Annotated in this window: 48 protein-coding genes and 2 tRNA genes (1 of these 50 running past the window's edge); 27 read left to right on the top strand and 23 right to left on the bottom strand. The window is 36.9% G+C overall.

The annotated features are described in order from the left end of the window. Positions 1 to 1,334, bottom strand: the 5' portion of a protein-coding gene (locus tag IWC72_RS00250; RefSeq protein WP_194528451.1) for a tetratricopeptide repeat protein. The gene continues 727 nt to the left of window position 1, outside the view; only the first 1,334 of its 2,061 coding nucleotides appear in the window; it begins with the start codon at positions 1,332 to 1,334; its stop codon lies beyond the left edge, outside the window. 210 nt (positions 1,335 to 1,544) lie between these two features. Between IWC72_RS00250 and IWC72_RS00245 the strand changes: the two genes are divergently transcribed. Next, entirely contained in the window at positions 1,545 to 1,847 is a 303-nt protein-coding gene (locus tag IWC72_RS00245) for an STAS domain-containing protein (protein WP_194528450.1), read from the top strand. 55 nt (positions 1,848 to 1,902) lie between these two features. Here IWC72_RS00245 and IWC72_RS00240 read toward each other — a convergent pair whose 3' ends face one another. The 3 genes from IWC72_RS00240 to IWC72_RS00230 are packed head-to-tail and all read right to left on the bottom strand — an operon-like array spanning position 1,903 to position 7,741. Beyond that, entirely contained in the window at positions 1,903 to 3,432 is a 1,530-nt protein-coding gene (locus tag IWC72_RS00240) for a cellulase family glycosylhydrolase (RefSeq protein ID WP_194528449.1), read from the bottom strand. Then, positions 3,429 to 4,658, bottom strand: coding sequence for a hypothetical protein (locus IWC72_RS00235; RefSeq protein WP_194528448.1), 1,230 nt, complete (start codon positions 4,656 to 4,658; stop codon positions 3,429 to 3,431). The genes IWC72_RS00240 and IWC72_RS00235 overlap by 4 nt, the downstream gene beginning before the upstream one ends. Then, positions 4,655 to 7,741 (bottom strand): hypothetical protein, encoded by a 3,087-nt coding sequence (locus IWC72_RS00230; protein WP_194528447.1) that lies wholly within the window; start codon positions 7,739 to 7,741, stop codon positions 4,655 to 4,657. Before IWC72_RS00230 ends, IWC72_RS00235 begins: the two co-directional genes overlap by 4 nt. Positions 7,742 to 8,256: 515 nt before the next feature. Between IWC72_RS00230 and IWC72_RS00225 the strand changes: the two genes are divergently transcribed. The 8 genes from IWC72_RS00225 to IWC72_RS00190 all read left to right on the top strand — a co-directional run bounded on the left by IWC72_RS00225 (position 8,257) and on the right by IWC72_RS00190 (position 15,689). Beyond that, positions 8,257 to 9,501, top strand: coding sequence for an oligosaccharide flippase family protein (locus IWC72_RS00225; protein WP_194528446.1), 1,245 nt, complete (start codon positions 8,257 to 8,259; stop codon positions 9,499 to 9,501). A gap of 56 nt (positions 9,502 to 9,557) precedes the next feature. Then, positions 9,558 to 10,796: a glycosyltransferase gene (locus IWC72_RS00220; protein WP_194528445.1), complete on the top strand. Its 1,239-nt coding sequence runs from the start codon at positions 9,558 to 9,560 to the stop codon at positions 10,794 to 10,796. Positions 10,797 to 10,835: 39 nt separating this feature from the next. Further along, positions 10,836 to 11,975, top strand: coding sequence for a response regulator (locus IWC72_RS00215; protein WP_194528444.1), 1,140 nt, complete (start codon positions 10,836 to 10,838; stop codon positions 11,973 to 11,975). Positions 11,976 to 12,133: 158 nt separating this feature from the next. Next, positions 12,134 to 12,697 (top strand): TetR/AcrR family transcriptional regulator, encoded by a 564-nt coding sequence (locus IWC72_RS00210; protein WP_194528443.1) that lies wholly within the window; start codon positions 12,134 to 12,136, stop codon positions 12,695 to 12,697. 79 nt (positions 12,698 to 12,776) lie between these two features. After that, the gene (locus IWC72_RS00205) at positions 12,777 to 13,340 is read left to right on the top strand and encodes a carboxymuconolactone decarboxylase family protein (protein ID WP_194528442.1); all 564 of its coding nucleotides are present in this window, start codon (positions 12,777 to 12,779) and stop codon (positions 13,338 to 13,340) included. A 453-nt stretch (positions 13,341 to 13,793) separates the two neighbouring features. Next, positions 13,794 to 14,102: an EthD family reductase gene (locus tag IWC72_RS00200; protein WP_194528441.1), complete on the top strand. Its 309-nt coding sequence runs from the start codon at positions 13,794 to 13,796 to the stop codon at positions 14,100 to 14,102. A 62-nt stretch (positions 14,103 to 14,164) separates the two neighbouring features. Continuing rightward, positions 14,165 to 14,812, top strand: coding sequence for a DsbA family oxidoreductase (locus IWC72_RS00195; protein WP_194528440.1), 648 nt, complete (start codon positions 14,165 to 14,167; stop codon positions 14,810 to 14,812). Positions 14,813 to 14,927: 115 nt separating this feature from the next. Then, positions 14,928 to 15,689 carry an aspartate/glutamate racemase family protein gene (locus tag IWC72_RS00190; protein WP_226979453.1) on the top strand — a complete coding sequence of 254 codons (762 nt, stop codon included), beginning with the start codon at positions 14,928 to 14,930 and terminating at the stop codon, positions 15,687 to 15,689. A gap of 42 nt (positions 15,690 to 15,731) precedes the next feature. On the opposite strand, the gene IWC72_RS00185 is transcribed toward IWC72_RS00190, so the two are convergent. Together IWC72_RS00185 and IWC72_RS00180 are read right to left on the bottom strand one after the other, a co-directional pair. Continuing rightward, the gene (locus tag IWC72_RS00185) at positions 15,732 to 16,985 is read right to left on the bottom strand and encodes a mechanosensitive ion channel family protein (protein ID WP_194524256.1); all 1,254 of its coding nucleotides are present in this window, start codon (positions 16,983 to 16,985) and stop codon (positions 15,732 to 15,734) included. A gap of 123 nt (positions 16,986 to 17,108) precedes the next feature. Then, the gene (locus IWC72_RS00180) at positions 17,109 to 18,056 is read right to left on the bottom strand and encodes a universal stress protein (RefSeq protein WP_194528439.1); all 948 of its coding nucleotides are present in this window, start codon (positions 18,054 to 18,056) and stop codon (positions 17,109 to 17,111) included. A gap of 955 nt (positions 18,057 to 19,011) precedes the next feature. On the opposite strand from IWC72_RS00180, the gene IWC72_RS00175 reads away from it, so the two are divergent. The 7 genes from IWC72_RS00175 to IWC72_RS00145 all read left to right on the top strand — a co-directional run bounded on the left by IWC72_RS00175 (position 19,012) and on the right by IWC72_RS00145 (position 29,538). Continuing rightward, a complete protein-coding gene (locus tag IWC72_RS00175; protein ID WP_194524254.1) occupies positions 19,012 to 20,286 on the top strand; it encodes a ribonucleotide-diphosphate reductase subunit beta in 1,275 nt (424 codons plus the stop codon). Further along, a complete protein-coding gene (locus IWC72_RS00170; RefSeq protein WP_194528438.1) occupies positions 20,287 to 22,074 on the top strand; it encodes a ribonucleoside-diphosphate reductase subunit alpha in 1,788 nt (595 codons plus the stop codon). Positions 22,075 to 22,541: 467 nt separating this feature from the next. Further along, complete coding sequence (locus tag IWC72_RS00165; RefSeq protein ID WP_194528437.1) at positions 22,542 to 23,063, top strand: hypothetical protein; 522 nt, start codon at positions 22,542 to 22,544, stop codon at positions 23,061 to 23,063. 240 nt (positions 23,064 to 23,303) lie between these two features. Continuing rightward, positions 23,304 to 26,225 carry an ATP-binding protein gene (locus IWC72_RS00160; RefSeq protein ID WP_194528436.1) on the top strand — a complete coding sequence of 974 codons (2,922 nt, stop codon included), beginning with the start codon at positions 23,304 to 23,306 and terminating at the stop codon, positions 26,223 to 26,225. 164 nt (positions 26,226 to 26,389) lie between these two features. Beyond that, positions 26,390 to 27,028, top strand: a complete 639-nt coding sequence (locus IWC72_RS00155) for a collagen-like protein (protein ID WP_194528435.1) — start codon at positions 26,390 to 26,392, stop codon at positions 27,026 to 27,028. 187 nt (positions 27,029 to 27,215) lie between these two features. Then, complete coding sequence (locus IWC72_RS00150; protein ID WP_194528434.1) at positions 27,216 to 28,895, top strand: tetratricopeptide repeat protein; 1,680 nt, start codon at positions 27,216 to 27,218, stop codon at positions 28,893 to 28,895. A 10-nt stretch (positions 28,896 to 28,905) separates the two neighbouring features. Then, entirely contained in the window at positions 28,906 to 29,538 is a 633-nt protein-coding gene (locus IWC72_RS00145) for an SCO family protein (protein ID WP_194528433.1), read from the top strand. A 115-nt stretch (positions 29,539 to 29,653) separates the two neighbouring features. Here IWC72_RS00145 and IWC72_RS00140 read toward each other — a convergent pair. Both IWC72_RS00140 and IWC72_RS00135 read right to left on the bottom strand, forming a co-directional pair. Further along, positions 29,654 to 29,726, bottom strand: a tRNA-Lys gene (locus tag IWC72_RS00140). Positions 29,727 to 29,824: 98 nt separating this feature from the next. Next, a tRNA-Lys gene (locus tag IWC72_RS00135) sits at positions 29,825 to 29,900 on the bottom strand. 138 nt (positions 29,901 to 30,038) lie between these two features. Here IWC72_RS00135 and IWC72_RS00130 point away from each other — a divergent pair. Further along, the gene (locus tag IWC72_RS00130) at positions 30,039 to 30,554 is read left to right on the top strand and encodes a shikimate kinase (protein ID WP_194528432.1); all 516 of its coding nucleotides are present in this window, start codon (positions 30,039 to 30,041) and stop codon (positions 30,552 to 30,554) included. On the opposite strand, the gene IWC72_RS00125 is transcribed toward IWC72_RS00130, so the two are convergent. After that, positions 30,546 to 31,043: a phosphoribosyltransferase family protein gene (locus IWC72_RS00125; protein ID WP_194524251.1), complete on the bottom strand. Its 498-nt coding sequence runs from the start codon at positions 31,041 to 31,043 to the stop codon at positions 30,546 to 30,548. The two genes, IWC72_RS00130 and IWC72_RS00125, sit on opposite strands and share 9 nt — an antisense overlap. A gap of 53 nt (positions 31,044 to 31,096) precedes the next feature. Then, positions 31,097 to 31,498: an RNA-binding S4 domain-containing protein gene (locus tag IWC72_RS00120; protein WP_194524250.1), complete on the bottom strand. Its 402-nt coding sequence runs from the start codon at positions 31,496 to 31,498 to the stop codon at positions 31,097 to 31,099. Between the two features lie 77 nt (positions 31,499 to 31,575). Between IWC72_RS00120 and IWC72_RS00115 the strand changes: the two genes are divergently transcribed. Then, positions 31,576 to 32,427: an FKBP-type peptidyl-prolyl cis-trans isomerase gene (locus IWC72_RS00115; protein ID WP_194524249.1), complete on the top strand. Its 852-nt coding sequence runs from the start codon at positions 31,576 to 31,578 to the stop codon at positions 32,425 to 32,427. Positions 32,428 to 32,502: 75 nt separating this feature from the next. Here IWC72_RS00115 and IWC72_RS00110 read toward each other — a convergent pair whose 3' ends face one another. From IWC72_RS00110 to IWC72_RS00100, 3 genes are all read right to left on the bottom strand, one after another. Next, a complete protein-coding gene (locus IWC72_RS00110; RefSeq protein WP_194528431.1) occupies positions 32,503 to 33,096 on the bottom strand; it encodes a porin family protein in 594 nt (197 codons plus the stop codon). Positions 33,097 to 33,145: 49 nt separating this feature from the next. Continuing rightward, positions 33,146 to 34,099, bottom strand: a complete 954-nt coding sequence (locus tag IWC72_RS00105) for a transketolase family protein (protein ID WP_194524247.1) — start codon at positions 34,097 to 34,099, stop codon at positions 33,146 to 33,148. A 62-nt stretch (positions 34,100 to 34,161) separates the two neighbouring features. Beyond that, a complete protein-coding gene (locus tag IWC72_RS00100; protein WP_226979451.1) occupies positions 34,162 to 35,037 on the bottom strand; it encodes a transketolase in 876 nt (291 codons plus the stop codon). A gap of 259 nt (positions 35,038 to 35,296) precedes the next feature. Here IWC72_RS00100 and tgt point away from each other — a divergent pair, with 259 nt between their 5' ends. From tgt to IWC72_RS00070, 6 genes are all read left to right on the top strand, one after another. After that, a complete protein-coding gene (tgt, locus tag IWC72_RS00095) occupies positions 35,297 to 36,427 on the top strand; it encodes a tRNA guanosine(34) transglycosylase Tgt (protein WP_194528429.1) in 1,131 nt (376 codons plus the stop codon). Then, positions 36,427 to 37,509 (top strand): LptF/LptG family permease, encoded by a 1,083-nt coding sequence (locus IWC72_RS00090; protein ID WP_194524244.1) that lies wholly within the window; start codon positions 36,427 to 36,429, stop codon positions 37,507 to 37,509. Before tgt ends, IWC72_RS00090 begins: the two co-directional genes overlap by 1 nt. Before the next feature lie 25 nt (positions 37,510 to 37,534). Then, positions 37,535 to 38,428: a DMT family transporter gene (locus tag IWC72_RS00085; protein WP_194528428.1), complete on the top strand. Its 894-nt coding sequence runs from the start codon at positions 37,535 to 37,537 to the stop codon at positions 38,426 to 38,428. A 45-nt stretch (positions 38,429 to 38,473) separates the two neighbouring features. After that, positions 38,474 to 39,427: an acetyl-CoA carboxylase carboxyltransferase subunit alpha gene (locus tag IWC72_RS00080; protein WP_194524242.1), complete on the top strand. Its 954-nt coding sequence runs from the start codon at positions 38,474 to 38,476 to the stop codon at positions 39,425 to 39,427. A 155-nt stretch (positions 39,428 to 39,582) separates the two neighbouring features. After that, complete coding sequence (dnaB, locus tag IWC72_RS00075; RefSeq protein ID WP_194528427.1) at positions 39,583 to 41,130, top strand: replicative DNA helicase; 1,548 nt, start codon at positions 39,583 to 39,585, stop codon at positions 41,128 to 41,130. A gap of 109 nt (positions 41,131 to 41,239) precedes the next feature. Beyond that, positions 41,240 to 42,505, top strand: a complete 1,266-nt coding sequence (locus IWC72_RS00070) for an asparagine synthetase B (protein ID WP_194528426.1) — start codon at positions 41,240 to 41,242, stop codon at positions 42,503 to 42,505. An 18-nt stretch (positions 42,506 to 42,523) separates the two neighbouring features. On the opposite strand, the gene IWC72_RS00065 is transcribed toward IWC72_RS00070, so the two are convergent. The 5 genes from IWC72_RS00065 to IWC72_RS00045 all read right to left on the bottom strand — a co-directional run bounded on the left by IWC72_RS00065 (position 42,524) and on the right by IWC72_RS00045 (position 50,664). Further along, complete coding sequence (locus tag IWC72_RS00065) at positions 42,524 to 44,719, bottom strand: PepSY domain-containing protein (RefSeq protein WP_194528425.1); 2,196 nt, start codon at positions 44,717 to 44,719, stop codon at positions 42,524 to 42,526. A 5-nt stretch (positions 44,720 to 44,724) separates the two neighbouring features. Continuing rightward, positions 44,725 to 45,222, bottom strand: coding sequence for a DUF2271 domain-containing protein (locus IWC72_RS00060; protein WP_194524237.1), 498 nt, complete (start codon positions 45,220 to 45,222; stop codon positions 44,725 to 44,727). A gap of 6 nt (positions 45,223 to 45,228) precedes the next feature. Further along, positions 45,229 to 46,740 (bottom strand): ankyrin repeat domain-containing protein, encoded by a 1,512-nt coding sequence (locus tag IWC72_RS00055; RefSeq protein WP_194524236.1) that lies wholly within the window; start codon positions 46,738 to 46,740, stop codon positions 45,229 to 45,231. Between the two features lie 88 nt (positions 46,741 to 46,828). Then, positions 46,829 to 48,229 carry a hypothetical protein gene (locus tag IWC72_RS00050; protein ID WP_194524235.1) on the bottom strand — a complete coding sequence of 467 codons (1,401 nt, stop codon included), beginning with the start codon at positions 48,227 to 48,229 and terminating at the stop codon, positions 46,829 to 46,831. 20 nt (positions 48,230 to 48,249) lie between these two features. Beyond that, the gene (locus tag IWC72_RS00045; protein ID WP_194528424.1) at positions 48,250 to 50,664 is read right to left on the bottom strand and encodes a TonB-dependent receptor; all 2,415 of its coding nucleotides are present in this window, start codon (positions 50,662 to 50,664) and stop codon (positions 48,250 to 48,252) included. A gap of 126 nt (positions 50,665 to 50,790) precedes the next feature. Here IWC72_RS00045 and IWC72_RS00040 point away from each other — a divergent pair, with 126 nt between their 5' ends. Both IWC72_RS00040 and IWC72_RS00035 read left to right on the top strand, forming a co-directional pair. After that, on the top strand, positions 50,791 to 51,780 hold the full coding sequence (locus tag IWC72_RS00040; RefSeq protein WP_194528423.1) for a helix-turn-helix domain-containing protein: 990 nt from the start codon (positions 50,791 to 50,793) through the stop codon (positions 51,778 to 51,780). Positions 51,781 to 52,062: 282 nt separating this feature from the next. Then, on the top strand, positions 52,063 to 52,503 hold the full coding sequence (locus IWC72_RS00035; protein ID WP_194528422.1) for a hypothetical protein: 441 nt from the start codon (positions 52,063 to 52,065) through the stop codon (positions 52,501 to 52,503). A 58-nt stretch (positions 52,504 to 52,561) separates the two neighbouring features. Here IWC72_RS00035 and IWC72_RS00030 read toward each other — a convergent pair whose 3' ends face one another. Further along, on the bottom strand, positions 52,562 to 53,365 hold the full coding sequence (locus IWC72_RS00030; RefSeq protein ID WP_194528421.1) for an HAD family hydrolase: 804 nt from the start codon (positions 53,363 to 53,365) through the stop codon (positions 52,562 to 52,564). Positions 53,366 to 53,457: 92 nt separating this feature from the next. On the opposite strand from IWC72_RS00030, the gene IWC72_RS00025 reads away from it, so the two are divergent. Next, positions 53,458 to 53,880: a secondary thiamine-phosphate synthase enzyme YjbQ gene (locus IWC72_RS00025; protein WP_194528420.1), complete on the top strand. Its 423-nt coding sequence runs from the start codon at positions 53,458 to 53,460 to the stop codon at positions 53,878 to 53,880. 53 nt (positions 53,881 to 53,933) lie between these two features. Here IWC72_RS00025 and rplT read toward each other — a convergent pair whose 3' ends face one another. The 4 genes from rplT to thrS all read right to left on the bottom strand — a co-directional run bounded on the left by rplT (position 53,934) and on the right by thrS (position 57,196). Next, positions 53,934 to 54,278 carry a 50S ribosomal protein L20 gene (gene rplT / locus IWC72_RS00020; protein ID WP_194524229.1) on the bottom strand — a complete coding sequence of 115 codons (345 nt, stop codon included), beginning with the start codon at positions 54,276 to 54,278 and terminating at the stop codon, positions 53,934 to 53,936. An 89-nt stretch (positions 54,279 to 54,367) separates the two neighbouring features. Continuing rightward, positions 54,368 to 54,565 (bottom strand): 50S ribosomal protein L35, encoded by a 198-nt coding sequence (gene rpmI, locus IWC72_RS00015; protein WP_027064530.1) that lies wholly within the window; start codon positions 54,563 to 54,565, stop codon positions 54,368 to 54,370. A gap of 104 nt (positions 54,566 to 54,669) precedes the next feature. Then, positions 54,670 to 55,218, bottom strand: coding sequence for a translation initiation factor IF-3 (infC, locus tag IWC72_RS00010; protein WP_317171424.1), 549 nt, complete (start codon positions 55,216 to 55,218; stop codon positions 54,670 to 54,672). Positions 55,219 to 55,255: 37 nt separating this feature from the next. Then, on the bottom strand, positions 55,256 to 57,196 hold the full coding sequence (gene thrS / locus IWC72_RS00005) for a threonine--tRNA ligase (RefSeq protein ID WP_194528419.1): 1,941 nt from the start codon (positions 57,194 to 57,196) through the stop codon (positions 55,256 to 55,258). Positions 57,197 to 57,671: the final 475 nt, after the last annotated feature.

The following is a 57,671-nucleotide window of genomic DNA, read 5'->3' as shown; positions in this document are numbered from 1 at the left end:
GAAAGTATATGAGAGCTTGCTTTGTTGTTTGTAATGGTGTTTTCTGTAGTTCTGAAATTATATGAAAGATTTGTACTTAGTTTTGTTGAAAGGGGTACAGTAGCTGTTGTATTGGTAGAAAAAGCAACGTTCTTACCATTGTCAAAAGTGTAAGCTAGGTGCTCTTCTAAAATTGGCGTAAATGATACATTCAATTTATTAATAAAACCAAGAGCATCTTTCTGGTCTTTAAATACTTTAAGCGTTCCAAAAGCAGCGTTGTAAGCAGGTATGATTCGGTCTGCGGCGTAAAGGGCATTGGCCTTACCTAAGTTACCATCAAAAGAGGCACTGTCATTCTTTAAAATTGCATCATAATTGGCAACACTCTTTTTTGGAGAACCAGTATAAAGACCGTGCATTGCTTTTAGGGCGTAAATCCAATTACGATTTTCATATGTAGTTTCGAGTACTGCTATTTCACTTTTGGCTTGGTTGTATTTTCTATTCCAAATTAAAGCCTGTATGTAACGGTCGTAAGTTTGCTCCTTTAAAGTTACGTCCTCTACAGATTTTGCTTTTTCTTTTGCTTTTGTAGCGACAACTAAAGCTTGTTTATCGTTCTCACCGATATGTTCTGCAAGGGCTATACCGTTAAGAGCAGTAATTGAATCTTTAGGTGAAGTCGCTAGACGACGGTATGTTGCTTTTGCTTTCTCCGTATTTTTTGTAATCAAATAGAGATTGGCAAGGTTTAGTAAAGCATCTTTATCTTCAGGAAAATCTGTAAATATCTCTTTTAACAGTGCTTCCCCTTTTTTGTAATTCTGAGCGTTTACATAGGCATTTGCATAGCCCAATCGCATATATTTTTTTGAAGTCAGGGCACCAATATTACCCGGGTCAATTTGCAACGCCTTTTCAACCCACTCTAAAGCCTTTTTATAATTTTTTAGGTTACTAAGGGTATTGGCATAACCTAAAACGGCGCCAAAATTTTCAGGATAGTTAGCTACTAAATCGGCATATAAGGGCTCAGCTTGTTCATATTTTTTGTCCCAAAGGAAAGATTCGTTGTAATTGATTTGAACTTCAAAATCACCAGGGTATTCTTTTAAAAGGTCTGAGAATATCCCTGTTGCTTTTCTGGGCTCACCGCTTAAACCTACAGCACGGCCATAACAGAGTAGGGCTGTTTTATTATTTGGATCATCAACAAGATAACCCTCAAAAAAGGTCTCCGCTTGTTCAAAATCACCATTCTCCAACAAGGTAAAACCAGGTTGTAGTGGACTTTGCGCCATTCCTATAAATGTAAAGAATAGCACGATGCAGAGTGTATTTAGTTTTAACATTAAAGTAAGTTTTTTACCACAAATGTATAACGACTATAAAACTTTTTTATTGGTAATTATTTTATAAAAGTTTTGCTCCATTTTTATCTAATGAACAATAAAACTTGCTCACATACAGTTATTTAAAGTCCAGTTACAGAGCTCTTCTCATTTTTAAAGGTTTGAATAGAACTTTACAACTGTAAAAATTAACCTACAGAACTTTACATTATGGCTTTACAGATTACGGAATCATGTGGTATATTTTGCGTTCACGGAACCTTGAATTTAAATAATGCAACCATTTTAAGAAGACATATAAGCAGATACTTGGGGTCGGATAGGCGTATTGTTATTAATTTAGAACGTATATCAAAAATTGATGCCAACGGCGCATTAGCCTTACAACAGTTATATGATTTTGCATTAAAGCGTAATCGTACGTTGACTATATTAGGTAGTACCAACGAGCAGGTTTTCTCAGCCTTGAATAAAGCAAATGCTATGTATATTCTTGGCGCTCATCACGCTTAATATTCTGCATTAGTGCTTTACAAAGACGCAACCCTTTTTTATAAAGACAGGAGGTTTATTTTTTTTCGGAATTTGTAAATACTTTGTAAATTGGTTTTTTGTCTCCTTTAAAATCCAGAAGTCCAAAATGGCGTTGTCTTACTTTTCTCCATGGCAGGCGCCCAACTACAGAGGTAGGGATATTTTTAAAATCGTAGAGCGTCCATATCATATGAGATAACCCTTCTTTTTCCACAACTTTCTGAATAGTCTCTACATATTCTTTTTGTTTTTTGTCCGAACCGGTGTAGGCATTCCAAATACCATCGTATGAAGAGTATCCGTACTCTTGTAAAATTAAAGGCTTGTCTGTAACATCTTCTTTAAGTTTAGCAAGAACATTTTGAAACTTAGAAGCTTCTCTGTAATAATGAAAGGAGACCAAATCTAATTCATCCTTTAAGTTAACTGCAGCTTCTGGGCTTGACCAACCAATGGTAATAGCATGTTTTTGGTCTATTTTTCGAATACGCTCTACGGTTTGCTCTAACCAAGAAAGCACCAATTCCTTTCCACGCGATTCAAAATCAAGGTCAGGTTCATTCTTTACATCCCAAGCAATAATAGCGTTGTGGTCTTTTAAAGCTTCTACTACCTGTTCAATATGTCTATTGGTCATCGTCCAATCACTAACGCTATAATTTCCATAAAAATCAAAAAGTGTAGGCATGATTGCCAGTCCGTTTTTTTCGGCAATATCTAATGTCAATTTTACTCTTTGTATTTTTTCAAAGTCCACATGTTCTTTTCCAAAAGACTCATAGGGAATAAAAATACGCAAGCTGTTGACGCCCATTTTCGCCATGAGTTTAAAATCCAGCTCAATTATTGAATCGTTGAATTTTTTTCCGAACATATCCCAAGGGGTGTCCTGTGGATAATAATTAATGCCTTTAAAATGGTAGTTGTCAAGATTTTGAACTTGCGATGGTATTTTTGGGGTTTCTTTCGGTAATTTGGTTTCAACCAACTGGCGTATTCTCCAAAATCCATCTTCCAACAATAACATTACTTTATAATCGGATGTAAATCTTCGCTTTGTGATTAAAGTTTCATTTTGATATACCTCTTCGTAAGCCGCTACACTTTTATCGGTCAAAACAACTAATTTTCCATCGGTACTATAAAATTCTAATTTTGGATAATGCTCTAGCGTGGTGGTCTGCAGGGTAACTTTATTTTTAAGGTTGAGGTCGGTAACCTTAAAAAGTTCCGTGCGCATACTATCTGTATAATAATCAGCTATGCCATAGGGTACATTATTAGCATAAGCGGCATTACGTACTTGCCAGGCGCTCATATAATCGCGTTCAATTTCACCCAAAGTTTGTTCTTCCATGGGTCTGCCTTCGTTCTGGGCAATTTCCCATTCTACTTTAGGCAAGTAGCTAGCAGAAATTTCTTCGTGTAAATGAAGCATAGAAGTACGGTCCGCACCAGTATTCAAATACGTCAATGCACTGCTGATTCCGAATAATATCAGGCCATTAAGAGCCAGAAATGATAGCAGCAGGAAAATACGATATAGTGTTTTGTTCATTTTCATTTTAGTGCTACTGATTTTGTTTTGGTTATGCCTGCAGTCTTAATTTGTAACTCATAGGTATCGTTCGGAAAGAAATCTGCCGAGAGTTTAAATTGCCCTTCACCTTGCATTGAAGAGGTTCTTAGTATATCTAAAACTTTGCCTGTGGTATCGCTAACGGTCAATGCCATAGGCATACCATCAGGTACAAGTTGGTCCATAAAACTCTTAAGTGGACCTACGGATATTGTTCTATAATTTTCTGAAAAATGTATATCATAATCGGTTACCGATGCCTTAAATGCCACTTTAATAGGTGCACTTCTAGCTGCACCGGTGACAAATGCCTCTACGGACCAGCTTGCTTTTTGCTCGGGGTGCAAAAGTCGTGCTGCGGCTTTACCATTTAGTGTAGTACCCTGTGCTTTGAGTCTTGCGCCTTTATCATCGGTAATGATAAAACCTACCAAGGTGCCGTCTCCCACAATATTACCATAAGTATCTCTTAAAATGCTGGTCCTAAAGGTAATTACCTGGTTGCCATCTGCATATTCGTGATTTCTTTCGTAGGATATGGTGAAATCCACAGGATTGGCAGGGTAGACAATTGTGGTAAATTCTTTTGAATCTGTTTCATTACAAGCGGAGGAAATTAACATACGGCCAGATTTTTTGGGAGACCGAACTAGTGACCACGCCATTAGATTCTTAGTACGTAATTCTTTTTCTGATTGGCTATCTTGAAATTGGACTTTACTGTAAATTGATGTGCTATCGTTTAAAGGATTGTCATAGAAATCAGTGGCAAGCATAACGAACATAGCATAATCAATAGGTCCTGCCGTTAGACTTCTAGGTCCTAAGTACGATTCTAGAAAAGTTCCATTTTTATTGTTTACAAGGATGTTGAATGTACCCGTCATTTTTTCTTCGGAATCGGAATTCAAAGACCAATAGCATATGCCCGATTTTTCGTAAAAGTTCTTTGGAATAGCAAATTGCAAAGTATCATCAACAACGGAAGGCTTAAGAACCGTGGTGCCCACCGCATTTCTAAAAATAAGATTAGGACTGGCTTCTCCTGAGGCTTTGAAGTGGAGAGCGAATGCTTCCCCGGCGGTAAAGTTCTCTTCTGTTGTGAGCAGTTCAAAGGTAGCGCTTGAAACTTCCTTTTTCTCTGGTTCTTTTGAACACCCTAAGAAAAGCAGCATGAAAGCGATGCAGATATGTACAAAGTGCATTTTCATTTCGGGTTACCTATATAACTGTTCAACTCAAATTTTAAATATTGAAATCCATCACCGGAATACGGTTGCAATTGGTCTTCTGCATGTGATGTGTCTCTGTTCGGGAAAAGCTTTTTGCCTATTTCTGAATTTGGACTTCCGTTTACAAAACAATTCTCTAGACTACTATTGATGATTTTAATGTCCGATAGACACGCCACATCATACTCGAAAAATCGTTTTCTTTGAATGCGGACTCCATCGGTTAAAAATTCGTGCTCTACCCAAATTAACTTTTTATCATCGTCATAATATGAAATCAATAACTGCGGAATAGTTACCTCTTGGATACCTGAGTTATAGAGTGTACCACTTATTTTATCACCTTCAAAAATCAACTCCTGAAGGCTTACCTGTTTGTACAAATCAGTATTGGCAACGTTACCGGCGCACTGTAGATTAAATTTGGTAGGTTGCTCTTCAAAAGTCATTGGCGTAAACTGGTCGGGATCAAAAGTAGGAGGTAAGGTATCTTTTGTGGATGACCAGGCAATTCCTTCAAAATCAATTCTAAACGTTGTGGTTTCCTTTGGCATCAATTTATGCTTTGCTACATCTTTAGCATTGTAGGTAGCGAGTTCTTTGTTTTCATCGTTATAAAGTGTACCCTTAATAACCACATCTGCAGGTACGTGATCTACATTTTGCAGTTCGCCAATAATACTGTAACTACCTTGGTACTGGACCAATTTAGCTTTTAAAACCTCTAGAACCGGTTGTTTTAGAACATCTTCGTGATGCGTTTGTTGGGTGGTAATCTTTCGTCTACCATGATTAAAAAACGTAGTGTTATTAGAGGTGAACAATTGGTCAGGTGGTAAATCATTATCCAGTGAAGATGGCTCTATGTACCACTTGCCTTTCTTTTTAATCAGGCTGTGATAAAAATCTTTATGGATACTTTCTAACGGTGTAATCCATCTAGTAGCAGCTTTTACTCGGGCGCTTGTGTCATTTTGTTGTAAAAATTCAATACCCAGAGAATCTAGTTTTGCGTACGAGCTAAGAATACCATCTGTTACGGAAACTTCTAGCATGTATTGAGCAATTGTTTTCCCACTATCCGGATTTAAAAAAGAATGTGCTTTATTGAATTCTTTAAAATCTATAGCATCGTAATAGGCTTCCAATACATTAGTTGGGGCAATCTGGTCTACATTTTTAATATAGAATAGGTGTATGCCAAAACCTAGTACAATCAAAATAATAAAGGCCCAAATGTGATTGATGATAACCAATTTCTTTGGAAAATTATTATGTACCAGCGCATATTTAATAAACTCACCTTGCGGTAGTTTCCTAGCTTTTAGTGCCCGAATCCAAATCCATTGAATATTGATGATAAAAGCGATGACCACCGTTAATATGGGTATAATGCCCCACATGATTTTAATGCCTACAGGCACATCTTCTTTGGGCATTATTGTGGGGAAGGGTGGAACGTTGAGCTTTTCCCAAACCATAATTCCGTTCTCTAATTGTTGCAAGCGCTGCCATCCGCAGAAATAGAGAATGGGATCGTAAAATTTATCGTTTGAGAATATGTATTTAAGGTTGTATTTCTCGGGTACCGTTAAAAACTGCTGTAATGATCCGATTCCCTCAACACCCCTAAACTTTGAATTTTCTAACCGTTCAATTGCCCTTGTGGTAAGTTCGGGTAAGCGGCGAGCAGAATGGTAATTGCCGTCAACCGTCATGGCCTTTGTTTGGGCAGATAACCAGGCCATTTGATCTCCAAATCCCAGTGGTAAATAACGCCAATGGTCATGAGAATCTTGACTTAAAAAGTTGATAATGGGCTGCATCTTTATTTTTGCCGGCTGCGATGGCCTAAAATAACCAAGACTCATGGTAAAAATGACCATGAACAAAATACCGCCCATAATTACACCTCCCAAAATACGATGGTAAACACGCCCCCAATTTTCCTGAATACGTTCTTTTAAATCGCCCTCTACCATACGGTAGGCAAATTCACCAAAAAGAGGCAGGGCCATAATGGTCGCCCAAAGGGTAAAGCGGTCTAGAGTCAATATATTAAAAGCGGTTTCTCCCAATAGTATCAGAGGAAGCGGTGTTGTTCCACCAGTTCCTAAGAGAGTTAACATAGAGAACGACAATCCAAAAAAGATGTAGCGTCTGCTGTAATATCGATAAAAAAGAAAAGGAAGGATAAAGGTCAGAATCCCCCATGGGATAACAAAAAATACGAGTCCTGATGAGGTTACTTCTAGAAAATTATCCCTAGATCCGTGTGGAATAGGTACTTGGGTAATTGGGTTTTTCTTTGAGTTAAGCCAATAGGGAAATATACAGGTAACAATCAGGAACAATGATGAAAACCCAAATATGACGATTCGCCAAAAGCATTTTTTGAACTGTTTATAAAACACCCAAAAGCGTACTTCCTTAAAACTGTTTACTTGATCTCTTGCCGCATCCATTACGGCCATACCTAGCAATGGAAAAATAAAGAATACCATTCCAAAAATTGGCGTTACATGATGAGAAGTAACGGTTACGGCAATTAATGACAGGCTGGTGGCTATATACCTGAGCTTTCCTGTCTTTACCCAAAGGTAAATTTCAGGTAAGGAATGTAAAAGAACCGAAAGCCCAACAATACTTGGCAATTGCCCAAAAATATGGAGAGTTTCTACAAATGTGGAAGAAAATACAGCAAGCAGTGCGGTATAACCTGCAATTTTTCTGTCTCCTGTCATTAGAAGTCCAAATCTATAAGCACCCGTTATAAATAGAACAATTGCCACGAGGGCAACGCTGAACATTCCAAATTTAAGTCCGCCAATATGAGATAGAATTCCAATGGTTTGATGCACCAATGGGGGGTAAGCTTGTACGGTAAAACCAGTGTACCACCTATAGTCCCACGGCTCAAACCAACTATTGGCGTAATGGTCCGCAAAAAACAAATGTATCAAAGCGTCATAGGTGGTTTCTAAGGTAAAGAAGATACTAGACCCATGAAAAGCTATACCTATGACCAGTGCCAAGATTAATAAAACGTTGGTACGTTGCATTCGTGATTATTTGTCAGAAAATATAACATTATAAAGGTGTTAATATTGTATTTCATCGATGGTATTGCCGGTCTAAGGCTTTGAGCCATTGGTCTATAGTTAACCGTTGTTGAACTTTTTTACAATAAAAAGGTGAGAAGTGAAGGTATTTTTGCTTCTGTAGATTACGTATTTAAGATTGGTTTAGTGTTATTAATAGCTGTAATACAGAGTTTTATGTTTTTAGGGAGAAAATTTTCCTGAGATCGCTTTCAGTAGTAAGGATAAACTCAACTTTATAAAATTTCATTTTGTCGATGAAATGCAAAATATTTCTGTGAAATGCTACATTTTATCGATTATAAGTTAATTCCTACAATAATCTATTTAATTTTCGTTTAGGTATTGTTCTCATAAACCTGACTCTTCGAAAGGATTAATGTCTGATATACAGTTGTGTGTATTTGTATTGCAGAGGAGGAGGATTCGTAAGGGTTAATCAAAATATAGGAAATAGATAATAGATTTCATAAACTATGACAGCCATCAAATTAATGTTCAAAAAAGTATCCCAAGAACAGTTGTTCATGGGAAGCGTACTTTTGGTAAATGGCGGAAACTACTTATACAACCTTTTATTAGGTAGGCTTTTAGGTCCGGCTGCTTTTTCGGAAGCGGCACTTTTGGTTACCTTATTATTGGTGTTGTCCTTTATGGGAATGACGTTTCAATTAGCTACAGCAAAATTTGCAGTAATTTTTTCAGGTAGTGAATGGGATGTTTTTAAGAACATCAGTTACCGTCAAGCCAGTATTGTAGGCTTGTTCATAGGCTTATTAATCCTCGGTTTTTCAAAACAGTTACAATCATTATTCAATACGGAAAGCCATTGGATGTTTGTCATTTTTGGAATAGGTATTCCTATTTACTTCTTTATGAGTGTCAATAGAGGGGCGTATCAAGGAAAACAAGAGTTTGGAAAATTATCCATTACCTATCAGACAGAGATGTGGAGCCGGTTACTATTAACAATGGCCTTGCTTTTTCTTTTAGATATTGAACCAGGAACTTTAGTGGCACTAGGTATATTTCTATCTTTTATGTTTGGACTTTTTCCTTCGGATAGTACATCAATATCTTTTACGGAATCACGAAAGTTACAACCAGAAAACGCAAAACGTGTCTCCCAATTTATATGGTTAACGGCCTGCTATGAGTTAACTCAAATCATTATAAATAATAGTGATGTTTTATTGGTTAAGCACTATTTTGAACCAACGGAAGCAGGTTTATACGCCTCATTGGCTTTAATTGGTAGAGTGGTATATTTTGTAGCTTGGATGTTCGTGATGCTATTGTTGCCTGTAGTTGTACAAAAACAAAAAGACGGAGAGCCAACGGCGCCCATCCTGTTCAAATATGTATCCTATATAGGATTACTTTCAGCAGGAATAGTTGCGGCATGTTATCTTTTTCCTGAACTCATTATCACCCTAATGTTTGGGGACTCATATATAGCTATGTCTAGTTTATTATGGCAGTATGCTCTAGCAACGTCATTGTTTGCCATATCAAACATTTTTGCTTATTACTTTTTATCATTAGATCATTACGTACCAGTTATTTTATCTGGTGTATTAGGCCTTTCACAAATAGTATTAGTAGTACTCTATCATGAGAACTTAGAAAGTGTGGTCTATATGCAATTGATTGCCATGTCCATACTTCTTGTAGTTCAACTGGCATATTTTGCAAACAAGGAATTATTCCGAAAATGGTAATATATACAGTAAAAAATATAAAATAAATAGCCCAAACCTTAAACCTATCTATTCGTATGAAATTAGCCATTGTAACCGCATATCCACCAAGTAAAGTCACTTTGACCGAGTACGGATATTATCTTGTAAAACATTTTAGATTGCAAGAAGAAGTCACAGAAATTATTTTAATGACCGATAAAACGGAAGCACCCAAAGACCTTTCTTTTGAGGGGGAGGGTTGTAAAATTACAGTTTCGGAATGTTGGGATTTCAATAGCTATTCAAACATACTAACGGTTAATAAAGCTATTAAGACCCATAAGCCGGACGCTGTACTCTATAATTTACAGTTCTTAAAATTTGGAGACAAGAAGGTACCGGCAGCTTTAGGTTTAATGTTACCATACATAACTAGGTTTAAGGGTATTCCTACCATTTCTTTATTGCATAATATATTGGAGCAGGTAGATTTAGATAGTGCAGGGTTTACTAAAAGTAAATTACTTCAAAGTATATATGGTTTTATAGGGACTACTTTAACCAAGTTTGTTTTGGCATCTGATATTTTGGCGGTGACCATTAGTAAATATGTGACCATTCTTGAGGGAAAATATAAAGCGAAAAACGTTGCTTTAATTCCTCATGGTTCTTTTGAAACGCCTCCAGAGCCGGACTTTGGTCTTCCTGCAGGACCAAAACAGGTCATGGCTTTTGGTAAGTTTGGAACGTACAAGAAAGTAGAGGTTCTTATAGAGGCCGTAGAAGTCATCCGTAATAGGAGCAATGAAGACATAGAAATTGTCATTGCTGGTACGGATAGCCCAAACACTCCTGGTTATCTAAAGAAAATGGAAGAAGTATATAGCCATGTACCGCAAATACGCTTTACAGGTTATGTGGCCGAAGAAGATGTACCAGTAATTTTTGGAGAAAGTGCTGTTGTGGTCTTTCCGTATACCTCTACCACGGGTAGTTCAGGCGTATTACATCAGGCGGGAAGCTACGGAAAAGCAGTTGCTCTGCCTGATTTAGGAGATTTAAGCGTGCTTGTACAAGAAGAAGGGTATAGAGGTGAGTTCTTTTTACCAGAGAACAAAGAGTCATTGGCAGATGCCATAGAGAAAATTCTTACCGATGATGTGTATAGGACGGAGTTGGCCAAATCCAATTACGCGGCAGCTTGTTCCCTGCCAATGAGTACTATTACCCAAATGTATTTGGATTATTTCAAAGCCATTCAGGTTCAAAAATCTAAGGGCCAGATTATAGACGTTAACGCAATTGGACTAACGCACGAAAAAGTAAAAGCATAAACAAAAATTAGGATCCCACATCTTATAAAAAGTACCACCATGAAAATATTAGCTATTGATGACCAGCAATTAATTTTGCTATCTGTTGAAAAGAGATTGTTAGAGCTCGGTTATGATGTTAAAACCGCTAGCTCGGGCGAACAGGGTATTGAAATATTCGAAACTTTTCAACCCAATTTGGTTCTGGTAGACATTAACATGCCAGGGATGTCCGGTCTTCAAGTTGTAGAACACATACGAGCTGAAAAAAAATCAGATGTGCCTATATTGATAATGTCAGGTAATACCGATGAAAAAATCATTGTAGATGGTTTTGATTTAGGTATCAATGACTACATGAAAAAGCCGGTAAGTCTAGATGAGATGGCGGCCCGTATTAAACGTATTATTGGTGCTCCCGAAGTTCAAGGGAAAACCGGGACAAGCGAAGATGCTCAAATGCTACAAAAGCATTGTGTAGGAGTAGTTATTCCATGTTATAATGAAGAGGAACGTTTGTCTGGTCCGGAATTTAAAGCTTTTGCCCATGCAAATTTAGGATACCACTTATGTTTTGTAAACGATGGAAGTACCGATAAAACTTTAGAGGTGCTGCATGAACTACGTAAAGGAAACGAGTCCAATATAAGTGTATATGATTGTGAGAAGAATGGAGGTAAAGCAGAAGCTGTTCGCCAGGGTATCTTACATATGATAAAAGATGAGCAATTAGATTATTTAGGCTATTTGGATGCTGACCTTTCAACAGATTTTAGAGATTTTGACGATTTAGTTAAAACCATAGAAAGTTCTCATTTTAAAATTGTGAGCGGTTCTAGAATAAGTAGAATGGGAGCGAACATCACTAAAGAGTCCGCTCGTAAAATTATAAGCATGACCATTAATATGATTATACAGACCATATTGGGTATGCCTTTTAAGGACACACAGTGTGGAGCTAAAATAATGGATCGTGAAATTGCTTCTACCATGTTTAATAAAAAGTTCATTACCAAATGGCTTTTTGATGTGGAGATTTTTATGCGAATGAGAAAGCATTACGGCAAAGAAGAAGCCAAACGTATTATTTGTGAACAGCCACTTAAAAGATGGATTCATGCAGATGGCTCTAAGCTATCCATGAAAGATTCGGTTAAGATTGTTGGGCAACTGGCTAAAATTGCCGTTTCTTATAGATAAACAAAAGTATTCCTTAATTCTCGGGCAGCTCGAAACTCAAATTCATGGGGCTATGAATTGATGTTTTGAGCTGTTTTTTTTGGGGAAAAGCTAAAGTATTCTTAATAACTTGTTCATTTCAAAGCAAGTGCTTAGTTTTGTAATGTAGTTTAGAAACAATGGCTAGAAAAAAGCAATATAACGAGCAAGAAGTAATAGAAAAGGCAACGGCCTTATTCTGGCGTAATGGCTACGAAGCTACTACTGTTCGTATGTTGGAGAAGGAAATGGGTATCAACCAATTTTCTATTTATTCTAGTTTTGGTAACAAGCAGGGTGTTTTTATTGAGAGCATAAATAATTATAAAAAACAAATTTGCTGTATTACGGATAAACTAAAAGCCTCTAAAAACGGTAAAGAAGGTATTAAGCAATACTTCTATGATTTTTTGGAGTTCGCCAAAGAAGGAGATAAAAATAGAGGGTGTTTGGTAACCAATACGGTGAACGAAATGAAAGATGGTTCAGACCCTTTTGTTATGGAGCAATTAATAGGTTTTGCTAATAATATTAAACAGTTATTCTTGACTAATCTTTTACAGGAAGATGAGAGTAATGAAGAGGAAGCACAACGGAAAGCAAATTATTTAATGAACTGTTTATTAGGATTGTCAGTTTCATCAAAAGTTTACGACCAAAGGAAACTTAATGACACCATTGAAATTTCATTTTTGAACATCTAAAAATTTTTTACACACAAACTAAGCATTTGCTTAGTAATAAATGAGGATATAAATAATAATTAATTGAAATATAAGAATTATGAGCACATTAAAGATTCACACTTTAGAAACAGCACCGGAAGAAAGTAAGCCATTATTGGAAAAATCGATTAAGGCATACGGTAATATCCCTAATTTACACGGGGTATTGGCTGGGGCACCAGGTCTATTAAATGCATATCAGTCCATTCACGAACTTTTTGTTAATTCATCTTTTGATAACGATGAACTTACAGTGGTATGGCAAACTATTAACGTAGAGCATGAATGTCATTATTGTGTTCCTGCCCACACGGCTATAGCAAAAATGATGAAAGTTGATGATGCAATTACCGAAGCTTTAAGAAATGGCACGGAATTACCATCTGAGAAATTACAGGTATTACACGAAACTACATTGAAAATTGTTCGTGACAGAGGGTATATCAAAGAAGAGGACATTCAAGCGTTTTACGCTGCCGGTTATGAAGAAAGACAATTATTGGAGATTATTTTAGGTCTTTCTCAAAAAGTAATCAGTAACTATGTAAACCATATTGCTGAAACTCCAGTGGATGATGCTTTTCAAAAATTCGCTTGGAAAAAAGAAGGACAAACTGCCTAATGTTGTTAGCTTACGAAGTTTGATGGTAGTGCATAAACCTTCCACTTAGGTGGAGGGTTTATTTCTTTCTAATCGTTAACAACAGAACCGGTTTCAACCAGCTTCCCATGAAAAATCTATTAAAAATTTTAACGGCTATTCTTTCCACTATTTCTGTATATTGGTAAAGACAGTAGGCTTGTTGAAGCCTTAGTATTTACAATAAGAAATAATCCTAAACCTGCAAAAGATTTTTTGTATGGTTCTATATAATTTGAAGACTATAGAGAAGTAAATGGTAATTTGGTGCCTTTTGAACTTTCGGCTCAAGTTAGTAAGCCAAAAGATAAGACAGATGGTTGTGTGCATCGGTTAACAGTAAAAAGTTTTAAAATGGAATGCTTTTCCTGTAGCTAAACTGAATCTGTTGCGATAGAAATAGTAAGAGAACAAGAATAAAATAAAAACAGAATTATGATTAAAGTATCCGTACTGTATACAAATAGTGAAACTGTAGAGTTCAATCATGAATACTACTCCAATACCCATATACCAATGGTTCAATCTTTGGTGGGGAGTGCCCTGAAAAAGGTGGAAGTAGAAAAAGGACTGGGAGGTAGGGTGCCTGGTGAGCGTGCTCCTTTTGTTACTATTGCGAATCTATATTTTGATTCAATTGAAGAGTTTCAAAATTCTTTTGGTCCTCATGCAGAGAAGTTCGCGGCAGATGTACCAAATTATTCCAATGTTGATGGAATAATCCAGATTAGTGAATTGGTTTAATTTTTTACTCGATAATCGAGATTAAATGCCCCGAGGTAGTTTACTAAATTAAAATTGATGTTATGGCAGAAAAAATAAAATTAGATATAGTTTCCGATGTAGTATGCCCTTGGTGTACTATTGGATACAAGCGCTTACAAAAAGCAATTACCGAGCTCGGTGTTGAAGATAAAATTGAAGTAGAGTGGCAACCTTTTGAATTGAATCCTCATATGCCTGCAGAGGGTGAGGATTTGGTAGAGCATATTGCAAACAAATATGGTTCAACCCTAGAGCAGCAAAAAGATTCTCAGCAACGTATGATAGATGCCGGTGAAGAATTGGGTTTTACTTTCGATTATTTTGAAGGCATGCGAATGGCAAATACAAGAGATGCCCATATTCTGCTTGATTTTGCAAAGGAAAAAGGAAAACAGACCGAACTAAAAATGCGTTTGGTAACCGCTTTTTTCAGTGAAAGAAAAGATGTGTCCGATAGGGATGTCTTAGCGGAAGCTTTAAAAGCTGTTGGTTTGGATGTAGAAAAAGGAATGGCAAGGCTAGACAATGACAGCTTTAGGTATGAAGTAACTTCTAAAGAGCAATATTGGCAGGGACTTGGAGTGTCTTCTGTGCCTACTTTTGTTTTTGACAAGAAGAGTGCATTAACAGGGGCGCAACCCGTAGATGTTTTTAAGCAAGTATTAACGGAAATGCTACAAGAAGCCTAATATGGATTACTAATTATAATTCAGTTTAGTTCTTAAATACAAAGAGCATAAAACATATCTTTGCAGACCCCATTTTAGATTATTAAAATGGGGTTTATTTATTTTGTATAGCGTTATGATGACAAATAAAACAATAGGCATAGTTGGTGGAGTAGGTAGCTATGCGGGTATCGATTTAATAAAAAAAGTGTACGACCTTACCGAAGCAAAATCAGACCAAGAGCATCTGCCGGTTTCGATGTTATCAGTACCTCATAAAATTATAGACCGTACCAAGTATCTAATGGGCGAGACGGATATTAACCCGGGTATTGCCATATCGGAAATTATAGCGTCGTTAATAGCTAGCGGTTCTAGCATTATTGGTATTCCGTGTAATACGGCACATGCAAGACCTATTTTAAGTTTAATAGAGAAAAGTATTCCGGAATCTTGTGTTCTGGTAAACTTGATCGAAGAAGTAGGTTTACATATATCTACTAAGCATCCAGAGATTACGAAGGTGGGTGTTTTGGGTACTACAGGTACAATTTTAGCAAAAGTATATCCAGAGGTATTGGCAAAATATAATATTGAAGTAATTCAGCCATCCGAGGATATTCAAGATCTATTTGTGCATCCTTCTATTTATGACACAAGTTATGGAATTAAGGCGTTTTCTAATCCCGTAAATGAAAAAGCCAAAGAAAACCTGAGTATGGCAGCCACGTATTTGTCAAGAAAAGGCGCACAAGCCGTAATTCTGGGTTGCACCGAAATACCACTTGCTATCCAATATGAAAAGATAGAAGACAGTTTGATTATTGATGCTACGACAGTTTTGGCTAGTGCTTTAATACGGGAGTCCAGAAAAATGGAAGAGACCCTTGTGGGGTAATTTATGATGCGAATAACTTTTCCACAACTTAAAAACGTTGTTTTATTCCGTGGGTACGGGGTTGAAAGAAACAGGAAGCTCAAACACTTCTAGATCAAAATAAGGCAATGCAGCCAAAAGATGGTCAAAAATGTCCGCCATTATGTATTCATAATTTTCCCAACGTTTGTCTGAGCTAAAAGCATAAATTTCCATTGGAATACCTTGTGATGTAGGTTCTAATTGCCGCACCATTAAAGTCATTCCCTTGTTTATGGCAGAATGGTTTTGTAGGTAATCATTAACGTATTTACGGAATACGCCAATGTTAGTCAGGTTTCTTCCGTTAATGGGGAGTTCTTTGTTTACCTGGTTTGATTCATTATAAGAATTTATCTGCTCGCTTCTATTGGTGAGGTAGGGTTGTATAAGTTCAATTTTTTCAAAAGATTTTATATCATCATCCGTTAGGAAGCGAATACTTTTTTGGCTGATAATCAATGCACGTTTAATACGTCTTCCCCCTGAAACTTCCATACCTCTCCAATTTTTAAAAGAATCAGAAATTAGGGCATAAGTGGGTATTGTAGTAATGGTTTTATCAAAATTCTGGACTTTTACGGTGGCCAGTGTAATTTCACTAACATTTCCGTCCGCACCGTATTTTTCAAAGGTTATCCAATCGCCAATACGCACCATATCGTTAATGCTAACCTGGATGCTGGCTACAAGGCCCAGAATAGAATCTTTGAATATGAGAAGGATTACGGCGGAACCGGCTCCAAGAGCGGTAAAGAATTTCCAGATAAGTACATCGGTAATAATAGCAAATATGGTGAGGATGCCAACAAACCACGCAAAAATCATGAACACCTGAATGTAGCTGTCCATGGGTTTATCACGAAACCTTGGTTTGGTTTTTAAATAGTCATTTGTACTCTTAAAAAGGCTTTTGACAATATAGAGCGTCAATATTACAAATACTATTTGGAGCATTTTGAGTGCAATATTGCCGGCGTATTCAAAATGGAAAAAGGCAAAAGGAATGAACTTAAATAATACCGTCAACGGAATGATATGGGCTAAATAGCGTGGAACCCTATTAACAACTAAAAAATTATCAAAATTAGTTTCGGATTTCCTAGCTACTTTTAGAGATAAGGAACGTAGAACTTTCCAAATAATTAAATCTAAAAACCAGGCTAAAATTAATGCAGTTACAAAAACAATTAATAGGTTCAGGTATGAGGCAAGGTCCTCGTTCATTCCTGTTTTTAGTAGATAATCGTAAAGTATTTGGTGTATGCCCTGTTTCATGAATCTCCTTCTAATAAATTTGATTGCAAAATTAAACTATAGAAGGAAGAAAGACGGCTTATAATAAAATAATTGAGAGAATTTTGGCAAGGATATGACTAATGTATTTATTTCAAAAAAATTCTAAGAGGCGTTAGATTCAGGTTGGCTTTCGTATAAGGGAGAAACTTCATCCCAAATTTCGTCTTTGGTGTTGAATAAAGTACTATTTTCTGAATATTTCAATCTATCATTTATAGCAAGAATAGGTATGTCATCAAAATAACCCAACTTTTCTAAAGTACATTTTCCAAAACCCATACTTTCCCAGAAAGTCTGTTTCTTGTTCACGTAGCTAATCATGGCACTGGCTTTAATTTGTACAAAGCATTGTAATGCAATGTTCATTTTGGTGTCATGAATCATATTAAAATGAAGGTCAATGTTTTTAAAATAAGTCTCTAGTATTGATTTGTTTTTTTCTTGTTGAGCATCTAGCGTATCATTCTCTTTTAAACCTAATATTTGAATACTAGAGTTGCTGATTTTTGCAATATCCGCTATGTGCTGTATATCAAAAAGATTAAAGTCCGTTTTAAAGTTCGTAGCAAAAACAATTTCTTTTGAATCCCCAAAAGTCGCTTTTTTTGGCACAATTAGAACTGGGCATTTTCTAATATTTTCAATTGTGGAAATGGTGGTCTTACCGTAGCTTCCTGTTTGTGTATTGGCTATTCCTTTTGCACCCATTATGAGCATATCAATTTGCATATTTTCAATGATATCTTTTACGGCATCTAAAAAGAGCGTGGATCGCGAAAGAACATGAAAACGATGTTTAGGATTGTCTTTTTTGAAAGTTAAACGGGTAAGAATATTGCCAAGACCTTCTTTTGAACGCTTTTCAGATAGTTTGTTGAATGCATCATCTGGATCCAAAAGCGTAAGACTATCTAAGCCACTAGTGTTTTTGGCATAGGTGTTAAGGATATAAAAATCACAATCCGTATTTGCATAGAGTCTGATAGCATATTGAATAGCATTCAACGAATTCTTTGAAAAATCTGTCGGCAATAATAGCTTCTTACTCATGATTGTTGTTTTTAGTTATTCTTTATATGCAAATTGATTTGCTCTCCTGCTTAATAAAAAGCTGTTACTGATTTGGATTTTTTTGTTTTTTGATAATGGGTTAATTAGGTTGTTTTAGGTTCAGGGTTTATGGCTGTTTTAAAAACTTAACTTTTAGTATTTAAAAGAATTTGTGATGATACTTTTGTTTAATACTATAGTTAGCTTTTTTATTCTTGCTATTGTCAGTTGCCGTTCACAAATAGCTGGTGTAGGTGAGACTCGTTAAAATCACAAGTGTTATTATCTATTTGATTTTCAGATAGATTCGTCAACTGATTTAGGTTAATACTCTTAAGAGCAAAGAGCATGCCTTTTAAAAAATATACGAGGTGTAAGTGTGTAAGGTATTGATTTTGAGTTAGTAATAGTCTTTTATTGTAAAATAATTATGATTTGGTGTGAGGAGAATTTCCTCAGTTGCTGAATTTTGGCTCAATATTATCGGTTTTTGTATTTTCTATCTTTCTTTAGGAGAGCAATGTAATCAGCCAAAATAAAGAGTACACACTCAAATACAATACAGTTGGGTAGGAGAGAGGTTGAAGGTTTTTGTGATGGTCTTAAACTATAGCAAAAGGTAGTAGTTACATACAGATACAATCATTTACAAATGTTTTTACATGTTTTTGAAACAAGAGTTACTAACTAAATGGAATTCAATAATAACCTAAAAAAAGTCAAAATTTAGAGTTATTGTAATTACTCGCTGCATGTAGTATTTTATCTATCCAAGCCGATTGAATTGTGTCATTTTTTTCATTTTCATGCAACTCTCTAAAAGACAATTGGTTTTGAAGTTTTTAGCCCGTTGTTAATAAAACTATGAAAACATTACTTTGTTTTAGGAAAAATAAAGAGAGTTAAAACCGACCTTTATACTTCTTCTTTAGAAGAATTCTAAGACCCATTACCTATGCAAATTACACATCTCATAAAGAGAGATTTCACTAAGAAACCGTTTCAGTTATACAAAATAACCGAAGCAATAATGAAAGCCATGACGGCAGCGTCACATGGAGGTCCTAACGATGCAGAACGTATTGCAAACAACGTTCATGCTTCATTATTGGAAAGAAGTGCACTAGACGAAAATTATGTACCTACCGTGGAGGAAGTGCAGGATTTTGTTGAAAATCAGCTAATGGAAGGTGGCTTTTTTGATGTTGCCAAAGGATACATCTTGTATCGTAATGAACAGGCTCAAAAAAGAAAATCGAATATATTTGAGAAGCGTATTAATTTAAAACCATACGAATATCCTCAATTGTATGAATACGTGCCTGCCATTCGTCATTCCTATTGGATACATTCTGAGTTTAATTTCACTAGTGATATTCAGGATTTTAAAGCAGGTCTAGAAGAGTCGGAAAGAAATGCCCTCAAAAATGCAATGTTGGCTATTTCTCAGATTGAAGTTGCTGTAAAAAGCTTCTGGGGAGATATCTATCATAAAATGCCCAAGCCGGAAATCGGTTCTGTAGGAGCTACTTTTGCAGAAAGTGAAGTACGTCATGCCGATGCCTACTCGCATTTACTTGAAATTTTAGGACTTAACGCAGAGTTCAAAAATTTGAAGAAAAAGCCGGTGATGATGAAGCGTGTACAATACCTTGAAACGGCGCTTAAGAATGCAAAAAGTGTAGACAATAAGGAATATGCCGAATCAATTTTGTTGTTTTCTTTATTCATTGAGCACGTTTCCCTTTTCTCTCAATTTTTGATAATAATGGCTTTCAACAAGCACAAAAATATGTTTAAGGGCATTTCAAACGTGGTTGAAGCTACCTCCAAGGAGGAACAGATTCACGGGGATTTTGGCATTGATGTTATTAAAATTATCAAGGATGAAAATCCGGATTGGTTTGATGCGGAATACCATACCATGATACAGGATATGTGCCATGAAGCATTCATTGCCGAAAGTGAAATAGTAGATTGGATTTTTGAGAAAGGAGAACTAGACTTCTTACCAAAAATAGTAATAAATGAATTTATTAAAAACCGATTCAATAATTCTCTGAGTAGTATTGGAATAGACAAAATTTTTGATGTCGATGACAAACTATTGACAGAAACAGAATGGTTTGATGATGAAATTATAGGTACCAAACATGGCGATTTCTTTGTAAAGCGCTCTATCAATTATAGTAAACGAACCCAAAGTATAACCAGTGACGATCTTTTTTAAATGAACGAATTAAACACTACCACCACACAAATTAAAGAAACAATTTCAGAGCAAGACCAACTTGTAAATGCAAGAAAAGAAGCTCTTAAAAACACAAAGAAAGAACCGAACGGCGGTTTTAAGTGGCTTACCGACCACAGTCTTAACTTTTTAAATTCAGGATATTTAACCAAAGGCGTAACTGCAGAAGAACGTATTCGTGAAATTGCGGATAGAGCAGAGCAATTATTGGATATGCCTGGTTTTTCCGATAAGTTTTTCGGTTACATGTCAGAAGGGTATTTCTCTTTGGCATCTCCGGTATGGTCAAACTTTGGAAAAGAAAGAGGATTGCCGATCAGTTGTTTCGGGTCGCATATAGATGATGATATGGGTAATATTTTATACACCCAATCAGAAGTTGGTATGATGTCTAAAATGGGTGGAGGTACGTCTGGCTATTTTGGAAAAATTAGACATCGTGGTGCTGAGGTTAAAAATAATGGTCAAGCTTCAGGCGCTGTACATATTATGCAGCTTTTTGAATCTATGGTAGATGTTGTTAGCCAAGGTTCTGTTCGTCGTGGTCGTTTCTCTCCTTATTTGCCTATTGAGCATCCAGACATTATGGAGTTCTTAGAAATTGGTACGGAAGGAAATCCTATTCAGGAGTTGACCCATGGGGTGACAGTAACTGATAAATGGATGCAGGAAATGATTGATGGTGATACCGCAAAACGTTCCATTTGGGCAAAAGTATTGCAGCGTAGGGGAGAGATGGGCTATCCATATATATTCTTTACGGATAATGCCAATAACGGCGCATCAAACGTATATAAAGAAAAGGATTTGCCTATATATGCAAGTAACCTTTGTACGGAGATAATGTTGCCATCAAATGATGATTGGTCGTTTGTATGTGTTTTGTCCTCAGTAAATGTTTTGCATTACGATAAGTGGAAAGATACGGATGCCGTTGAAACCATGGTATATTTCTTAGATGCCGTTATTACAGAGTTTATTGAAAAATTAGAAAGGTACCGTGATTCTGATTCTCGCGAAGACAGACAGACTTTCCTTTTTATGGAACGCGCCTATAATTTTGCAAAAGACAACCGGGCTCTTGGTTTAGGTGTTTTAGGATGGCATTCATTATTACAATCCAAAAGATTGCCTTTTAATAGCCAAGAAGCATTTAATCTAAATAGTGAAATATTTAAAGGAATAAAAGAGAAATCATACAAAGCCTCCGAAGAATTGGCAGCTAAGTTTGGCGAACCAGCAGTTCTTAAAGGATATGGTAGACGTAATGCAACTTTAAATGCAGTAGCGCCAACAACATCTTCTGCTTTTATTTTAGGACAGGTATCACAAGGTATTGAGCCAATTTGGTCAAATATTTACGTTAAGGATATTGCCAAGGTTAAAACGACCATTAAAAATCCTTTTTTATTGGAATTATTAGAAGAAAAAGGAAAGAATACAACAGAGGTGTGGCACAGCATTCGTGAGCGCGATGGTTCTGTACAGCATTTGGAGTTCTTAACGGAACTTGAAAAAGATGTATTTCAAACCTATTCTGAAATAGACCAGATGGATATTATCTATCAAGCGGCAAACCGTCAAAACCATATTGATCAAGGTCAATCTGTAAATATAATAGTGCATCCAGATATGCCGGTAAAAGAGATTAACAAGATTCACGTAACCGCATGGAAACTAGGGTTAAAATCTCTCTACTATCAACATAGCATGAATGCGGCACAAAAGTTCAAGCAGAAAAAAGATTGTGCTAGTTGCGAGGCGTAAGCTTGTAAGAGCAATTATTTAAGGCTTATTTTTTATCTAAATCCAACCCTATTCTAGTTTATATAGAATAGGGTTGGATTTTTTGTGGCTATTGGTTGTGTATTATTAGTGACCTGGCTGGGGCTCGAACCTATTTCTCAACAAATTGATATTCAAAAAATAAAATATAAACTTTCAAAGTATATACCGAATGGCTCACAGGATTGTATGTGTATCTTAAATGAACTAGCAGAATATAAATGCCAATAATCTTTAAATTTTTACATACCGCGGTATTACAATGACTGATTTTTTGTAAACAACTGATTATTAAATATTTGTGTATTTATCTTGCACGGTTTTGCAAGTATAGTACAAGCTTTTTATTTCCCATTCATTATTATTCCAAGTGATTGAAAAAATGGTAAAAGTCATTTTTTCATAAGTACAATATCATTGTTTCATAATTAATCTTTAAATAAATTATTATGAAAACATTTTTGATTAACGCGATGATATTGGGATTTGTTACTGTAGGATATGCTCAAGGCACAAGTAATAAATTAAATTTAGAAATTACAACGGAGAAAATTAGAGAGGTTCCTAAGAACATAAATTACTACAACGAGGTAAAAGAAGGCACTGTATCGCCCAGAGTTCTAGAATTACAGTATTCCGTGGCAAACTTTAATCTGTTCGCATCAACTTTATTTAAGGGTGGTGGAGGAAACTATCATATGAAATTTAGAAAAACAAAAGGTAAAATATACGTCACATTTGACTCTAAAGGTAAAATAAAATATTCTATGGGTACCTTTAAGGATGTTGCCCTTCCTATTCCCGTTAGAAATATAATTTATAGTTCTCATCCTGGATGGTATGTGCTTGAAAATACATATAAAAGTTCTTATTCTATAGAAAGGGGGATTGAAGATGTATATAAAATTAAGCTTGGTAAAGGCACGCTAGAAAAGAGATTAAGAATGGATGCTGAAGGTAAACTTTTATAAGACACTAGTTGGAAAGTATGATAATCCTCCCAATTTGTAATCTCATAGGAGAGGCTTTTGTAATTATTAATTTCATAAAATTACGAAACGGATTAAGCTGTAATTCATTCTAAATCAACTTTTACCAAATTAAAAGGGCCTTGTTTAATTTATTATCTTGCATAAGAACTATTCCGCTAATTTCCAGTATCAAAGCCATTGATGCCCCCTATCAATTTCATTGGATTTAATTCAACCTATATGTTCATATCCAATAAGTCCAACCTTAAAAATATACTTTGCAGCTTGCTTTTGTTTTGGGGCAGTGTTCTTTCAAGCGCCTTTAGGTCAACTGTTAAATCAAGTTCTTTAGCTATTCATTTCTCATTATATAAGTTGCTGGGACTTTTCCTTGTATTCTTTATACAATTGAGTATCCAGGCTCAAACACGGGTAGAAATCCCTGCAAGTTCTAGTTGGAGTATGACATTGATTGATGAATTGGAAGTCATGAGTGATGAACAACATCAATGGTCAGCAGAATCATTATTTGCTAATTCAGATGATTTGTTTGAACCTAATTCTGCAGATGCAAAACCCGTGTTACATAACTATTGGGCCAAATTTAATTTGGCTAATACAACTAAAAGCGAAAAATGGTTGAGTTTCGCATCTAATTACTGGGATTATGTAACGCTTTATTTTCGTGATTCGACCGGGAACGTAACAGTCATTCCTTTTGGAATATTGAGTAACCCTAATAATCACAAGTTTCTTATCCTCCCACAAACGGAGTATGTTGTACTCGTCAATTTTGAGTCAGGGGGTCAGTTCCGAAGGGAGGACAACATAAACCTTGTTATCAAGTCAACAATAGCTGCGTTGGAAAGTAAAACATTTACCAACTACTTAGATGGTATTTCCTTTGGTATCATGTTTGGCTTTGCGTTGTATAACCTATTTTTATTTATTTCTCTGCGGGATAGGACCTATTTTTGGTATTCATTATATATCCTTTTTCTGGCTTTTAGCTTTGCTACATTATTTACTGCAGAGCCATCGAAATGGGTGCAATTTTTCACTCCTAACAACCCGTCATTTCCATTTTTTTTAAAGAAGGTTTCAGAACCGATACTAGCGATATCATATATCAATTTCGTTAGAAATTTTCTATTGATAAAGGACAGGCATCCGATTTGGGATAGGGGGTTAAAGGTTTTCATGGTCTTAATCTTTCTTCAATTTTTGGCCAATGTAACTGGCATATATCACTTTACCGGTATAACCCGTGTTATGATATGGAATTTGGCCACATTATGTTGTGTAATATTAGCCTTCAAATGCTATTTTCAAGGGTATGCCAAAGCCAGGTTTCTTATTGTCGGTCAATTTTTTATTCTAATAGGGGTCGTTATCACAGCTACACACTACGCTGGGTTCGATTTGCTTAACTTTTTACCTAAAACAGATTTTTTTAATTATTTCAGATCTCCATCTAGTTACTTTGCCTTTGGTGCAGTAGAATCTATCGTTTTCTCTTTTGCCCTGGCGGATAAGTATAATATGATGCACAAGGAATCCGTGAAGGTGAAAATCGAAAAGGAAAAAGAAAAGTCTGAAGTATTTCGATTGCAAGAATTAGACAATTTTAAAAGTCGCTTCTACTCCAATATTACTCATGAATTTAGAACACCGCTCACGGTTATTCTTGGAATGGCAGATGCATTGGAAAGTGAATTACAGACCAAAATGAATCCACCCATAAAAAATGCAGTGAAAATGATTCATAGAAATGGCAGCAATCTTCTGTCGTTGGTAAATGAAATGCTGGATCTCTCCAAACTTGAGAGTGGTCGTATGGAAACGAGTCTAGTGCAAATAAATGTAATACCTTTCATTAAATATTTAGGCGAGAGTTTTCATTCATTCGCTCAAGAAGATGACATCCATTTTACGGTATATTCAGAAATTGATGAATTAATGATGGATATAGATTCTCAGAAATTGGCTACCATAATCTCCAACCTGCTTTCGAATGCGATAAAGTTTACTCCTCCTTTGGGAAAAATCATTCTTCATATCCAGAATGATGCCGATATGAATTTGGTCATAAAAGTTACCGATACGGGCATAGGCATAGCAGAACAAGAATTGTCACATGTTTTTGATCGTTTTTATCAAGCAGATACAGCTCACACAAGAAAGGGAGAAGGATCCGGTATTGGCCTTTCTTTGACCAAAGAATTGGTTCAACTGTTTGGAGGGCAAATTTCAGTTATAAGCACACCGAACGAAGGCAGTGTTTTTAAAGTAGAATTACCTATAACACAAAATGCTCCAAAAACTACTATTGAGTCCTTAAAGCTGAGTCATGAGTCAGTAACGGAGAGAGTTGATTCAGAAAATAGTCAAAAAGCAGATACTAAGGATGAGGATTTACCGCTAGTACTAGTTATAGAAGATAATAAAGACGTTGCCTATTACTTAAAACAATGCTTAAAGGACCAATATAAGACGATGCATGCCATCAATGGTATTGAAGGTTTAGAAATGGCATTTGAACACATTCCGGATATTATTATTTCTGATGTAATGATGCCGGGTAAAGATGGTTACGAGGTGTGCAGCATGTTAAAAGAGGATCAGCGTACCGATCATATCCCTATTGTTTTATTAACGGCCAAAGTAACTACAAAAGATCGAGTTATAGGACTTACTCACGGAGCGGATGCATATTTAACCAAGCCTTTTATAAAAGAAGAACTATTTGCGCGATTGGAGCAACTACTTTTTCTACGGAAGAAATTAATAAACAAGTTCCAGTTAGGCCAAGTATCTAAAATAATGGCAAAACAGCCTATAAATGCTGAAACCAAATTCATTACCAAAGTCATAGAACTTATACATAAAGATATAGATAACTCTACCTTTGGCGTCTCTGAACTCAGTACAAAATTAGGCTTAAGTGAATCGCAGGTATATCGTAAATTAAAAGCAATTACAGGAAAGTCAACAGCTGTTTTTATTCGCACTATTCGCTTAGAATCAGCAAGAGAGCAGCTACAAACCACCGACAAAACGGTTTCAGAAGTTGCTTATGCCGTAGGATTTAATGATCCATCATGGTTCAGCAGAGCTTTTAAAGAGGAATATGGCTTTGTACCAAGCAGTATTTGTAAATAGTTGATTTTTAACACTTAAAAATCAAACATTGCATGTTTTTGCAATAATAGTACAAGTTTTTTATTTCCGATTCAACATTACTCCTTGGCTTTGAAAAAATGGTAAATGCCGTTTTTTGATAAGCGGAATATCATTGTATCATAATAATTATAAAAACATATATTATGAAAACTACAATGAAATTTTTTAGCTACGGAATTCTAATTTTAACTTTATTATTTGCTTCTTGTACGGAAGAAGGAGATATTGGCCCAATTGGTCCTGAAGGTCCTCAAGGTATCGCTGGAATTGATGGAGCCGATGGAATGGACGGATCTGACGGTATGGATGGTACTGATGCCCCAGATGGCTCAAATGAAGCAGTTATAACCAATTCTACAGAAACAGTAGTGCCAGGGTCTATGTCAACACTTCACCGTGATATTGATGGTGTTACTGCATATTTCAAAACCACTGATCTAATCCCGAATAATGCCTATACCTTATGGTTTGTAATCTTTGGTGAAACTCCAGGTCCGCCAGTTTCTACATTTGCGGCAGGTCATGTCGCCGGAGAAACCGGAACCGAAATTTTTGCCGCTTTTAAAAGTATCGATGCTGATTTTGATAACCCTATGACAGGTGAGATTCATTTAGCATTACGTACCCATGGCCCAGTTCAATCAGGAATGATACTAGACCAGATACAAACTATGGATGGTGGGTGTACTTCTGGTTTTGATTCTGGACCAGGTACTCATCCAGACTCTGATGAAGTTGGGTATTGTGCGAATGTACAAGTTGCTAAGTATAGTATTGAATGATAATTGAACAATGGAGGAAGCCTATAAACTTAAGTTTACTCTATTTTAATTAATTGTAAATCAGTAGTTAAAGATTGGGTTCACACCATTTGTGCTTCTGTTAAAGTAGTTTAAATTATGTATCTTACAAGTACTATTAAATAGTTCCCCAACCTAGCGTATTTCCTAAATTAAATATAGTGGAACTATGAAACCAAAAAATGTATTACTTCTTTTAGGTGTGTTTGTATGCCTAACTTCTTGTAGAGATAAAACACCTAAAAATAGTGTATTGACCTCTATAGATTTTTTAAGGGGAGACTTATTACTCTGTGGTAATGGTCAATTTGGGGAATTAAAATTTTCGTTATCCTGTAATTATGAAACTCGGGAAACTTTTGATTTGGCTGTTGCATTATTACATTCCTTTCAATATGCCGATGCCGAAAAGGCATTTGTAAAAGTGATAGATGCTGACCCAAATTGCCCAATGGCCTATTGGGGCGTTGCCATGAGTATTTATCATGCGGCTTGGTTTCCGCCTTCCGAAAAAGATTTACTCAAAGGCGCACAAGTATTAGCTGTTGCTAAAGAGTTATCTATGGATGAAAAGCAACGCGATTACATCAACGCCATAGATGCTTTTTATACCGATTGGGAAAATGTAGACCACCCAACTAGAGCCAAACGCTTTGAAAAGGAAATGGAAAAAATCTATCTCAAATATCTCGAAGATGTTGAAGCTGCTATTTTTTATACCTTAGCTTTATATTCAACCCGTGAAAGGTCTGGAACAGCCTATAAAAATGAACGAAAAGCGGGTAAAATTCTGGAAGGTCTTTTTGAAGATAATCCTAATCACCCAGGTATTGCCCACTACATCATTCATAATTACGACAACCCTGTTTTAGCGCATAAGGGATTGGAAACTGCTCGCAGGTATGCAAAAATAGCACCTTCGTCATCTCATGCCCAACACATGCCTTCTCATATTTTTACCAGGCTCGGTATTTGGGAAGAGTCTGTTCAATCTAACATTCAATCAGCTGAAAGTGCACGTTGTTACAAACAAGCAATGGGCATTGATATAGGTTTCTTTGAAGAATTACATGCTATAGATTATCTGGTGTATGCTTATCTACAACAAGGTGACAATATTCGCGCGGAAGAGCAATATGATTTAATTAATGCTTCTACAGCTGTTTATCCATTAAACGTTACAGCCGTTATGTATCCGATTGCTGCAATTCCTTCTAGATTAGCACTAGAAAACAAAGATTGGAAGAGGGCAGCAAATTTACAACTTCAAGAAACGGGTCTAGATTGGGAAGCATTTCCATGGCAAAATGCGATACACCATTTTGCCAAGGCGATGGGTGCGTCACATACTAAAGACTATGATTTAGCAGAAAAAGAGATAAAAACGCTTGCAAAATTGTATCAGAACATGGTTGCAGAAAACGACCCTTCGCAATTCATTCAAGTGAACCAAGTCGAAATTCAACTGAAAACGGCACAAGCTTGGTTGTTTTTTAAACAAAAAGATACGGAGAATGGATTGGCTTTGATGCAAGAAGCAGTTGCTTTAGAGCGAAAAACGAGCTTGCACCCACTCTCTCCGGGTGATGTTTTGCCTGCCATAGAATTATTGGGCGATATGCTATTGGAAATGAATAAACCAGATGAAGCACTCATAGCATATGAAGAAAACTTAAGTAAGACGCCTAAAAGATTTAATGGAATTTATGGTGCAGCCATAGCAGCCAAAAATTCGGGTAATTTGGAAAAAGCAACTCACTATTTTAAACAACTTATCGCATTAACTAAGAATTCAGATAGCGTAAGACGTGAAGTTGAAGAGGCCAAAGAATTTATTGCACATTCTTAATGCAAAGATTATGAAGATAAAAATAGGCATAGGAATTTTGTTGGTTGCATTTTCTGTACTTATTTATTTAGTAAATAAGAAGTCGGAATTGCCGATTTTGAATCCATCTGATTTTAATCCAGACCTAGTTGATACAAGTTTACATAATGAAGTAAAAGGGCATACGGTTTCAAATTTTGAAGTGCTTAACCAAAACGGGGAAACTATTACCCAAGCAAATTACAAGGACAAGGTCTATGTGGCCGATTTCTTTTTTACCCGTTGCCCTAGCATCTGCCCAGTTATGTCAAATAATATGGAAAAGTTGCAAAATACTTTTCTTAAGCAAACTGATGTTATGTTTCTTTCTTTATCGGTTACACCGGAATTGGATAGCATTCTTGTTCTAAAAGCTTACGCTCAAAAATATGGAGCAATTGATGGTAAATGGAATATTACAACAGGAGAAAAAAAACATATTTACAACCTTGCCCGGAAGAGTTATTTTGCTGTAATAAATGAAGGCGATGGGGGACTTCAAGATTTTATACATACCCCAAATTTCATTTTGGTGGATACGGAAAAACAGATACGTGGCGTCTATGATGGAACTAGCGATAAAGAAATAGAGCGATTGATTAACGACATCAAAACCTTAATGTAGAAATCAGGTCAATATTTGCATAAACACAATTATACGATTTGAAGTAAAAAATACAAAACCTCGTAAATCATTAGATTTATGAGGTTTTGTTTGTCTTAGAATCTATCCAATATAGTGACCTGGCTGGGGCTCGAACCCAGGACCCTCTCCTTAAAAGGGAGATGCTCTACCAACTGAGCTACCAGGTCATAATGTCAATAAACTATTACATGCGCAATTTCAAAAAAAACAGCTCACACAATTAAATAAAAAAGCCTCTTTTTTTGTTGAAGAGGCTGTTATTTAGTGGTGACCTGGCTGGGGCTCGAACCCAGGACCCTCTCCTTAAAAGGGAGATGCTCTACCAACTGAGCTACCAGGTCAATAACATATCAGGATGTTTCCCTCAATGCGGGTGCAAATATAAGTCGATTACTTTATTTTCCAAGCCCTTTTTAAGATAAATTTCTTTTTTTTTGAAATCCCTTGAAAATAAGCCACTTTTGTATCAAAATAAAATTGTGAAAATAGTATTGATAGGGTATATGGGGAGTGGAAAGAGCACAATTGGTAAGTTGCTATCCCAAAAAAGAAACTTAGAATTCATAGATCTTGATGATTATATAGGACAGGCCGAAAAAATGTCCGTTTCCGATATTTTTAAAAATAAAGGGGAGCTGTATTTTAGAAAGAAAGAATATGAATACTTGAATGAAGTGCTGGCCCAAAACGATAATTTTATATTGTCTACCGGGGGTGGAACCCCTTGCTACGGAAACAATATGCAGGCCATGCTAGAAAAAACAGAGAACACCTTCTACTTAAAAGTATCCATACCTCAATTGGCCAAGCGTCTTTTAAAAGAGAAGGATGAGCGGCCATTAGTTAGAAATATTCCAAAAGAGGAATTACCTGAATTTATTGGTAAGCACCTCTTTGAACGGAGCTATTTTTACAATCAGGCAAACAAGGTGATCAGTTGCGATGGTAAAGATCCGCAGGAAATTGTTACTGAAATGGAGTCTATTTTAATCTAGATATACCATATCATTCTTAGCCTGAAACTTAACGTGTACATGTTCCTGTAAAGAGGTGGACAGGGATATGCCTTTGTAATCGGCTTTTACCGGGTATTTTTTATGGTTTCTGTTTACTAGAACAGCAGTCTTAAGTTGTTTAAGAGGTGTTTTTAAGAAATGATGTACACCATAAATTAGGGTAGTCCCGGAATTAAGGACATCATCAACCAGCACAATTGACTTATCAGTATATTCAGATTCAGGAATTGAAGTAGTAACGCCGCTCTCTAAGGGGTTTTCTTTATCCATCAGCACCTTACAGAGAGTGATTTCAGCTTCGGTTACCTTCTTAAGAACACGCTGTAGTTTTTTTGCAAAGTTGAGTCCACCGCCATCAATACCCGCAATAATAATTTCTTTTTCTTCAACATTCGCCTCATATATCTGATAGGCTATACGTTCAATTTTATGTTGAATTTGTTGATGTGTAAGTATTTTATTTTCCATAAATGGGTATTTTCATTTCAAAGATAGCCAACCGTTGGTAAATCTTCTCTTTTTTATTCCGGGCTTATAAAACTATCTGGTGCGGCATCTGGATCATCCAGGTAATCTTCAATATCCCGGCGGTCTTTTTTGGTAGGTCTTCCTGTTCCTTTTTTGCGGTAATGTTCCTTTGCCTGTTTCAGTAATTCGTTGTGTTCAAAAGCTTCCTTGGGTGTGGTGTCTGTTCTATATATATTTACCAATTTGGCGCCCACTCGGCTTTTCGGTATGTCCAAAACCGTAAGTTGAAGGTTAATTTGCTCCTTACGGACTATAATTTTATCCATTGGGTAGACTTCTCTTGATGGTTTTGCCACTTGGTCATTAATTTTCACCTGCCCTTTTTTACAGGCAGTAGAAGCAATGTTTCGGGTCTTGAAATAGCGGGTGCTCCATAAGTACTTATCAATTCGCATAACTATTAAAAATCTTTGTTAAGGCTTTCCACAAAAATAAGGGAAAATTGTATCTTGCCGCCTGTAAAATTGAATAGATGATAATGAATCGCGTAGTTGCCTTATTGGCATTGGTAGTTGTACTGTACTCTTGTAATAACGATGATGGCGGTGCCACTATTGAACCAGCAAAGCCACTGGCCGAAATTTTGGTGGATGATGAAGCTGAGATTCAGGAATATCTTAAAACGCATTATTACAACTACGAGGAGTTTCAATCACCTACGGAAGATTTTGATTATAAAATTGACGTAATGGAAATAGGTGAGGGGGATACGGATAAAATACCGCTGATTGACCAAATGACTCCTATTGAAGTGGATGTGCCTTCTAGTCATTACTTTATTGATGGTCCAGAAACTACGGTAACCCATACCTTGTATTTTTTAGAAGTAAGAGAAGGTGTAGGTGATGCTTTGAGTGTTGCGGATTCGGCTTTTGTTCGTTATTCAGGTAACCTTATAGACGGGACTATTTTTGATGATGGCAGTGTAGATGATCCAGTGTGGTTTGATTTGGCTAGTTTACAGGCTCCGGCAACTTCCACATTTTCGGGTACACCCGCTAGAGGTTTTTCCGAAGGGGCATCTCTTTTAAAGGGTGGTGCGCCAGCAGTAATCAATGAAGATGGTACGTATTCCGTAGATGATTATGGAATAGGTATGTTCATATTTCCTTCAGGTTTAGGGTATTATAATTTAACAAGTGGGGTAATACCTGCTTATACACCGTTAATATTTAAGTTGGATATGTTGGCTACTAAACAGACAGACCACGATAGTGATGGAACGCCGTCCATTGAAGAAGATACTAATAATGATGGCTATTTGTTTAATGATGATGCTGATGAAGACGGTACCCCAGATTATTTAGATTCGGATTCCAATTAAAAGGTAATTCTAGGATATAAAAAGAAAGCCCGAAACCATATGGTTTCGGGCTTTCTTTTTATAATAACAGTTTCCTTATAACGTCAAAGACAAACTAACGATCAACTGATCTGGCCGAGCATCTACACGACTTGGTCCTAAGTTGGTAATGTTCGTATTGATAAAGGTAGCTTCGTTGCTGTTAAAGCCTCGTTCGTATCTAATGTCAATACCTAATTTACCTAAATCAACTCCAGCACCTATATTGGCTCCAACGCTAAAATCGTTTTCAATATCGTCTATAGAGATACCATCAAATTCGGTATCAAGAATATATTGGAACGAAGGTCCTGCAAAAACATGCAACGGACCAATAACTTTAATACCAACTAATAGGGGTAAATCTAACTTACTAATGTCAAATTTATCACCGTTATAATCAGATTTGGTTTTGGTATAGACCAATTCTGGTCTAAGATAAAGGCGGTTTAAGTCTACTTTTCCGAAAAGTCCCAAGTGGTAACCCATGTTTCGGTCAGGATCTCTTGCCGCATCACCGATTGACTCAAAATAATCTCCGTTAGCGCTGTAGTTTAAACCAGCTTTTACACCAATTTCTACCAAATCTTTTTGTGAAAATGCAGCAATGCTTACCAAAGCAAAAACTGCTGTAAGGAGTGTTTTTTTCATATGTTCTCGTTTTTTAATACTTACAACGGTATCAAAAACGATACCATTGTTATTTCCTTTTCAATACCCTTAAAACGGCCTTCTCAATAGCTTTATTGTTTAGTCCGTATTTCTCCATTAACTGGTCTGGGGTACCGCTTTCACCAAAAGTATCTTGTGTTGCAACAAACTCTTGCGGCGCAGGATGCTGAACTGTAAGGGTTCTAGCAATAGTCTCACCAAGGCCACCTAAGTAATTATGTTCTTCGGCAGATACAACACAGCCTGTTTTTTTAACTGATTTTAACACCGCTTCCTCATCAAAAGGTTTGATAGTGTGTATGTTGATTACCTCTGCGGAGATACCTTGTTCTTCTAGTTTTTCGGCGGCAATTAAAGCTTCCCAAACCAAATGGCCGGTAGCAACAATAGTAACGTCCGTACCCTCGCTAAGCATAACAGCTTTACCAATTTCGAACTTTTGGTCAACTGGGGTAAAGTTGGCTACTTTTGGTCTTCCAAAACGCAAGTATACAGGACCGTCATATTCAGCTATTGCTAAAGTAGCAGCTTTTGTTTGGTTAAAATCACAAGGGTTGATGACAGTCATGCCCGGAAGCATTTTCATCATACCAATATCTTCTAGAATCTGGTGGGTAGCACCATCTTCACCTAAAGTAACACCGGCGTGCGAAGCACATATTTTTACGTTTTTGTTAGAGTAAGCAATGGACTGGCGGATCTGATCGTAAACTCTACCTGTGGCAAAGTTGGCGAACGTACTTGCAAAGGGAATTTTCCCACCAATGGTCATACCCGCGGCAATACCCATCATGTTTGCTTCTGCAATACCTATTTGAAAGAAACGCTCTGGGTTCTCATCAATAAAAGGCTGAATTTTTAGTGATCCTACCAAATCGGCACAAAGAGCTACAACATTAGGGTTGGTTCTTCCTAGCTCGGTCATGGCCTCTCCGTAGCCACTTCTAGTATCATTTTTTCCTTGATCTATATATTTTGTCATTGTATTTCGTTTTTGTCGTTTCCGCCAAGCGGAAATCTAAAATTTAAGATAGTTACGGAATTTTAATAGTCTCCTAAGGTTTCAGGATTCTGTCCTAGTGCGTTTTCCAACTGCTCATCGCTTGGCGCTTTACCGTGCCATGCGTGCGTGTGCATCATAAAATCTACACCGTTACCCATCATTGTATCAAGGATGATACAGACCGGTTTTCCTTTTCCGGTTCTGCTCTTTGCTTCTTTAAGCCCGTTTATAACGGCTTCAAGATTGTTTCCTTCCGCAACTTCAAGAACATCCCATCCAAAAACTTCAAACTTTTCTTTTAGGTTTCCTAGTGGAAGTACCTCTTCTGTTGGTCCGTCAATTTGTTGTCCGTTTCGGTCAATTGTAGAAATTAGATTGTCTACTTTGTTTCCGGCGGCATACATAATTGCTTCCCAGTTTTGACCTTCTTGTAATTCTCCATCGCCATGTAGGCTATAAACCAATTTGTCATCGCCGTTCAACTTTTTTGCTGCTGCAGCACCAATGGCAACAGACATACCTTGACCCAATGAGCCCGAAGCTACACGAACCCCCGGAAGGCCTTCATGTGTAGTTGGGTGCCCCTGTAAACGTGAGTCCAATAAACGGAATGTGTTTAGTTCCTCAACAGGAAAATATCCTTTTCTAGCTAAAACGCTGTAAAATACAGGGGATATGTGACCGTTGGAAAGGAAGAAAAGGTCTTCGTCCTTACCGTCCATATCAAATCCTTCTTTAAGGTCCATTACTTCATTATAAAGTGCGACCAAAAATTCAGTACAGCCCAAAGAACCTCCTGGGTGACCTGAATTTACTTTATGTACCATACGTAGAATATCCCTTCGGGTCTGTACTACGATATCTTGTAGTTCGTCTAATTTTGCCATTTGTAAATGTTCGTTTTTAGTAGTTTTCAAATGTAATCGCAATCTTTTGGGAATACAAATAGGACCTTGTTTATTTTTGCCCTCAAATCAAAAAAAGAGTGATAAAAGCAACAGATAGCAACGTTTTGAACAATAGCGGTTTATTTATACTGAATATTAGTAAAACTAGAAGAGCGTTGCGCCAAAGAAAGTATTTTTACATTTGAGGTTTAAACTCGTGCAAACTTTATTTTTTCGTTAAGGCTATTATGCTAAGCAGTTGTTTATCTTTGCGCCCATAAATATTATTTTGAAATTTACCTTACATCATACAGACCCCCAAAGTAAAGCTCGTGCAGGAACCATGGTTACTGATCACGGAGCAATTGAAACCCCTATATTCATGCCGGTTGGCACTGTTGGTTCCGTAAAAAGTGTACACCAACGTGAATTGAAAGAGGAAATAAACCCAGATATCATATTAGGGAATACCTATCACCTTTTTCTACGGCCTAAAACCGACATTCTAAAGAAAGCGGGTGGGCTCCATAAATTTATGGGATGGGATAGAAATATCTTGACCGATAGTGGGGGATACCAAGTATACTCACTTTCGGGAAACCGAAAAATTAAGGAGGAAGGAGTAAAATTCAAGTCGCATATAGACGGCTCAACCCATCTATTTACACCCGAAAATGTAATGGAAATTCAGCGTGTGATCGGGGCGGATATTATAATGGCATTTGATGAATGTACACCTTACCCTTGCGATTATCGCTATGCGGAACGGTCTATGCATATGACGCATAGGTGGTTGGAGCGTTGTATTGCGCATCTTAAAAAGACGCCTTTTGAATATGATTACGCACAGACTTTTTTCCCAATAGTACAAGGTTCTACGTATACGGACTTGAGAAAACGATCAGCAGAATATATTGCAGGCGTAGGTGCTGAAGGCAATGCTATTGGTGGTCTTTCCGTTGGTGAACCGGCAGAGGAAATGTATGCCATGACCGAAGTGGTTTGCGAGATTCTGCCAGAGGACAAGCCTAGATATTTAATGGGTGTGGGTACGCCAATTAATATTCTAGAGAATATTGCTTTAGGTATTGATATGTTTGATTGTGTGATGCCTACCCGAAATGCTAGAAACGGAATGTTGTTTACCGCACATGGTACCATCAACATAAAGAACAAAAAATGGGAGGATGATTTTTCTCCTATAGATGAAATGGGATTGACTTTTGTAGATACTGAATATTCAAAGGCGTACTTAAGGCATTTGTTCGTTGCCAAGGAATATTTGGGCAAGCAGATAGCTACCATTCATAACCTTGGGTTTTATCTTTGGTTGACACGTGAAGCGCGAAAGCATATTTTAGCAGGGGATTTTACCGAATGGAAGAATCGTATGGTGAAACAAATGGATAAACGATTGTAGTGTTAACAATACTGGATAAATATATATTAAAACGATATCTCGTCACTTTCTCGGTGATGATATTGCTGTTCATTCCTATTGGTATCATGGCCCATTTGGCGGAACAAATAGGAAAGATGCAGGCCAATGAGGCTCCATTGGATGAAATACTTATCTATTTTGGAAACTTTACCATTTATATTGGAAGTTTACTATTTCCTATTTTTCTTTTTCTATCCATTATTTTCTTTACTTCTAAACTGGCCGGCAATACGGAAATTGTAGCTATTTTAAGTTCAGGGGTTTCTTATAATAGATTTTTACGCCCCTATATAATCGGAGCATCCATTATTGCTATAATTATGTTCATCATGGGTATGTTTATCGTGCCCAATGCCAGTAAAGGGTTTAACGAATTTAAATACAAGTATCTAAAAAAAGGGAAACAAGATAGGGTTACCAATAATATTTTTACCCAATTAAACGCCAATGATTTTATTTATGTGAGCAGTTTTGATCCGGCAAGGGAGATTGGTTACAATTTTACCTTTGAGCGATTTAATGATGAGAATGAGCTTGAGTTTAAGATTTCTGCGGCCAATATCCGTTACGTAGACAAAGACAGTGTATACCGTTTAACTACCTATAAGAAACGCAGAATATTGGAAGATACCGCACTGGTAGAGACCAAGAGGCGTTTGGATACGCTTTTTTCCTTTAAGATAGGTGACCTTACCCCAGTATCTTACGCAGCGGAAACCAAAAATATTTTTGAGTTGAATCGCTTTATAAAAGACCAAAAACTTAAAGGCGCTTCCAATATAAACACCTATGTATTGGTGAAATACAAACGGTGGGCGTTGCCAATAACAGCCTTTATTCTTACTATCATAGCGGTTGCGGTTTCGTCGGTTAAAAGACGAGGTGGTATGGGAGTAAACCTTGCTTTTGGAATTATAGTGGCATTCGTGTTTGTCTTTTTTGATAAAGTTTTTGGTACACTAGCGGAGCAGTCTGGTTTTTCTCCTCTTTTAGCGGTACTTGTACCAAATATGATTTTTGGGATTCTTGCAGTAGTGTTGTTGCAGAAGGCAAAACGATAACGCTTGTACGTCTAAATAGGCTTTTATGGGGGCGCAGTTAAAAAATTACCTACACTTACATTTTATTGTCTTTATTTGGGGCTTCACAGCGGTATTGGGTAAATTGATTACCCTAGACGCTATGCCGCTGGTCTGGTATCGTATGCTTATTGCGGCCGTATTTATCTTATTATATCTAAAAGCTAAAAAATATTCCCTTAAAGTTTCCCGCCCCATGCTATGGTCTTTATTAGGTGCAGGTGTTGTAATTGCGTTGCATTGGGTTACCTTCTTTTTGTCCATTAAAGTTTCTAATGTTTCCATTACGCTGGCTACTATTTCAACAGGTGCATTTTTTACAGCTTTAATAGAACCTTTTTGGTACAAGCGCAAGATGATTTGGTATGAGATTGTTTTTGGTATTGTGGTTATGCTAGGGCTGTATTTAATTTTTAAGGTAGATACGCAGTATCTTTATGGAATACTATTGGCACTGGTTTCTGCATTTTTATCGGCTCTTTTTTCACTTATCAATGGAAAGCTGATTCAAAAGGAAAGACCTTCCGTAATCTCATTTTATGAGTTGGTGAGCGGAGTGGGATTGCTGACTATCTTTTTAGCGTTTCAAGGTAGTTTTGACGCTCAATTTTTTTCACTCTCGCAGAACGATTGGTTGTATTTGTTTATTCTAGCTTCAATTTGTACGGCCTATGCCTTTATTGCATCGGTAAAAATTTTAAAATACATTAGTCCTTACACGGTAATGCTCACTATTAACTTAGAGCCTGTGTACGGCATAATTTTAGCTTATTTTATTTTAGGCGAATCAGAAAAAATGAATCCCCTGTTTTATGTGGGTGGAGGCATTATCTTATTGACGGTTCTTGCCAACGGAATCCTTAAAAATAGGAGAAGGTTTAAAAAACCCTTCAGGAGATAAGCTTAAAGTTCTATATTTGTCCATCAAACTAAACCTATTACACTAATGGAATATCTCGATTTTGAACTCCCGATAAAAGAGCTTGAAGAGCAGCTGGATAAATGCATGATTATTGGGGAAGAAAGCGAAGTAGATGTAACGGAAACCTGTAAACAGATTGAAAAGAAGTTAGCGGATACCCGTAAAGAAATCTACAAAAACCTTACGGCCTGGCAACGGGTACAGTTATCTAGGCATCCAAATAGGCCCTATACTTTAGACTACATCAACGCTATTTGTGGCGATACTTTTCTAGAACTTCACGGAGATAGAAATGTAAAAGATGATAAGGCTATGATCGGTGGTCTTGGTAAAATTGGCGACCAGAGCTTTATGTTCATCGGTCAACAAAAAGGATATAATACAAAGACAAGACAGTACCGTAACTTTGGTATGGCCAACCCAGAAGGCTATCGTAAAGCACTGCGTTTAATGAAATCTGCGGAGAAATTTAATGTGCCTGTGGTGTGTTTTATAGATACTCCTGGTGGCGCTGCCGGTATTGAGGCGGAAGAACGTGGGCAAGGAGAGGCAATAGCCCGTAACATTTTAGAGATGACCCGTCTTAAAGTGCCAATTATTGTTGTAATAATTGGTGAAGGAGCTTCCGGTGGAGCTTTGGGTATAGGTGTAGGAGACAAAGTGTTGATGTTGGAAAACACATGGTATTCGGTAATTTCTCCGGAATCTTGTTCTTCTATTCTTTGGAGAAGTTGGGAGTATAAGGAAGTAGCTGCAGAGGCATTAAAACTTACTGCTACCGATATGAAAAAATTAAAATTAATCGATGAAATCGTACGCGAACCTGCGGGCGGTGCACATGCAAATAGGGAAAAGACTTTTGACGTGGTGAAAAATAAAATTTTGACCCAATTTAAAGCTTTAGAAAAGTTATCCCCAAAAGAATTAGTCAATACCCGAATGGATAAATACGCCCAAATGGGTGTTTTTAACGGTTAACGGACACTTTTTACAAGCTGATTAAAATCTGAGGAAGACTTTTCTCAGATTTTTTTTGTTATCAACATAAAATTGTAACTTATTAACACGGTAATGTTCATTACCTGTTAACTATACTTCTCTTTATTTTTTAGTTAATTGCATAATTTCGTAAAATGGAAAAAATTAATCCGGTCGTCGGACGCAAAATAGACAAGTCAACCCTAATCAATTTAGAAAGAGGTAAAATTCCACCTCAATCTGTTGATTTAGAAGAGGTTGTGTTGGGTGCTATGATGATTGATAAAAAGGGTGTAGATGAAGTAATAGATATCCTTCATCCTGATGTTTTCTATAAAGATGCCCATCGATACATCTATGAATCCATTTTTAAGCTGTTCGAAAGTTCCGAACCAGTGGATTTATTAACGGTTTCTTCCCAATTAAAGCGAGACGGAAGGTTAGATGCCATAGGAGGTGATTTTTACCTCATTAAACTGACTCAAAAAGTGGCTTCATCGGCTCATATTGAGTTCCATGCACGTATTATTCTGCAGAAGTACATTCAGCGGAGCTTGATTAAAATTTCCAATGAGATTATTGAAGAGGCATATGATGAAGGAACCGATGTTTTTGACCTTTTAGATAGTGCGGAATCTAAATTATACGATGTTACTCAAGGTAACCTAAAGCGTTCTGCGGAGACGGCTATGGATTTGGTAATTCAGGCAAAGAAAAAGATTGAAGAGATTTCCAATAAAGAGGGGATGAGTGGTATCGCCACCGGCTTTGATAAATTAGATAAACTTACTTCGGGTTGGCAGCCTAGTGATTTAATTATTGTAGCGGCACGTCCCGGTATGGGTAAAACCGCATTAACATTATCCATGGCAAGAAATATTGCTGTAGATAGTGGGCAAGGTGTTGCTTTCTTTTCCTGTGAGATGTCTTCTGTACAGTTGATTACACGTTTGATTTCTTCGGAAACCGGACTTTCATCCGAAAAATTGAGAACCGGTAAATTAGAAAAGCACGAGTGGGAGCAGCTGAACGTAAAAGTAAAAGCGCTAGAGAAAGCACCGTTGTTTATTGATGATACGCCTTCTTTATCTATTTTTGACTTGCGGGCAAAGGCCAGACGTTTGGCTTCACAGCATGATATTAAGATAATTATTATTGATTATTTGCAGTTAATGACTGCTGGTGGAACCGGTAAAGGAGGAAACCGTGAACAGGAAATTTCTACCATTTCGCGTAACCTTAAGGCATTGGCAAAAGAATTGAATATACCCGTAATTGCACTATCTCAGCTTTCACGTGCGGTTGAAACCCGTGGAGGTAGTAAAAGACCTTTACTTTCGGATTTACGTGAATCTGGTGCGATTGAGCAGGATGCGGATATTGTGTCGTTTATTTTCCGTCCTGAATATTATAAAATTGATGAATGGGATGACGAAGAACGAAGCCCAACACAAGGTCAGGCGGAGTTTATTGTTGCCAAACACCGTAATGGTGGTCTGGAAAATATTCGTTTGAAATTTATCGGTAACCTCGGTAAGTTTGATAACCTAGACGATTTTGACTCTCCTTTTGAGTTCCAATCTAAAATGAACGAGAACGAGGACAATCCTTTTATTACGCCGAACTTACCAGATGCGAACGAAGCTTTTGGTAGTTCTATGAACGATAACATGCCTCCTAGTGATGATGATGTTCCGTTTTAATAGAAGAGAAATTCCCAAAATCAGTTAGTTTTCTAATAGCTTTAACTTTGAGTGAAGATAAAAAGCGCAGTTTTTCAAGTATCTTTAGAAAAAATAAAGTGCTAGAAATATGGTGAAATCGCTTTTGTCAATTCTTTTCATCTTAATTGGTGTTTTGCAACTTTCAGCATCCTCCATTTTAATTCCTATGGATGCCGAGGGTCAGAAAGACCACCTTAAAGCCTACGGAATTACCTATTGGGTACTCAATAAGCAGCAGAAAGTGCAATGGCTTCTGAATTATAGAGGAGGTTCTTTTTTACTGCCCGATGGAGATGTTATCCGTAAAGAATGTCAAATTAGAGGAGTTTCCTTTGAAATTTTATCTGATAGTCAAGCGGCAAATATTTTATCGGAAATCAGTAGTCCATCTAAAAATCAAGATGCTGTAATTCTTGAAAAAGCTCCGAAGATTGCAGTCTATTCCCCCAAAGGAAATCAACCTTGGGACGATGCCGTAACTATGGTGCTGACCTATGCGGAGATTCCATATGTTACCGTTTATGATGAGGAAGTATTGGGCGATAAGTTGGCGTTGTACGATTGGCTGCACTTACACCACGAAGATTTTACAGGTCAATACGGTAAGTTTTATGGAGCGTACCGTGCTGCCCCTTGGTATATAGAACAAAAAAAGGAGGCTGAGGCACTAGCTCACACACATGGATTTTCAAAAGTTTCGGAAGAAAAAAGTGCCGTAGCCCAAAAAATAAGGAAGTATGTTATAGGTGGGGGGTTTATGTTCGCTATGTGCTCTGCTACGGATAGTTTTGATATTGCGCTTTCTGCAGAAGGTGTTGATATTTGCGAACCCATGTTCGATAATGACCCTTCCGATGCGAACTATCAAAGTCAATTGGATTATGATAAAACGTTTGCCTTTACGGACTTTACCCTGGAAAGGAATCCGCTGAAATATGAGTTTTCTTCAATTGATATGACAAGTAAAAGGGGTAATGTTCCCAAGGAGTCCGATTATTTTTCATTAATGGATTTTTCTGCAAAATGGGATGCCGTTCCTACTATGCTTTGCCAAAATCACACGGCTTTGGTAAAGGGTTTTATGGGGCAGACTACGGCGTTCAATAGAGATGAGGTTAAACCAACGGTAATGGTCTTAGGCGAAAATAAATTGAATGGAGAAGCCCGCTATATTCATGGTGTAAAAGGGAAAGGCTTTTTTACGTTCTACGGTGGTCACGACCCAGAAGATTACCAGCACAGGGTAGGGGACCCAAAAACGGAATTGGAGTTACACCCCAATTCTCCTGGGTATCGACTGATACTAAACAATGTTCTGTTTCCTGCTGCCAGGAAGAAGAAGCAGAAGACCTAAAGATGCTAGGTGGTTGCTTTAATAACAATCCATCTTAATTTGCTTACGATTTTGATAGTGGCTCAAGTCTTTGCCAAGATGTTCGTTGCAGAGTTGCTGTAGTTCCTGGAGCACTTCTTTTTGCATGGCAATGGATCCACAAATCATAATACAACCCTTCTTTTTAAGAACCTCTACAAACAGTTCTTTATCCTGTTTTATTAGATGTTGTACATAGATTTTTTCAGGTTGATTACGTGAGTACGCATTTTTGAAATTCGTAAGCTTTCCATCTTGTAGGGCCTTGTCTATATAATTTTTGTACAGATTGAATGAATTGGTAGTTCGCGCTCCCCAATACATATGGATTTCTTTCTTATGGCTATTCTCTTCTATCATTCCAAGGAAGGGTCCTATACCAGTTCCAGTAGCTATAAAGATGGTCTTTTTTGCATTTTTTGGAAAGTGGAAATTTCTATTGTCCACTACAGTAGCAGTCAGTTTTTCATTCTGCCCAAGTTGGTGCAAATAGTTGGAACACAATCCTTGTTCATGCCTCCTAATGCTAATCAATAAAGTTTCCGCATTCAATTTACCTATGGAATACAATCGCTCACGAGCACCTTCTTCCGGAATTACGGATAGTAAATCACCAGAAATGGGTTTGGAATCGTTTAGATTTTTCAAGCTCAAAAGAAATGTGTCATCTTCGGGTATTTCTGCCTTATTGATGACTTCAAATGTGGAAGGAGGTAAGGAGTTGGTAGCTAATTTTGGCTTTTCTAGGAGAATATTTAATCCTACCTTCTTAGACCATGTGGCGCACCAATTATTGAAAGCTTCAAATGATTGGTCGTTAACCGTAAATACCTCTTGCAAAGCCGTACTGTTATTTGAAGTTTCTAGGACTTCATGAGTTTCGTAGGCAAACTGACAAAAATTGGGGTAGGCCGTAGATCCAAAACCTACTACACTAAAATTAAAAGCTTGTTTTTGCGGATGTTTTTTAACCAGGTGCACGAATTTTTCGGCGGATGCAGGAGCTTCTCCCTGCCCGTAAGTCGCGGTTATAACAATCAAATGCTCCATTTTTTTGAAATGGGTATATTGATTCATCAAGGCTAAATGACTTTTTTTTCCGATGGATAATAGTTGTTTATGGAATTCTTGAGCAAATTGAAGTGTGGTTCCTCCTTCAGTTCCTACTAAAACTACATACGTACCTTCGTTCTTATTATAGGTGTTTTTAATTTTTGTTTTAGGCCTTTTGAAGTATACGATAAAGCCCGTTACGGTTAGAAAGGGAATGGCTAGGCTTCCCAAACCAAGTACAATAGACCATAAGATACTCCCTTCTCCGGTGTGTAATACAGTAGCCCAAGAAGACATGACCTGTACTGTAGGGTATTTTTCTTCCGCCAGTACATCGCCAGTAACCTGATTTAGGTATACTTCTTTATTCTTCAGTCTAATGATATAATAATCTTCAACAAATTCCGAAAAGGGGTATTCCAACTCGCGTAGCTCGGATAGAGGTGTAGTTTTGAACAGGTCAAATTCCGTATATTCTTTAAAAGGTTCTTCTTGAATGGAATCAAAATCGACTTGCAAAGCAACCTGAGTATCCGGAATAACATCAAACCGTAGTAAAGAAAGATAAACTCCGGTAATTGCTAATACCAATAAGGGAATAAGTGAAAACCTCGCATAAACCACATGGTTGTATTGAGAAAAATTTTCACGAACTACAGGAGCAAAGAATTGTCTATAGCCACCTTGTCTTTTAGCTATAAGTACTATACCCGAAATAGTAATAAGAATCAATAAAAATGAGGCAAGGCCAATAAGAAAGCGCCCTGTAGATTTTAAAAAAAGAGAACGGTGAAGGTTAGTGGCAAACTGAAAAAGGGGCTTCTTTTGAAGTAAAGCCCCTAATCTTTCACCTGTAAACGGATTAACATAAAATGCTTCATTCTTCCCATCTACAATGGCAGTTACACTTATGAAACCATTTCGGTCACGTGATATAGCCAATATTTCTTCGTATTTCGCATTAAGATTTTCTAAGGTTTCGGCCAAAGAAAGCTCATCGGCACCTGAAACACTGTAGGGTTCAATTTTATTCGAAATTGGTTCTACAGCAAGAATCACACCCGTAATGGAAGCAATCAGAAGAAAAATAGAAGATATAATTGCAAATAGTAAATGGCTATATCTCCATACCGATACAATCATAAAAGCTATCTGTTAGGTACCATTCTTATATAACGGATGTAACCTTTTCCGTCTACTTTTTCCTTAATCGTAGCAGAGTTCAATGGAATTTCTGCATCTACGGCATAGTATTCTTGATTCTCTACCGCAGACTCAAAACGAACTTTATAACCCGCATCAATATGAGCGGCATTGAAGCCCAAAGATATAATATTCCGCTCTCCGTTGCCAATGGTAGCCCCTGAAATGGCATCTACATTTTCCTTGGTACCGTCACTGAACTCCCACCAGTTTTTTAAATCCGGGAACCATTCTTTATCATCTCCTTGAACATAAAGTGTCTTTTCGTATGCACCGTCAGGGTTAATCAAAGAAACAACTACATAGGCCTTTTCGCCAGTATAGTTCATCATTTGAATCATACACTTATAACTCACTTCCGGCTCTTTTACAAAAGAGGATAATAAAAAGAAAGCAGACGCTAAGCCAAGTGCACCAACGGTCTTGATTATTGAATTTTTCATGGGGAACTAGTTTAAAAATTGAAGATTAACCTTGTTTTTGGCCAACAATTCGTTCTCGCTTGCTAAATCGTGGGCAGTTTCACCAAATTCGGTAGTAGACTTTAAGTCGGCTCCATTTGCAATCAAAAACTTCAAGATTTCTGCATTTTCGGTTTTCATGGCCGCATAATGTAACGGGGTGTTGCCATCTTTATCCTTGCCGTTGATATCTGCACTAAACGTCTTTACCTTTTTGAGCAGACCTAGGTTGTTTTTTGCAACTGCTAAATGCCATACCGTGCTATTATCGCCTTGTAGTTGTGTAAAATCAAGACCTTTACCCTTTAACGCAGCAACTTTAGCATCAAATTCACGAGGTTTACCACGACCGTTAAAAAGGTAAGAAACCAAGTTGTTTCCGTTTTTATCAAGAACATCTACACTAGCCCCTTTAGAGATTAAATACGTTACTACGTCTGCACTGTTGTTTTGAATGGCAGCGGTTAGAGCGGTATGGCCATCTTTATCGGCATGGTTGATGTTATCGGTTGTCTCAGTAAAATAAGTGATAACCTCCAACTCATTTCTTCCGGCAGCTTTTATTAGGGCCGTTTGGCCTTCTGCATCTACCGCATTTGGATCTACATCTTTTGATATGAAGTAGTCCAAAACTTTAATGTCTTTAGATGATGCTAAATTATGTAATGGTGTGGTACCTTCCTTAGAAACAACATTAGGTGCAATACCCAGTCCTTCCAAATATTGGAAAACGGCTATGCCGTTGCTACCGCCACGGCCAACTCTACTTGCAGCAAGAATAGCATTATCACCGGTTTTATCATTTTTAGTTGTTGAAACACCACGTTCTTTTAGAGCTTTAAGAACATCAATGTTTCCACCTTTTGCTGCATAATAAAAGATACCGTTACCGTCCTTATCCGTAGCGTTGATATTTAGACCTTTAGAGATTAAATAATCTGTGAATTTAAGGTCTTTAGCGTTGGACACTGCCACTAAGATTATGTTAGCGCCATGATGGTCTTTTTCATTTTTTAAATCGGCACCATTGGCAATCAACAATTCATAAATTTTTGGATCTGTTTGTCCGCCTGCAGAAGCAAAAGCACTAGGGTAGTACCCGTGAGAATCCACTACGTCTAGTTTGGCACCTTTCTCAATTAGGTATTCCATTGCTTCTACGTTCCCACTGTAAGCAGCCCAGAAAATATAGGTACGGGAATCATGTGTTTTTTTGTTTACGTCATTACCCTGCTCAACCAAATATTTTATTGTGGCTAAAGGGCTGTCTGCCAATAATGCAAAGGTAGTTGCATCAAAACCACCACCGTTAGCTACCGTGGCCGAGTGACCTTCTTTTATAGTAGCTTCAATAGTACTAATACTTGGTTTTTTCTCCCAAAAACTTCTATTTAATAAAGTATTAGGGTCTTTTGGGCCTCCTCGCTGGGCCATGGTACTGATGGATACCAGAGCGAAGCTGAGAACTAAAACGAAATTTCTAAAAATAGCTGTCTTCATGTTCGTATAATTTAGGTTCTAATTTGTTAAAACCATTACCGGACATTAAGCCCGATAATGGTATTTTATACCTAGTGATTTTAATAGTTTACCAAGCGCCAATGAAATGGCTGCCTGTAGCATTAACCAATTCAGCACCTTTTGTTACTGCACCGGTCTCGGTCTCTACAATATATATATTACCATTTTGACCAACTGGTGCTTGAGTAAGATAGATTTCCGTTCCGTCAACCGCATAACCTTGGTACTGGAATAATTCAAAATCTACTTCGTAAGGAATATCGTTTATTTGAGTTGCGGTTTTTGCGTTCAAATCCACTAATGCAAAAAAGCTTTCTCCTCTACCGGAAATACCTTCTGCAGACCCATCATGACGATAAGCCAAAACTGCTTTTCCATTGGCTGCAGGTCTCCATGCCAAAACGTATGCACCGGTTACACCTAGAGCATCATCTAAATTAAAGTCATATGAATCATCATATAGGTTGTTTGCTCCAATTTTTAAGATATAAGAACCTTCAGGGTCACTTTGGTTGGCTTGGTAAACGCTTCCACCATATTCAAAAGAATTGATACTACGGTATCCATTAGTATTACCGTGGCCAACACCTGATGTAATTACAGTTGGGTTTAACAAAGAAGGGTAATCTAATACAATAGTTTTGGATCCTAAAATTTCGTAATCAGTCTCATCACTTTCAAGTGTAGTTGGGTCTATTTTACTTACTCGAGCACCAATGTATAATTTGTCTCCAGCCTCATTTAAAGTAGGCATATCTATTCTAGAGATATAATAACCTTGTGCCTCTTCTTCATCACTTAGTCCGATTTCATGTTCTTCAAATGCGTTTATTTTAGAATCAACTAAATCTAAGGTAACTACACCTATAGTTTGACTTGTGCGTATGTAGGTGTCATCGGTAACTTCATTAGGAGTACCGTTATCATCAACTTGATGCTCGGTAGATACGTATACAGCAGAACCGGTGTTATCTCCGTCAAACAATTTTATCCATCTTGGAGCAGTACCCACATAAGGAGCAATACTGATTTCTGAACCTGTTAGCTCAAAATCACTACCTCCATTTACTGTGTATTTGGTATAATTACCTCCAGTGTCACCAGCATAACTGATATTAAAAACAGTGTTACCGTCTTCTGAAGCTTGTAATCTTGCCGTTCTATTAGACGGGGCTACAAAACCATTGTTAAAAGGGTCTATTTGTACCGTAGGGTCTTTAGCATCTTCACTGGTTACGGAATATATAAGAGTTCCACCGTTTCCATCTCCTGGGTTGTCTCCCATTTTGGCTCCAGCTATGGTAATCCATCTTGATTCTACCTCTTCTTCTTCCTTTTCTACTTCTTCCACCTCTTCTTGTTCAGTTTCCGGTGCTACTGTATTGTCATCGCTGCTACAAGCAGTCATAAAACCAACGGCAAATATGGCAATGGCATATGATTTCAAATTTAATACGGGTCGTTTCATAATAGATTCTATTTAGATATTTAAAAATTATTGATTGTATAATTGAGTTTAAAATAAAAGCCTCTTCCTGGTTTTTGAACCGATAAATTGTCATAGATGTCTTGATCAAAAATATTTTTAACATCAAGACTCAATACAAAATCCTTTTTTGGGAAAGTATAGCTTAGGCCAAAGTCGTGAGCAAACTGTTGTGGAATTAAAAATTCATCCTCTCCTGTAGTATTGGTTCCTGCAGCAAACTTGAATGCAAATTCATCTGTGTAGTAAGCGTTATAAAAAAGATTGATTACTGATTTTGATTGGATTAAATCTTTAATGGTATACCGCAGACCAGCGTTCATGGTAGATAGGGGTACGTTAGGAACGTCGGTTTTAATACCTGAATTTACCGTGGTCAAACTCATATGGGTTATATTGAAATTAAACCCAAGGTTGTTATTGTAGGTATAATTGAATTCTGCTTCAATACCTTTAGATTCGGCTGTATTTTCTAAATTGGTATACTGAACAAACTCATCACTGTCTCTTAGTGCATCGGCATTGGTAGGCAACCCAATTCTGTTTTCAATATTTCGGGAAAAAAAGTTGGCAGCGAGTGTAAGGCCATGCTTGTTTATATTGAACTTCCCAAGTCTAAAACCTAAATTTAAATTGTTGCTTGTTTCTGGTTTAATGGTTAAGTTAGGGAGCAAATTGTCTCCCGCATCTCCAAAAACTTCGTTTTCACTTGGTAAGCGAATAGCTTTTTCGGCAGATGTTAATATGGTAACGGTAGGAATAATGATGTACGAAGCAGCAAAGCCATACCCGGTATAATCTACGTTACTATCATAAACTTCATCTACGACTTCGGTATTGTCTTCATTAAATTCAGGTTGGGTATTCTTAACTTTTTGTTGATAGTATTTTCCAAAAGCATTTAAGTTTAGTTTTTCATCAAAGGCATTAACCTCATAACTTAAAGAAGTAATATGCTTATATAAATCACTTGTTTGTTGAAAAGTGTTTTCTAGTAGCGATATCATTGCATCACTATCTTCTCGGTCAACACCGCTATATACATGGTTCAGCAAGACTTTATGGTTGTCATTAATGGCGTATGATAGACCTGAACGAACAGAAGATACATTTCTGACTATTTTGGCCAGTGTTGGTCCATTTTCATTTTGGGAATCCCATATGTAATCAAGGTACTCACCATCAAAACCAACTCTTCTTTCTCCCGTCCAACTATAAGCTTCGGGAACGGTGTCATTTATGATGCGATTACGCTTACCATATACACCGGTGATATTAAGATCAAGCCCTTTAACGAAAATATCTCTCTTTTGATACGTTAGATTTCCTAATATGGCGTCAGATTCTAAAAAGCGTCCTTTATAAGGAAGTTTAGTTACGAAAGTACCATGTTGTACTTCATTATATTCATCAGAAGCCGTAACTCCTATTAAGAACTGATCGGCCCAACTAACATTGGTGTATCCTATTTGCACCATACCTCCTGTAGAACGGTAAGCATCATGAAACCTTCTAGCAACGATGGGGGTTTCTACTCCATTGGGAGCAATATCTACAATGGTTCTCCCTGAGATTTTATAGTCGTTATCCGAGTAGTTATGAAAAGCGGATGCTTTGACGGTAAATCCGGATTTGTCAAATCTATATGCTCCGTTTAAATTGGTCTGTAAGGTGTTAAAAGAACCATATGAAACGGAAGCATTCAAGTTATTTTTGGCTCCTTTATGTAGTACAATATTAATGGCTCCGCCTATAGCGTCGCTAGATAAATGCCCTGGCACCACTCCTTTGTACACTTCAATATTCTTAATCATGGATGGAGGAATGCTATTTAGGCTAAAAGAGGATCCATAAATAGAAATGGGTATACCATCTATAAATATACTTACGGACCTACCTGATAAACCATTAAGACTATATTGAACATTAGATCCTAAACCTCCATTTTGACGTATTTTAACCCCAACTGTAGTGTTCAATAAATCGTTGGTTTGAATACTTCTAAGGCTGGCTTCTTGTGTGTTGATGGCATTTACAGCAAAACCTTGGGTTTCAAGTTCTGTCTCTTTGCTCTTGCCATTTACCGTAACCTCGTTTAGATTCTCAACGTTTTCCTCCAGTGTAAAACTGAGTTTAATATTGTTAGTATTTTTATTGACTTCAACTGTTTTTGAGCGGGTGCCGTACCCAATAAAAGATGCGACGATTTTATGTGTGCCAAAAGGAACTTTATCAAGGCTGTACGCGCCATTGTCATCTGTTAAAACACCAAGTTTTAGCCCCTCTAACAAAACACTTGTAAAAGGCAAAGGCTTTCCAGAGGCATCACTCACTACACCAGATATAACGCCTAAAGTTTCTTGTCCATGAATGGATAAGATTGCTAAGAAAAAGAAAGCCGTAAATAAGTTCTTCATATTATTTTCAAAAAAATCTGTTTGTTTTTATTAAGATTTAGTCTAAATAAATAACTTTGCAAAACTAACCTAGGATTTGGGGTAGGAATAACGCAAAAGGAAGTTTTAGTTACGAATTAAGAATAAATGAGAATAGGCCTTTTTCCAATTACGAAACATAGTATTGACAATGGCGTTAATTCCAGAGAATTGGCTTATAATACTGCTATGCAGACTAAAGCATGTACACTTGGAAAAGGAGGTGAGGGAGGTCAAGAGGAATTACTGTTAGATGGGGCTTCGGTACTATTGAGGAAGTTAGGTTTAGACAGTTTTTCTAGGATAGAATATGAAAATACCCATTTCTGTTTCGGAATCCATTTTTTGCTTGAAGGCAACTATAAGTTTATAAGTGTAGAAAATAAAATCAAAGTAAATATTAACTCTGGAAGCTACAATCTTGTGCAATGGCCAAAAATCATAGGAGTTGAAAAGCTCAAGGGAAAAGAGTATGTTTCAGTAGATATTTTTTTTACTAAGGAGTTTCTTGAAGACTTATTCGGGGCAGAGACTGATTCTGCTTTTGAGAATTTCGTTGATACTTCCATAAAAAAACCAAAATACCTATGGAGCGAAGGGAGGCCTATATCTAATAAATTAAGGCTCTTACTCTTAGAAATTTTACATTGTTCATATACCGGAAGCGCCAGAACCAATTTTATAGAATCCCAAATACGATGCTTGATGATAGAGGTGTTTTTAGGGAAAGATAATAGTATGGAGGAGGTAGGGAAGAATGTAACACTATCTGCTTTGGATAAGGAGGTCATAGATGAAGTGGTTTCATATATTAAACAGAACCTTAAGCGGAAATTAACCATTAAGGAACTGTCCGAAATAGCTGGATTCAATACTACCAAACTAAAAAGTTGTTTCAAGAAGGTGCATCAAACCACAATCTTTAAGTTTATTACACAGCTTCGTATGGAAAAGGCGAGACTTTTGGTGTTAGAGGAAAATTACACCATTGCCCAAGCATCTTATGAAGTAGGATATTCCAACCCACAACATTTTACAGTTGCCTTTAAGAAGACTATGGGGTATTTGCCTAGTCTTTTGCTTACCAATTTGTCGTAAATATTATTTGGCCAATATATATTTTCAATCATATTGTTGTTCGCCTCATTAGGCATAATTAGATATGTTTTCTACTGTGAAATGGCACATCTGAGGGAAAAATAATTTCGGTTTTCAATAATCTGAATACATGATAGTTATGGGTGTTTCCTAGGAACTCTAGGTAAAAGGCATAAAAATTTTGTGACTTTTTAAAGAACACCGGTGTCTTAAATATTGAACGAAGAGATGATACTTTACCACTCTGATAATTAATACGATTTAAATTAAAATGATAAAACTATGATAGATCAATTGAAAAGCTTGGCTTTTGATAAATTAAAAGATGCGATGGCACCCAATTCTTTGGGTGAAGGTGAAACTACAGCTGCAGCAGAACAAGGTTCTGCCGCCTTGGTGAATAGTTTGATGGAAAATATATCGGCCGGGGATTTGGGTTCCATTACCAGTTTATTTTCTAATGACGGTAATACTTCTGAAGACAATGACGTTTTTAAACTTATTGTAGGTAAACTTGCAGGAATTTTACAAGGCCAGGGTATGGACGCTTCATCGGCACAATCTGAAGCAAATAATATAGCACCGGACTTAATAAATAGTCTAAAAGAAAAATTCATGTCAAACGATGATGCTGATAGTAGCTTTGACTTAGGAAGTATAGGAAGCCTTCTTGGAGGAGGTGAAGCTGGAGACCTTCTAGGTAAAGCTAAAAGCTTGTTTTAACAAAATGATTTTTTGAGTTAGTTGTTAAAAAGGTTGCTCTCTACAAGAGCAACCTTTTTTATATATGTGATTCAATGAGTTTTTGCAATATGGTTTCCACACCAAATTCGTCATTGTTCAGAGTTTCAAACTTTGCAGCCTTTTTTACATTGGGGTGTGCATTTTTCATAGCGAAGCTAAAATCGGCAAGGGCTAGCATTTCAAGGTCATTGTTGTAATCTCCAAAGACCATGGTTTCGGCTGGCGTTACATTAAAGCGCTCTTGTACCTTTTGAAGTGCATAGCCCTTGTGTGCATTGGGACTGGAGATATCTACCCAGTTTTCACCGGATACTTTCACCTTTAAGGTCTCTTCCAAGTGAGCCACAGAAGGATAGATATATTTTTCAGAGCTTTCAAAATGATAAATAGCGATTTTAAGTATTTCTCCGTCAAAATCTTTTAAATCATTAACAACCTTGTAATCGGTATAATACTCGCGTAGTTTAGCTTCAAATTCTTCAGAATCACTTTTTATATAGGCATTATGCTTACCACAAAGAACCGGATGAATATTCTTAATGGGGTCCAATACTTCAAGAACTGAATTCTTAGACTCATATGGTAGTGGTGTAGCTAATATTTCGGTTTCATTTTGCATGACGAAACCACCGTTTTCGGCAATAACAATAATGTCATCCTTAATAGGGAGCAGTTTATCTACAATACTATGATATTGTCTTCCACTAGCAGCAACGAAAATAATACCTTGCTGTTTCATTTTTTCAAAGAGCTCAAAAAAACGAGCACTTACTTCATGATTAGAGTTTAATAGTGTGCCGTCCATATCTGTGACGACCATTTTTACTTTAGATAAATCCATGCGTGTTTTTTAGAAGATGCAAAGGTATCTGTTCATAATTTAATTAGGGTTCGTATTTAGAAAGTTTTACATTTATTTGATATATAAATTATATGAAATTTTATCAAAAAGAAATAAGACTTAAAGCGTATAACCGTGGTTTTCATCTAGTAACCCAAGAAGTATTGTACTTATTTCCAGAGCTAAAAAATATTAAGAAAGGCATGTGTCAGATTTTTATAAAGCATACATCTGCAAGTTTAACTATTAATGAGAACGCAGACCCAACGGTGCGGCAAGACTTTGAGAGTCACATGAATAAAATGGTGCCCGAAAACGCTCCGTACTATATTCACACTTATGAGGGGCCGGATGATATGCCGGCACACATTAAAGCATCTCTGATGGGTGCTTCTGTCCAAATTCCTGTAACTAATGGTAAGTTGAATCTTGGCATCTGGCAAGGAATTTATCTTTGTGAGCATAGAAACCATGCATCCGGCAGAAACCTCGTTATCACGGCTTACGGGGAATAAAAAAACCCAATACGTGCGTATTGGGTTTTTTTTAAGTGAGATGTATTCTTAATTTATTTAACCTGGTCTACGATGGCCTTAAAAGCTTCTGGATGATTCATTGCTAAATCTGCAAGAACTTTTCTGTTCAATTCAATTTCGCTAGCTTTTAATTTCCCCATAAACTGAGAGTAAGACAATCCGTGTAAACGGGCACCTGCATTAATACGGGTAATCCATAGGGCACGGAAGGTTCTTTTCTTGTTTCTTCTGTCGCGGTAAGCATATAACATTGCTTTTTCTACCGCATTTTTGGCTACTGTCCAAACGTTTTTACGTCTTCCAAAGTAACCTTTGGCTTGCTTCATCACCTTTTTTCTTCTGGCTCTAGAAGCAACTGCATTTACTGATCTTGGCATAATTTTAAATTTTTGTAGTAGGCGGTGCTTTCATGTGCACACTTTTTGAGCCTAACTCCATGGTTAATACTTTTTTACCGTAAAGAATATTACTTTAAACGTAATTGTTCTTTAATACTGTTAACATCCGCTTGATGAACTAATCCATCATGTGTTAACTTAAGCTTACGCTTTTTAGACTTTTTAGTCAAGATGTGACTCTTAAAAGCGTGCTTCCTTTTAATTTTACCAGTACCGGTAAGCTTAAAACGCTTTTTGGCACTCGATTTTGTTTTTTGTTTAGGCATTTTTCCTATTTATATGAATCTCACTTATTTATGCTGAAACTGCCCGCAAATAGCGGACAGATGTCAGTATTTTCTCTGGTAATCATAGTAAAACTATGTTACGTTTATTTTTTTGTTTTAGGGGCTATGAACATGGTCATTCGCTTGCCCTCTAATCTTGGTAATTGTTCCACTTTTCCTAACTCTTCCAAATCTTGGGCAAGTTTTAAAAGTAAAATTTCACCTTTATCTTTATAAACTATAGAACGTCCCTTAAAGAAAACGTATGCTTTTAATTTAGCACCGTCCTGCAAGAACTTTTCTGCGTGTTTTTTCTTAAATTCATAATCATGATCGTCCGTATTAGGACCAAAACGGATCTCTTTTACGATAACCTTTGTGGCCTTGGCCTTCATGATTTTTTCACGCTTCTTTTGTTCGTAAAGAAACTTCTTGTAATCTATAATCTTACATACCGGTGGTTCTGCGTTTGGAGATATTTCTACCAAGTCCAAACCCATTTCTTCCGATTTATCTAGAGCTACCCTTATAGGGTATACACCTACTTCAACGTTGTCACCTACCAACCTTACTTTAGGTGCTAGTATTTTTTCATTGATTTTGTGAGGGTTTTTATTTTCCCTCCTAGGTTGGGGCCTAAATCTTTTTCGTATTGCTATGACTAATTCTTTTTAATTAAACTTAAATTTTTTAAAACGACTTTAAGGTACTATTTATTTCTTTAGTTACCAAGTCTGAAAACTGTTCAAGGGTAATAGAGCCTAAATCCTCACCGCCATGTCTGCGAACAGAAATAGTGTTTGACGCTTCTTCGTTCTCCCCAACGATCAGCATAAAAGGAATTTTATTCATTTCAGCTTCACGTATTTTCTTACCTACGGTCTCATTCCTATCATCAACGAGGGCGCGAATTTCGTCATTTTCTAAGGAATTTAAAACTTTTTCGGCATATTTTTCGTGTTTCTCGCTCACAGGCAGTACAATAGCTTGCTCAGGTATCAACCATAATGGAAAATTTCCTCCTGTATGCTCCAGTAACAGGGCTATGAATCTTTCCATACTGCCAAAAGGAGCACGGTGAATCATAATAGGTCTGTGCAATTCATTGTCGCTTCCCTTGTAAGTAAGTTCAAAACGCTCAGGCAGGTTGTAATCTACTTGTATGGTTCCTAATTGCCATTGTCTGCCTAGGGCGTCCTTCACCATAAAATCTAGTTTAGGGCCATAAAAAGCAGCTTCACCTTTTTCAATTATGAAATCCAATCCCTTTTCTGTGGCAGCATTGATAATAGCATTTTCTGCTTTTTCCCAGTTCTCTACAGTACCTATATATTTGTCGGGCGTATCCAAATCCCTTACAGATACTTGGGCTGTGAAGTTGTCAAACCCTAGAGAACCCAATACATATAAAGATAGGTCTATAACATTTTTAAATTCTTCATCAAGTTGGTCAGGGGTACAGAAAATGTGTGCATCATCTTGAGTAAAACCTCTTACTCTGGTTAGGCCATGAAGTTCACCACTTTGTTCGTATCTATATACCGTACCGAACTCAGCAAAACGTTTTGGTAAATCTTTATAGGAATGTGGTTTAAAATTGAAAATCTCACAGTGGTGGGGACAGTTCATTGGTTTTAATAAAAACTCCTCGTCCATTTTGGGAGTTTTTATAGGTTGAAAGCTGTCCTCTCCGTATTTAGCATAATGGCCTGAAGTTACATAAAGCTCTTTTTGGCCAATATGAGGTGTAACCACCATTTCGTAACCAGCTTTCTTTTGGGCTTTCTTTAAAAAGTTTTCCAATCGCTCTCTTAGCGCAGCACCTTTAGGAAGCCACAACGGCAATCCTTGTCCAACTTTTTGGGAGAATGTAAAAAGTTCAAGCTCTTTACCAAGTTTTCTATGGTCGCGCTTTTTTGCTTCTTCTATTAGCGCAAGATATTCTGTAAGCTCTTTCTGCTTTGGAAAAGAGATTCCATAAACACGGGTTAGTTGCGGTTTGTTTTCGTCACCCCTCCAGTAAGCACCTGCAACATTTAGTATTTTTATCGCTTTAACAATACCTGTATTGGGTATATGTCCACCGCGGCACAAGTCCGTAAATGTATCATGGTCGCAAAAAGTAATACTGCCGTCCTCAAGATTTTCGATAAGTTCTACCTTGTATTCGTTTCCTTGACTCTTATATAAGGATAGAGCGTCTGCTTTAGATATGGGTCTTAGTTTAAAATCATGTTTGCCACGAGCAATTTCAAGAGCCTTTTTTTCTATTGCAGTAAAATCTTTTTCAGAAAGAGTGTGCTCGCCAAAATCAACATCATAATAAAAACCATTTTCAATAGCAGGCCCAATCGTCAATTTTATACCAGGATATAATTCTTCTAGTGCTTGAGCAACAATGTGCGAAGAAGAGTGCCAAAAAGCTTTTTTACCTTCTTTGTCGTTCCATGTGTAAAGAACAAGTGTCCCATCTTCATTAAGAGGGGTGACGGTTTCTACGGTCGTATCGTTGAATTTTGCTGAAATCACGTTTCGTGCAAGACCTTCACTAATACTTTTTGCAATATCCATAGGAGTGCTTCCTTTTGTGAACTCCTTTATATTTCCGTCAGGTAATGTAATTTTTATCATGCCCATTTTTTGTAATAAGGGTGCAAAGATAGTATACAGTTACAAGGCACACAATATATAGGGTTAAGTTTATGAGGTGTTTGTTGCTTAAAATTGATAAAGATGTCTTTAGGTCTAAATGAAAAAGAATCCTATAATTAGAAAAAACTGTTTCATTGCTTCTTATATATGTGGATGTAAAGTAAAAATTAATAAAACATTAAGTGTAAAAGTTTGTGTTGACACTTGTATGAATCAATAAAAAAATCTAATTTTAAGGCCCTTCTTTTTTGTGTGGAATATAATTTACTGGATATAAGGGGTTTGGGTAATTTTTGAAAAAATATTCAAAAAACTCTTTGAGAAAAGAAAAAGGGTGTTACATTTGCAGCCCGCAAAACAGGCATGAAGATGTTTGTTAGGTTAGGGTAAAAAAATAGTAAACGTTCCTTGTAAAGTATTGTTTTTGTTGTCGGGAAAAAGATTTCGATTTTTT

Origin of the sequence: Zobellia roscoffensis (assembly GCF_015330165.1) — a bacterium.
Lineage (GTDB): Bacteria > Bacteroidota > Bacteroidia > Flavobacteriales > Flavobacteriaceae > Zobellia > Zobellia roscoffensis.
This window is presented reverse-complemented; position numbering and strand designations above follow the sequence as displayed.

Bases quoted from the DNA above. Each gene is read 5' to 3' on its own strand.
- IWC72_RS00245 (WP_194528450.1), top strand. From the start codon at position 1,545: ATGGCTTTACAGATTACGGAATCATGTGGTATATTTTGCGTTCACGGA.
- IWC72_RS00240 (WP_194528449.1), bottom strand. From the start codon at position 3,432: ATGAAAATGAACAAAACACTATATCGTATTTTCCTGCTGCTATCATTT.
- IWC72_RS00235 (WP_194528448.1), bottom strand. From the start codon at position 4,658: ATGAAAATGCACTTTGTACATATCTGCATCGCTTTCATGCTGCTTTTC.
- IWC72_RS00230 (WP_194528447.1), bottom strand. From the start codon at position 7,741: ATGCAACGTACCAACGTTTTATTAATCTTGGCACTGGTCATAGGTATA.
- IWC72_RS00225 (WP_194528446.1), top strand. From the start codon at position 8,257: ATGACAGCCATCAAATTAATGTTCAAAAAAGTATCCCAAGAACAGTTG.
- IWC72_RS00220 (WP_194528445.1), top strand. From the start codon at position 9,558: ATGAAATTAGCCATTGTAACCGCATATCCACCAAGTAAAGTCACTTTG.
- IWC72_RS00215 (WP_194528444.1), top strand. From the start codon at position 10,836: ATGAAAATATTAGCTATTGATGACCAGCAATTAATTTTGCTATCTGTT.
- IWC72_RS00210 (WP_194528443.1), top strand. From the start codon at position 12,134: ATGGCTAGAAAAAAGCAATATAACGAGCAAGAAGTAATAGAAAAGGCA.
- IWC72_RS00205 (WP_194528442.1), top strand. From the start codon at position 12,777: ATGAGCACATTAAAGATTCACACTTTAGAAACAGCACCGGAAGAAAGT.
- IWC72_RS00200 (WP_194528441.1), top strand. From the start codon at position 13,794: ATGATTAAAGTATCCGTACTGTATACAAATAGTGAAACTGTAGAGTTC.
- IWC72_RS00195 (WP_194528440.1), top strand. From the start codon at position 14,165: ATGGCAGAAAAAATAAAATTAGATATAGTTTCCGATGTAGTATGCCCT.
- IWC72_RS00190 (WP_226979453.1), top strand. From the start codon at position 14,928: ATGATGACAAATAAAACAATAGGCATAGTTGGTGGAGTAGGTAGCTAT.
- IWC72_RS00185 (WP_194524256.1), bottom strand. From the start codon at position 16,985: ATGAAACAGGGCATACACCAAATACTTTACGATTATCTACTAAAAACA.
- IWC72_RS00180 (WP_194528439.1), bottom strand. From the start codon at position 18,056: ATGAGTAAGAAGCTATTATTGCCGACAGATTTTTCAAAGAATTCGTTG.
- IWC72_RS00175 (WP_194524254.1), top strand. From the start codon at position 19,012: ATGCAAATTACACATCTCATAAAGAGAGATTTCACTAAGAAACCGTTT.
- IWC72_RS00170 (WP_194528438.1), top strand. From the start codon at position 20,287: ATGAACGAATTAAACACTACCACCACACAAATTAAAGAAACAATTTCA.
- IWC72_RS00165 (WP_194528437.1), top strand. From the start codon at position 22,542: ATGAAAACATTTTTGATTAACGCGATGATATTGGGATTTGTTACTGTA.
- IWC72_RS00160 (WP_194528436.1), top strand. From the start codon at position 23,304: ATGTTCATATCCAATAAGTCCAACCTTAAAAATATACTTTGCAGCTTG.
- IWC72_RS00155 (WP_194528435.1), top strand. From the start codon at position 26,390: ATGAAAACTACAATGAAATTTTTTAGCTACGGAATTCTAATTTTAACT.
- IWC72_RS00150 (WP_194528434.1), top strand. From the start codon at position 27,216: ATGAAACCAAAAAATGTATTACTTCTTTTAGGTGTGTTTGTATGCCTA.
- IWC72_RS00145 (WP_194528433.1), top strand. From the start codon at position 28,906: ATGAAGATAAAAATAGGCATAGGAATTTTGTTGGTTGCATTTTCTGTA.
- IWC72_RS00125 (WP_194524251.1), bottom strand. From the start codon at position 31,043: ATGGAAAATAAAATACTTACACATCAACAAATTCAACATAAAATTGAA.
- IWC72_RS00120 (WP_194524250.1), bottom strand. From the start codon at position 31,498: ATGCGAATTGATAAGTACTTATGGAGCACCCGCTATTTCAAGACCCGA.
- IWC72_RS00115 (WP_194524249.1), top strand. From the start codon at position 31,576: ATGATAATGAATCGCGTAGTTGCCTTATTGGCATTGGTAGTTGTACTG.
- IWC72_RS00110 (WP_194528431.1), bottom strand. From the start codon at position 33,096: ATGAAAAAAACACTCCTTACAGCAGTTTTTGCTTTGGTAAGCATTGCT.
- IWC72_RS00105 (WP_194524247.1), bottom strand. From the start codon at position 34,099: ATGACAAAATATATAGATCAAGGAAAAAATGATACTAGAAGTGGCTAC.
- IWC72_RS00085 (WP_194528428.1), top strand. From the start codon at position 37,535: ATGGGGGCGCAGTTAAAAAATTACCTACACTTACATTTTATTGTCTTT.
- IWC72_RS00080 (WP_194524242.1), top strand. From the start codon at position 38,474: ATGGAATATCTCGATTTTGAACTCCCGATAAAAGAGCTTGAAGAGCAG.
- dnaB (WP_194528427.1), top strand. From the start codon at position 39,583: ATGGAAAAAATTAATCCGGTCGTCGGACGCAAAATAGACAAGTCAACC.
- IWC72_RS00070 (WP_194528426.1), top strand. From the start codon at position 41,240: ATGGTGAAATCGCTTTTGTCAATTCTTTTCATCTTAATTGGTGTTTTG.
- IWC72_RS00065 (WP_194528425.1), bottom strand. From the start codon at position 44,719: ATGATTGTATCGGTATGGAGATATAGCCATTTACTATTTGCAATTATA.
- IWC72_RS00060 (WP_194524237.1), bottom strand. From the start codon at position 45,222: ATGAAAAATTCAATAATCAAGACCGTTGGTGCACTTGGCTTAGCGTCT.
- IWC72_RS00055 (WP_194524236.1), bottom strand. From the start codon at position 46,740: ATGAAGACAGCTATTTTTAGAAATTTCGTTTTAGTTCTCAGCTTCGCT.
- IWC72_RS00050 (WP_194524235.1), bottom strand. From the start codon at position 48,229: ATGAAACGACCCGTATTAAATTTGAAATCATATGCCATTGCCATATTT.
- IWC72_RS00045 (WP_194528424.1), bottom strand. From the start codon at position 50,664: ATGAAGAACTTATTTACGGCTTTCTTTTTCTTAGCAATCTTATCCATT.
- IWC72_RS00040 (WP_194528423.1), top strand. From the start codon at position 50,791: ATGAGAATAGGCCTTTTTCCAATTACGAAACATAGTATTGACAATGGC.
- IWC72_RS00035 (WP_194528422.1), top strand. From the start codon at position 52,063: ATGATAGATCAATTGAAAAGCTTGGCTTTTGATAAATTAAAAGATGCG.
- IWC72_RS00030 (WP_194528421.1), bottom strand. From the start codon at position 53,365: ATGGATTTATCTAAAGTAAAAATGGTCGTCACAGATATGGACGGCACA.
- IWC72_RS00025 (WP_194528420.1), top strand. From the start codon at position 53,458: ATGAAATTTTATCAAAAAGAAATAAGACTTAAAGCGTATAACCGTGGT.
- rplT (WP_194524229.1), bottom strand. From the start codon at position 54,278: ATGCCAAGATCAGTAAATGCAGTTGCTTCTAGAGCCAGAAGAAAAAAG.
- rpmI (WP_027064530.1), bottom strand. From the start codon at position 54,565: ATGCCTAAACAAAAAACAAAATCGAGTGCCAAAAAGCGTTTTAAGCTT.
- thrS (WP_194528419.1), bottom strand. From the start codon at position 57,196: ATGATAAAAATTACATTACCTGACGGAAATATAAAGGAGTTCACAAAA.